At 48.8% G+C, this 57,671-nt stretch carries 55 protein-coding genes and 1 other RNA gene (2 of these 56 only partly in view); 33 read left to right on the forward strand and 23 right to left on the reverse strand.

The genetic code is table 11. From position 1 onward, the window contains the following. Window positions 1–1,027, reverse strand: the 5' portion of a protein-coding gene (gene dbpA, locus V7P87_RS11925) for an ATP-dependent RNA helicase DbpA (RefSeq protein WP_333797627.1). It extends 353 nt beyond the left edge of the window; only the first 1,027 of its 1,380 coding nucleotides appear in the window; its start codon is at window positions 1,025–1,027; its stop codon lies beyond the left edge, outside the window. 307 nt (window positions 1,028–1,334) lie between these two features. After that, a complete protein-coding gene (locus tag V7P87_RS11930) occupies window positions 1,335–1,544 on the reverse strand; it encodes a cold-shock protein (protein WP_260657266.1) in 210 nt (69 codons plus the stop codon). Window positions 1,545–1,912: 368 nt separating this feature from the next. Between V7P87_RS11930 and V7P87_RS11935 the strand changes: the two genes are divergently transcribed. Continuing rightward, complete coding sequence (locus V7P87_RS11935; RefSeq protein ID WP_333797628.1) at window positions 1,913–2,326, forward strand: GNAT family N-acetyltransferase; 414 nt, start codon at window positions 1,913–1,915, stop codon at window positions 2,324–2,326. A gap of 129 nt (window positions 2,327–2,455) precedes the next feature. Here the strand turns inward: V7P87_RS11935 and V7P87_RS11940 are convergent, their stop codons facing one another. Continuing rightward, a complete protein-coding gene (locus V7P87_RS11940; RefSeq protein WP_260657264.1) occupies window positions 2,456–3,124 on the reverse strand; it encodes a Bax inhibitor-1/YccA family protein in 669 nt (222 codons plus the stop codon). Between the two features lie 148 nt (window positions 3,125–3,272). Here V7P87_RS11940 and nhaR point away from each other — a divergent pair, with 148 nt between their 5' ends. Next, window positions 3,273–4,175: a transcriptional activator NhaR gene (nhaR, locus tag V7P87_RS11945; protein WP_333797629.1), complete on the forward strand. Its 903-nt coding sequence runs from the start codon at window positions 3,273–3,275 to the stop codon at window positions 4,173–4,175. Here nhaR and V7P87_RS11950 read toward each other — a convergent pair. The 6 genes from V7P87_RS11950 to V7P87_RS11975 all read right to left on the reverse strand — a co-directional run bounded on the left by V7P87_RS11950 (window position 4,158) and on the right by V7P87_RS11975 (window position 12,108). After that, window positions 4,158–5,393 (reverse strand): methyl-accepting chemotaxis protein, encoded by a 1,236-nt coding sequence (locus tag V7P87_RS11950; protein ID WP_333797630.1) that lies wholly within the window; start codon window positions 5,391–5,393, stop codon window positions 4,158–4,160. The two genes, nhaR and V7P87_RS11950, sit on opposite strands and share 18 nt — an antisense overlap. Before the next feature lie 247 nt (window positions 5,394–5,640). Further along, window positions 5,641–6,648: an isocitrate dehydrogenase gene (locus V7P87_RS11955; RefSeq protein WP_260657261.1), complete on the reverse strand. Its 1,008-nt coding sequence runs from the start codon at window positions 6,646–6,648 to the stop codon at window positions 5,641–5,643. Window positions 6,649–6,841: 193 nt separating this feature from the next. Next, window positions 6,842–8,515: a hypothetical protein gene (locus V7P87_RS11960; protein ID WP_333797631.1), complete on the reverse strand. Its 1,674-nt coding sequence runs from the start codon at window positions 8,513–8,515 to the stop codon at window positions 6,842–6,844. Then, window positions 8,508–8,903, reverse strand: coding sequence for a DUF3192 domain-containing protein (locus V7P87_RS11965; protein WP_333797632.1), 396 nt, complete (start codon window positions 8,901–8,903; stop codon window positions 8,508–8,510). The genes V7P87_RS11960 and V7P87_RS11965 overlap by 8 nt, the downstream gene beginning before the upstream one ends. Before the next feature lie 208 nt (window positions 8,904–9,111). Continuing rightward, window positions 9,112–10,470: a nucleotide 5'-monophosphate nucleosidase PpnN gene (gene ppnN / locus V7P87_RS11970; protein ID WP_333797633.1), complete on the reverse strand. Its 1,359-nt coding sequence runs from the start codon at window positions 10,468–10,470 to the stop codon at window positions 9,112–9,114. Between the two features lie 78 nt (window positions 10,471–10,548). Continuing rightward, window positions 10,549–12,108, reverse strand: a complete 1,560-nt coding sequence (locus V7P87_RS11975) for a diguanylate cyclase (protein ID WP_333797634.1) — start codon at window positions 12,106–12,108, stop codon at window positions 10,549–10,551. A gap of 434 nt (window positions 12,109–12,542) precedes the next feature. Between V7P87_RS11975 and V7P87_RS11980 the strand changes: the two genes are divergently transcribed. Continuing rightward, window positions 12,543–14,339: a M61 family metallopeptidase gene (locus V7P87_RS11980; RefSeq protein WP_333797635.1), complete on the forward strand. Its 1,797-nt coding sequence runs from the start codon at window positions 12,543–12,545 to the stop codon at window positions 14,337–14,339. Between the two features lie 101 nt (window positions 14,340–14,440). Here the strand turns inward: V7P87_RS11980 and queF are convergent, their stop codons facing one another. Continuing rightward, window positions 14,441–15,289 carry an NADPH-dependent 7-cyano-7-deazaguanine reductase QueF gene (queF, locus tag V7P87_RS11985; RefSeq protein ID WP_333797636.1) on the reverse strand — a complete coding sequence of 283 codons (849 nt, stop codon included), beginning with the start codon at window positions 15,287–15,289 and terminating at the stop codon, window positions 14,441–14,443. 55 nt (window positions 15,290–15,344) lie between these two features. Between queF and syd the strand changes: the two genes are divergently transcribed. Then, window positions 15,345–15,887 (forward strand): SecY-interacting protein, encoded by a 543-nt coding sequence (syd, locus tag V7P87_RS11990; RefSeq protein WP_333797637.1) that lies wholly within the window; start codon window positions 15,345–15,347, stop codon window positions 15,885–15,887. A gap of 40 nt (window positions 15,888–15,927) precedes the next feature. On the opposite strand, the gene V7P87_RS11995 is transcribed toward syd, so the two are convergent. Continuing rightward, window positions 15,928–16,701 (reverse strand): DUF2310 family Zn-ribbon-containing protein, encoded by a 774-nt coding sequence (locus tag V7P87_RS11995; RefSeq protein ID WP_333797638.1) that lies wholly within the window; start codon window positions 16,699–16,701, stop codon window positions 15,928–15,930. Then, a complete protein-coding gene (locus V7P87_RS12000; RefSeq protein ID WP_333797639.1) occupies window positions 16,701–17,024 on the reverse strand; it encodes a hypothetical protein in 324 nt (107 codons plus the stop codon). The genes V7P87_RS11995 and V7P87_RS12000 overlap by 1 nt, the downstream gene beginning before the upstream one ends. A gap of 180 nt (window positions 17,025–17,204) precedes the next feature. On the opposite strand from V7P87_RS12000, the gene V7P87_RS12005 reads away from it, so the two are divergent. From V7P87_RS12005 to V7P87_RS12015, 3 genes are all read left to right on the forward strand, one after another. Next, window positions 17,205–17,573, forward strand: a complete 369-nt coding sequence (locus V7P87_RS12005; RefSeq protein WP_333797640.1) for a DUF3192 domain-containing protein — start codon at window positions 17,205–17,207, stop codon at window positions 17,571–17,573. A 121-nt stretch (window positions 17,574–17,694) separates the two neighbouring features. Continuing rightward, window positions 17,695–18,348 (forward strand): GNAT family N-acetyltransferase, encoded by a 654-nt coding sequence (locus tag V7P87_RS12010; protein ID WP_296299160.1) that lies wholly within the window; start codon window positions 17,695–17,697, stop codon window positions 18,346–18,348. A 5-nt stretch (window positions 18,349–18,353) separates the two neighbouring features. Then, entirely contained in the window at window positions 18,354–18,689 is a 336-nt protein-coding gene (locus tag V7P87_RS12015; RefSeq protein ID WP_333797641.1) for a DUF962 domain-containing protein, read from the forward strand. Between the two features lie 10 nt (window positions 18,690–18,699). Here the strand turns inward: V7P87_RS12015 and V7P87_RS12020 are convergent, their stop codons facing one another. Continuing rightward, entirely contained in the window at window positions 18,700–18,996 is a 297-nt protein-coding gene (locus V7P87_RS12020; RefSeq protein WP_296299157.1) for a DUF3301 domain-containing protein, read from the reverse strand. A 99-nt stretch (window positions 18,997–19,095) separates the two neighbouring features. Here V7P87_RS12020 and V7P87_RS12025 point away from each other — a divergent pair, with 99 nt between their 5' ends. From V7P87_RS12025 to V7P87_RS12035, 3 genes are all read left to right on the forward strand, one after another. Further along, on the forward strand, window positions 19,096–19,437 hold the full coding sequence (locus V7P87_RS12025) for a YqcC family protein (protein WP_333797642.1): 342 nt from the start codon (window positions 19,096–19,098) through the stop codon (window positions 19,435–19,437). Next, on the forward strand, window positions 19,424–20,254 hold the full coding sequence (truC, locus tag V7P87_RS12030; RefSeq protein ID WP_333797643.1) for a tRNA pseudouridine(65) synthase TruC: 831 nt from the start codon (window positions 19,424–19,426) through the stop codon (window positions 20,252–20,254). The genes V7P87_RS12025 and truC overlap by 14 nt, the downstream gene beginning before the upstream one ends. A gap of 309 nt (window positions 20,255–20,563) precedes the next feature. After that, entirely contained in the window at window positions 20,564–23,560 is a 2,997-nt protein-coding gene (locus V7P87_RS12035; RefSeq protein ID WP_333797644.1) for a TonB-dependent receptor, read from the forward strand. A 196-nt stretch (window positions 23,561–23,756) separates the two neighbouring features. On the opposite strand, the gene dapD is transcribed toward V7P87_RS12035, so the two are convergent. From dapD to map, 3 genes are all read right to left on the reverse strand, one after another. Next, window positions 23,757–24,581 (reverse strand): 2,3,4,5-tetrahydropyridine-2,6-dicarboxylate N-succinyltransferase, encoded by an 825-nt coding sequence (gene dapD / locus V7P87_RS12040; RefSeq protein WP_333797645.1) that lies wholly within the window; start codon window positions 24,579–24,581, stop codon window positions 23,757–23,759. Between the two features lie 9 nt (window positions 24,582–24,590). Beyond that, window positions 24,591–27,215, reverse strand: a complete 2,625-nt coding sequence (gene glnD / locus V7P87_RS12045) for a [protein-PII] uridylyltransferase (RefSeq protein WP_333797646.1) — start codon at window positions 27,213–27,215, stop codon at window positions 24,591–24,593. Window positions 27,216–27,294: 79 nt separating this feature from the next. Beyond that, window positions 27,295–28,086: a type I methionyl aminopeptidase gene (gene map / locus V7P87_RS12050; protein WP_333797647.1), complete on the reverse strand. Its 792-nt coding sequence runs from the start codon at window positions 28,084–28,086 to the stop codon at window positions 27,295–27,297. Window positions 28,087–28,335: 249 nt separating this feature from the next. Between map and rpsB the strand changes: the two genes are divergently transcribed. The 18 genes from rpsB (at window position 28,336) to tilS (ending at window position 49,286) form a co-directional block, all read left to right on the forward strand. Beyond that, a complete protein-coding gene (gene rpsB / locus V7P87_RS12055) occupies window positions 28,336–29,064 on the forward strand; it encodes a 30S ribosomal protein S2 (protein ID WP_333797687.1) in 729 nt (242 codons plus the stop codon). 104 nt (window positions 29,065–29,168) lie between these two features. Beyond that, window positions 29,169–30,041: a translation elongation factor Ts gene (gene tsf / locus V7P87_RS12060; RefSeq protein WP_260657241.1), complete on the forward strand. Its 873-nt coding sequence runs from the start codon at window positions 29,169–29,171 to the stop codon at window positions 30,039–30,041. Window positions 30,042–30,335: 294 nt separating this feature from the next. Then, complete coding sequence (gene pyrH / locus V7P87_RS12065; protein ID WP_260657240.1) at window positions 30,336–31,076, forward strand: UMP kinase; 741 nt, start codon at window positions 30,336–30,338, stop codon at window positions 31,074–31,076. Between the two features lie 63 nt (window positions 31,077–31,139). Continuing rightward, window positions 31,140–31,697 carry a ribosome recycling factor gene (frr, locus tag V7P87_RS12070; RefSeq protein WP_296299143.1) on the forward strand — a complete coding sequence of 186 codons (558 nt, stop codon included), beginning with the start codon at window positions 31,140–31,142 and terminating at the stop codon, window positions 31,695–31,697. A gap of 100 nt (window positions 31,698–31,797) precedes the next feature. Continuing rightward, window positions 31,798–32,568 carry a polyprenyl diphosphate synthase gene (gene uppS, locus V7P87_RS12075; RefSeq protein ID WP_296299141.1) on the forward strand — a complete coding sequence of 257 codons (771 nt, stop codon included), beginning with the start codon at window positions 31,798–31,800 and terminating at the stop codon, window positions 32,566–32,568. 2 nt (window positions 32,569–32,570) lie between these two features. Beyond that, complete coding sequence (locus V7P87_RS12080) at window positions 32,571–33,431, forward strand: phosphatidate cytidylyltransferase (RefSeq protein WP_333797648.1); 861 nt, start codon at window positions 32,571–32,573, stop codon at window positions 33,429–33,431. Then, window positions 33,431–34,630, forward strand: a complete 1,200-nt coding sequence (ispC, locus tag V7P87_RS12085; protein ID WP_333797649.1) for a 1-deoxy-D-xylulose-5-phosphate reductoisomerase — start codon at window positions 33,431–33,433, stop codon at window positions 34,628–34,630. Before V7P87_RS12080 ends, ispC begins: the two co-directional genes overlap by 1 nt. Continuing rightward, window positions 34,627–35,982: a sigma E protease regulator RseP gene (rseP, locus tag V7P87_RS12090; RefSeq protein WP_333797650.1), complete on the forward strand. Its 1,356-nt coding sequence runs from the start codon at window positions 34,627–34,629 to the stop codon at window positions 35,980–35,982. Before ispC ends, rseP begins: the two co-directional genes overlap by 4 nt. A gap of 27 nt (window positions 35,983–36,009) precedes the next feature. Continuing rightward, the gene (bamA, locus tag V7P87_RS12095; RefSeq protein ID WP_333797651.1) at window positions 36,010–38,502 is read left to right on the forward strand and encodes an outer membrane protein assembly factor BamA; all 2,493 of its coding nucleotides are present in this window, start codon (window positions 36,010–36,012) and stop codon (window positions 38,500–38,502) included. A gap of 26 nt (window positions 38,503–38,528) precedes the next feature. Beyond that, entirely contained in the window at window positions 38,529–39,044 is a 516-nt protein-coding gene (locus V7P87_RS12100; protein WP_333797652.1) for an OmpH family outer membrane protein, read from the forward strand. Further along, window positions 39,044–40,084, forward strand: a complete 1,041-nt coding sequence (lpxD, locus tag V7P87_RS12105) for a UDP-3-O-(3-hydroxymyristoyl)glucosamine N-acyltransferase (RefSeq protein WP_333797653.1) — start codon at window positions 39,044–39,046, stop codon at window positions 40,082–40,084. Before V7P87_RS12100 ends, lpxD begins: the two co-directional genes overlap by 1 nt. Window positions 40,085–40,134: 50 nt before the next feature. Continuing rightward, window positions 40,135–40,587, forward strand: a complete 453-nt coding sequence (gene fabZ, locus V7P87_RS12110) for a 3-hydroxyacyl-ACP dehydratase FabZ (RefSeq protein ID WP_333797654.1) — start codon at window positions 40,135–40,137, stop codon at window positions 40,585–40,587. Window positions 40,588–40,589: 2 nt separating this feature from the next. Next, window positions 40,590–41,360, forward strand: a complete 771-nt coding sequence (lpxA, locus tag V7P87_RS12115) for an acyl-ACP--UDP-N-acetylglucosamine O-acyltransferase (RefSeq protein WP_333797655.1) — start codon at window positions 40,590–40,592, stop codon at window positions 41,358–41,360. A gap of 198 nt (window positions 41,361–41,558) precedes the next feature. Continuing rightward, window positions 41,559–42,707, forward strand: coding sequence for a lipid-A-disaccharide synthase (gene lpxB / locus V7P87_RS12120; RefSeq protein ID WP_333797656.1), 1,149 nt, complete (start codon window positions 41,559–41,561; stop codon window positions 42,705–42,707). Further along, entirely contained in the window at window positions 42,700–43,329 is a 630-nt protein-coding gene (gene rnhB, locus V7P87_RS12125) for a ribonuclease HII (RefSeq protein WP_333797657.1), read from the forward strand. Before lpxB ends, rnhB begins: the two co-directional genes overlap by 8 nt. A gap of 90 nt (window positions 43,330–43,419) precedes the next feature. Beyond that, window positions 43,420–46,887: a DNA polymerase III subunit alpha gene (gene dnaE, locus V7P87_RS12130; protein WP_333797658.1), complete on the forward strand. Its 3,468-nt coding sequence runs from the start codon at window positions 43,420–43,422 to the stop codon at window positions 46,885–46,887. Window positions 46,888–46,904: 17 nt separating this feature from the next. Beyond that, the gene (gene accA / locus V7P87_RS12135) at window positions 46,905–47,861 is read left to right on the forward strand and encodes an acetyl-CoA carboxylase carboxyl transferase subunit alpha (RefSeq protein ID WP_333797659.1); all 957 of its coding nucleotides are present in this window, start codon (window positions 46,905–46,907) and stop codon (window positions 47,859–47,861) included. Window positions 47,862–47,918: 57 nt separating this feature from the next. Beyond that, entirely contained in the window at window positions 47,919–49,286 is a 1,368-nt protein-coding gene (tilS, locus tag V7P87_RS12140; protein WP_333797660.1) for a tRNA lysidine(34) synthetase TilS, read from the forward strand. Here the strand turns inward: tilS and V7P87_RS12145 are convergent. Beyond that, entirely contained in the window at window positions 49,276–50,220 is a 945-nt protein-coding gene (locus V7P87_RS12145) for a GGDEF domain-containing protein (protein WP_333797661.1), read from the reverse strand. The genes tilS and V7P87_RS12145 overlap by 11 nt on opposite strands. Before the next feature lie 153 nt (window positions 50,221–50,373). Beyond that, window positions 50,374–51,516, reverse strand: a complete 1,143-nt coding sequence (locus tag V7P87_RS12150; RefSeq protein WP_333797662.1) for a patatin-like phospholipase family protein — start codon at window positions 51,514–51,516, stop codon at window positions 50,374–50,376. A gap of 225 nt (window positions 51,517–51,741) precedes the next feature. Here V7P87_RS12150 and V7P87_RS12155 point away from each other — a divergent pair, with 225 nt between their 5' ends. The 4 genes from V7P87_RS12155 (at window position 51,742) to ffs (ending at window position 53,408) form a co-directional block, all read left to right on the forward strand. Further along, on the forward strand, window positions 51,742–52,629 hold the full coding sequence (locus V7P87_RS12155) for a DUF3014 domain-containing protein (protein ID WP_333797663.1): 888 nt from the start codon (window positions 51,742–51,744) through the stop codon (window positions 52,627–52,629). A 6-nt stretch (window positions 52,630–52,635) separates the two neighbouring features. After that, window positions 52,636–52,950: a hypothetical protein gene (locus V7P87_RS12160; RefSeq protein ID WP_333797664.1), complete on the forward strand. Its 315-nt coding sequence runs from the start codon at window positions 52,636–52,638 to the stop codon at window positions 52,948–52,950. Then, window positions 52,920–53,222 (forward strand): hypothetical protein, encoded by a 303-nt coding sequence (locus tag V7P87_RS12165; RefSeq protein WP_333797665.1) that lies wholly within the window; start codon window positions 52,920–52,922, stop codon window positions 53,220–53,222. Before V7P87_RS12160 ends, V7P87_RS12165 begins: the two co-directional genes overlap by 31 nt. A gap of 89 nt (window positions 53,223–53,311) precedes the next feature. After that, window positions 53,312–53,408: signal recognition particle sRNA small type (ffs, locus tag V7P87_RS12170), an RNA gene on the forward strand. Between the two features lie 84 nt (window positions 53,409–53,492). Here the strand turns inward: ffs and V7P87_RS12175 are convergent. Both V7P87_RS12175 and V7P87_RS12180 read right to left on the reverse strand, forming a co-directional pair. Continuing rightward, window positions 53,493–53,744, reverse strand: coding sequence for a DUF2496 domain-containing protein (locus V7P87_RS12175; protein WP_333797666.1), 252 nt, complete (start codon window positions 53,742–53,744; stop codon window positions 53,493–53,495). Further along, on the reverse strand, window positions 53,734–54,039 hold the full coding sequence (locus tag V7P87_RS12180; protein ID WP_333797667.1) for a late competence development ComFB family protein: 306 nt from the start codon (window positions 54,037–54,039) through the stop codon (window positions 53,734–53,736). The genes V7P87_RS12175 and V7P87_RS12180 overlap by 11 nt, the downstream gene beginning before the upstream one ends. 163 nt (window positions 54,040–54,202) lie before the next feature. Between V7P87_RS12180 and V7P87_RS12185 the strand changes: the two genes are divergently transcribed. Further along, the gene (locus V7P87_RS12185; protein WP_333797668.1) at window positions 54,203–55,306 is read left to right on the forward strand and encodes a tryptophan 2,3-dioxygenase family protein; all 1,104 of its coding nucleotides are present in this window, start codon (window positions 54,203–54,205) and stop codon (window positions 55,304–55,306) included. 166 nt (window positions 55,307–55,472) lie between these two features. Here the strand turns inward: V7P87_RS12185 and V7P87_RS12190 are convergent, their stop codons facing one another. The 3 genes in view from V7P87_RS12190 to V7P87_RS12200 are tightly spaced (each overlapping or abutting the next) and all read right to left on the reverse strand, a layout consistent with a single transcriptional unit that may run on beyond the window. Further along, a complete protein-coding gene (locus V7P87_RS12190; RefSeq protein ID WP_333797669.1) occupies window positions 55,473–56,429 on the reverse strand; it encodes a histone deacetylase family protein in 957 nt (318 codons plus the stop codon). Continuing rightward, on the reverse strand, window positions 56,429–57,076 hold the full coding sequence (gene priC, locus V7P87_RS12195; protein WP_333797670.1) for a primosomal replication protein PriC: 648 nt from the start codon (window positions 57,074–57,076) through the stop codon (window positions 56,429–56,431). The genes V7P87_RS12190 and priC overlap by 1 nt, the downstream gene beginning before the upstream one ends. Next, a protein-coding gene (locus tag V7P87_RS12200) for a sulfite exporter TauE/SafE family protein (RefSeq protein ID WP_333797671.1) crosses the window boundary here: on the reverse strand, window positions 57,073–57,671 show its 3' portion. The gene runs 181 nt beyond the window's last position; the window shows 599 of its 780 coding nt (coding positions 182–780); the start codon falls outside the window, past its right edge; its stop codon occupies window positions 57,073–57,075. Before V7P87_RS12200 ends, priC begins: the two co-directional genes overlap by 4 nt.

The following is a 57,671-nucleotide window of genomic DNA, read 5'->3' on the forward strand; positions in this document are numbered from 1 at the left end:
CAATACCAGAGCTGCCGGCACGACCAGTGCGGCCAATACGGTGGGTGTGAGTGTCAACATCATGCGCCAACTGGTAGTTAATGACGGCGTCCAGCGCGTCTATATCCAGACCTCGGGCCGCAACATCTGTTGCCACCAGCACAGACACAGATTTGTTGGCAAATCGCACCAGCGTCTGGTCGCGGTCGCGCTGCTCTAAATCACCATGCAGTGCCAGCACGCTAAAACCAGCATCAGCCAATGCATCGGCCACATCCTGAGTTTCTTTGCGGGTATTACAAAACACCACTGAGCTGACAGGTTTATGCGCCAGCAGCAGCCGTTTGACCGCCTGCAGGCGTTCACTATTGGCGTCCACCTTAAAAAAGTGCTGACTGATGCTGAGGTTGCTGTGGCTCGACTCTACCTTGATAAGCTGTGGCTGTTGCATCAGGGCTGCAGCCATGGCTTCAATTTGTTTTGGATAAGTGGCACTGAATAACAGCGTTTGCCGCTGCTTTGGAGCAAAGGCCACTATGGCATCGAGCGCTGGCTGAAAACCCATTTCCAGCATACGGTCGGCTTCATCCAACACCAGGGTGGTTAAATCGTCCAGTTTTAACGAGCCTTTATTTAAATGTTCTTCCACCCGGCCTGGCGTACCAACAATAATATGAGCGCCGTGTTCCAGGCTGCCCAGCTGCGGGCCAAAAGGCACACCACCACATAAAGTCAGTACTTTAATGTTATGAATGCTGCGACCCAGTTTACGGATTTCAGTGGCAACCTGGTCGGCCAGCTCGCGGGTAGGGCACAACACTAAACTTTGTACCCTAAAACGTTTCACGTTTAATTTGGCCAGAATGCCTAAACCAAAAGCGGCGGTTTTGCCGGAGCCGGTTTTCCCCTGACCAATCACGTCTTTACCGTTCAGTATGTCAGGCAGTGAAGCCGCCTGTATCTGCGTCATTTCGGTGTAACCCATACCGGTCAGATTGTCGACCAGCGCCTGAGGGAGAGCCAGACTGGCAAATGTTAAATTGTTCACAATTTAATCCTGTGTGTTCGCAGCATCAGGCTGCATTTGCAAAAATAAACAGCCCGAAGGCAAAGCGGAAAATAAATGGGGTCAGAGCAAAACTCTGACCCCATTTATTTTATCCATTCCCTGGACTTCGCTGTACAGTGAAAGAGTGCTCATTGCAACAGCGGCATACCGTCCTTCCGTGGACATGGCCGCTGAATGCTCCGTGCAACAGCGGCATACCGTCCTTCCGTGGACATAAAAAAGGGCAACATCCGAAGAGTTGCCCTGATTTTGCTGGTAAGGCTTAGCTTACCAAATCACAGTTCTATTACAGAACTACGATGTTCTCAGCCTGAGGACCTTTCTGGCCCTGAGAAACTGTGAAAGAAACACGTTGGCCTTCTTGCAGAGTTTTGAAGCCAGTGCTTGAAATAGCGCTGAAGTGAGCAAAAACGTCTGGGCCTGAAGCTTGTTCGATGAAACCGAAACCTTTAGTTTCGTTGAACCATTTTACTGTACCGGTAGTTGTGTTAGACATGATAAATATCCTGTATCTATTTGATTAATATGCCTGGTTTCAGGCGGTGGTGCTGGAAGTGGTGCTATGACTTATGAATACAGGACGTACTAATACAACAGTAACTGTTCGGTGTGCATAAATATGGTACTGACTTTCAAACTGCCGCCATTGTATAGCTTTTAAACAGGGCGTCAAACGTTATTTCTAAAAGATTGTTTAATTAAACAGGCATTTATCAAAAAAACTAATTATTAGGCTGTGCTTTCAGTAGCTTAGCCGGTAAATTTCCCGGCAGTTATTTTCTGGTTTTAATGTTCAGCAAGCGCTGCTTACTTTAATTGTCGGAGCTGCCAGCGTTTTTATTGAGTATTTTTGGAGTGAAGTGGATGTCAGTGCAAATCAAAACCGACAACTCACCGGAGTTTGCGGAGGCAGTAAAAGAGCAAATTGTCAGTTTTAATGCCAGACACTGGGATGCATCTTTACGTCAGCCGCTTGGTCTGAAAATAACGGCAGAAAACGGTGAGCTGATCGCCGGCTTGTCCGGCCGTACTTTTGGAAATTGGCTAATGGTGGATTATTTGTGGGTGGCTGAGCATTGCCGTGGCCTGGGTTATGGCAAAGGTCTGATGCTGGAAGCTGAAGCTATTGCCAGAAAGCGTGGTTGTCGTTTTGTGCTCCTTGATACGCTCGATTTTCAGGCCAGGCCTTTTTACCAGCAGCTGGGTTATCAGCTGGTATTTACCCAGCAGCAGTATCCGCTTGAGGGTGAACGTTATTATTTGCAGAAGATGTTGTGAGCCGCTTTTAGTTAAAGCTCGGGCAAAAAAAAGCCCCCGTCAACCGGGGGCAAAGAGCGGATTTGTAATTCGCTCAAGGGTGCTGGGAACATCAGCAATAAAACAACAACATGGAAACTTCAGGTTGGGTTACTCGTCACTATTCATAAAACCGAGTAACTGCAACAAACTGGTAAACAAGTTAAAGATCGACACAAACAAACTGACGGTTGCCATGATGTAGTTGGTTTCACCACCATGCACGATTTCGCTGGTTTGCCATAAGATCATGCCCGACATCAGCAACACAAACATTGCAGAAACCGCCAGACTCAAAGCCGCAATTTCAAAAAACACCGCGCCTAAACCCGCCAGAAAAGCGACCAGGATACCCACAGTTAAAAAACTGCCCATAAAACTGAAGTTGGTCTTTTTCACCAGTGCGTAAGCGGAAAGCGCGAAGAAAATCGTGGCTGTGCCCGCCATGGCTAGCATCACAATTTCGCCGCCGTTTGGCATCGCCAGATAACGGTTGATGATAGGCCCCAGGGTGTAGCCCATAAAACCGGTCAAGCCAAACACACCTAACAGGCCAAGTGCACTGTTACGGAATTTGGTGGTAAAAAACAGCAAACCAAAATAACCGACCAAGGTGATGATAAGGCCCGGATGTGGCAAATTCAGACTGCTGCTGATGGCCGCCGCAAAAGCGCTAAACGCCAGTGTCATGGCTAACAGGGTATAGGTATTACGTAAAACTTTATTGGTTTCAATGGCGGAAAGCTGACCGCTGTAACTTTGACGATGCAGTGTATCCATAGTCATGCCCTCAGGTTGTGATGAAGTCAGCACCAGAATCTTCAAGCCATCTGGTACTTGCAGAATTACGAATATTTATACCCTGCTGGATTTCTAAGGTAAAATCGAATATAACTAAAATTAAGTTCGTTAAAACCGAAGTTTTAAAATGACACCTGTTAACTTTAATCAGCTGTATTATTTTTATCTGGTGGCCAGAGAGGGCAGCATTGCGCGGATCAGCGAGCAGCTGCATATCACACCACAAACCATCAGCGGCCAAATCAGTGCGCTCGAGCACAGCACCGGCAGTGCTTTGTTTAACCGGACTGGCAAAAAATGGTCGCTGACTGAAATGGGGCGGGTCACCTTTGGTTATGCCGAAGATATATTCCAGCTGGGCGATGAACTGCGCTCAGTATTGAAACACCATACAGTGACACAGTGGCAAACTTTTACCGTTGGTATAACCGATGTGTTGCCCAAGGCTTTCATTTATGAATTGCTCAAACCCGTATTTTCATTACCGGCTCAGCTTCGGCTGATTTGTCGTGAAGGTGAACAAAGTGCCTTATTGGCAGAGTTGGCGGTGAATAAACTGGATTTAGTGTTAACAGACGAGCCGCTGTCGCCTGGCAGTTCCATTAAAGCCTATAACCACGAAATCACCGAATCCGGCACCAGCTTTTTTGCCAGCCCCACGTTGTTATCAAAATTGTCGCAGCGGCAATTTCCCGCTTGTTTACATCAGCAGCCGATGTTGTTGCAAAGTAAAAGGTCTATTATCCGGCAGCGGCTGGATGCCTGGTTTGAGCAACAGGGCATAGCCCCACAAATAGTTGCTGAATTTGACGACAGTGCCATGATGAAGGCCTTTGGCCAACAAGGACTTGGTATATTTTCGGCACCTACACAGATAGAACAGAAAATTTGCCAGCAATACGAAGTACAGGTCATAGGGCGTAGTGATGCGATTCGGGAAGTGTTTTATGCCATTTCACCGGAGCGCAAACTGACGCACCCCGGTGTATTGCAGCTGGTGAATGCGTTATCTTCAGCGCGCTCTGGTTGAAGGCTGGCGATGGCCAAAACGCCCAAGTTGCTGTTGGGTTTCGGCTGTGGCCTGCAACAGTGTCTGACCGGCGCTTTCAATGGCTGACATTTGCTGATAAGCATCAGTGGTGCCTTGTTCTATCGCGGTCAGATGCTGGTGGGTTTGCTGATAACGCTTTTCCAGGTCAAGCACTGAGCTGGTGATATGCAACACACCTTGCTGCGCCTGATCCAGCTGTTGTTGCAGTGCAATAAAATCATCGCTGGTGCTACTGATATCCTGCTGCGCGCCTTTGGCCTGTTCATTAAGCCGCTCGGTTTCGGTTTTGGTTTCCCGCACCAGGCGCTCCATATCATTCAGAAAACCGGAGATCTGCCGGGTGGCGTCATTCACCTTGGCGGCCAGCGAACGTACCTCGTCGGCCACCACAGCAAAACCACGGCCAGCTTCACCGGCCCGTGCTGCCTCTATTGCAGCATTCAGCGCAAGTAAGTTTGTTTGATCGGAGAAGTTCTCTACCATTTGCAGAATTTGGCGCACGTTTTCTGAGTTTTGTTGTAACCCCTGCACTGTGGCACCAAAGGTTTCCAGCAGGCTGACAATACCACTGAGTTGTTTGGATAAAGTGCTCATGCCCTGACTGGCATTGGCGGCTTTTTGTACCGTGGTTTGTGCCACCTGGTTCATTTGATCACTGTTGCTGACAATACTGGCCAGATGATCCAGCACATGGTCACTTTCACTGCGGATCTTTTCGCTGCGCTGTTCGGTATCCTGCAGGTGATGGCGGGTGGTTTTGACGGCTGAACTCACCTGCTCATTGATCTGATGGGTATGCTGTGCCTGCTGGTGCAAGCCGGTGAGCAGCTGACCCAGCTGACTGACAAACTGATTATATTCTTCCGATAAATTGCGAAACTCGTCATAGGTAAAAGCCGGTAACCTGTGTTCCAGATCAGTACCTTTGCGGTTGGCTTCATGCAGCGCTTTCACCAGTGCCTGTACTGGCCGTACTATCAGATACATCAGATAAAAGATCGTAAAAATAAAAGCGCAGCTGCCAAGCACTAAAGTTGTCCACCAGACAGTGCCGGCATGGCCCTCCGCCGGGTAGGCAAAATACAGTGCCAACCAGAAAATAACCATTAAAAAGCCGATATTACCGGCTATTTTGCGGCTTAAACTATGGAAAAAAGTACGTTCGATACTGGTATACAGGCTGGCAAACCACTCCATCAGGCACATCCTCTGCAAATACAGTTATTTGGGCTTTCAGCATACCATAGCAAAAAAAAGCAAAATTGAGCTGAATCAGTGTTTTGTTTCAGCTTATTTGCGATAAAAAATTAGCGGGTAAAAAGTTGTGGTGTGCAGACGACTTGCGGCCATAAAAAAACCGCAGTCAGAAACTGCGGTTTTTATATCTTGTGGTTGGTGCCAGCACAGAGCTTCAGCACTGTGCCTGAGCTTTATGCCAATGGTATTACAGACGTTCCAAAACAGCAGCCGTGAAGTCGGTGGTACCGTGGGTGCCGCCTAAATCGCGGGTGGTGCGATCGCCAGTTGCAATCACATCTGTTAAAGCCGCGAGGATTTTTTTCGCTTTATCCTGCATACCCAGATATTCCAGCATCTGGATTGATGCCAGGATCACTGAACTTGGGTTTGCCAGGTTTTTGCCGGCAATATCAGGGGCACTGCCGTGCACAGCTTCAAATACGGCGCAGTCTTTGCCGATATTGGCGCCTGGGGCCATACCTAAACCACCGACTAAACCTGCACACAAGTCAGACAAAATATCGCCAAACAGGTTGGTGGTGACAATGACATCAAACTGCTGCGGGTTCATTACCAGCTGCATACAGGCGTTATCAACAATCATCTCAACAGCCTGGATATCCGGATAACGGGCGGCCACTTCCCGCGCTGTTTTCAGGAATAAACCAGAAGTCGACTTCAGGATATTGGCTTTGTGCACAATAGTAACTTTTTTGCGGTTTTCGCGGCGCGCCAGTTCAAAAGCAAATTCAACAATACGCTCAGAACCTTCACGGGTAACCACACTCATGGCTTCAGCCAGTTCACCTTCGTTTTTCACCACCTGGCCAGCACCTGAATACATACCTTCAGTGTTTTCACGCACTGTGATGATGTCGATATTGTCGTAACGGGCTTTGGTGCCTTTAAACGATATTACCGGGCGTACGTTGGAGTACAGGTTAAATTTCTTGCGTAAAGTGACGTTAATAGAGGTAAAACCTTCACCAACCGGGGTGGTCAGTGGGCCTTTTAACGTGATTTTATTGCGGGCAATAGCGTCCAGTGTGGCTTGTGGCAATAAGTCACCGGTTTTTTCCAGCGCCGTTAAACCGGCATCAACAAATTCATAGTTAAAGTTACAACCGGCTTTATCCAGCACAGCTAAAGCAGCATCAACAATACTTGGACCTATGCCATCGCCTTTAATAACGGTAATAGTTTGTGAACTCATGCGGGTTCCTTCAATGTGGCAAGCGGGGAAAGGATGTTGGCGTCAGTTGGATCCGCTGTGGGACCACACTGCATTTGGCAACATCGGAAACGGCGCGACTATAGCATTTTTCGTTATTCGTTTCCAGTTGATGGGTCTTTGTTAACCATACAGCGAATTAATACCGAAAATAACTAAAAGTGATGAAAGAAAACTACAAAATGGGGGCCAGCGGCCAATAACATTGATGTAGTTCAAGTACCTGCTGTTGCCGCTGTGCCATCGATACATTGGCTAAATCCAATGCTTGGACGGCAGATTTTTGTGTAAGCAGCTGCTCAGCCGTTGGTGCAGTTTGCGGATAAAAAATGGATTCCGCTAAAGTCCAGCCTAATTGAATCAAGGCGTTAGCACATTGTTGCTGACTGTAGCTACCTTGCATCGGCAGAGGCTCGCGATAACAGAGCACCGCATCCTGCCATAAGCGGTTAAAACCCAGACTGGCGACCAGCTGGCTGACTTGACGCGGATAATCATTCAGCTGCCAACTGGTCTGATGACTAAATAACGCCAGCGGCACTGTCTGGTTAGATTGCTGCAGCGGATACCAGCGGCAATGATCTTCCTGCATCATCACCAAACAAAAGCTGCCGGCCAGCAACTGTGCCTGTAATGCCGGCAGTTCCAGCGTTGCACTGGTTGTTGCCAGCAGGGCAAAACACGCAGCCAGGCAATGCTGTAACTGATAAAACCAGGGAGCATAAGGTTGACGACAGAGCGCCTGTTGCTGTTCCAACCAGCAGATTTTGAGTAAGAATGGCAGATTATCTGCGCCCACCAGTGCAACAGCATGCGCCGGGTCTCGCACCGGCAGTTGTTGTCTGGTTAGTAAGCTTGCCTGAGCACAAAGTGCTTTGGCGGCCAGAGGCTGGCTCTTTAGCCAGGCCACTTGTTGACGTACCGACTGGTTCGGATTTAACAGGTGCAGCTCTGACAAATTTAGCAGCGGTTCCGGTTCAGGGTCGATATGCTGGCCAACAAACAGCTCCAGCCACTGATTGTCGGGTAAACGGGCGGGGGGCAGCAGTTTCATGCCCTGATCATAAAGCGGGCCCGGTTCTGGCTTTAGTTGTTTGCTGGCCAAATCAAGCACATAAGCTTTGGGTTCAGGTGTGATTTGGCTTATAAGCGCCACTTCACCTATACCGTCACTGCAAAAACGTCCAATCAGATGTAATTCACCGCCCCTGCTTGCCAGCAGGTTGGCAAAATATAAGTCAGCAGCCTGATACGGGTTTTGTAACAGTCGCTGTAATGCGTTATCCAGGCCCAGCACCTGCTGTTGCTGTGTTGGGGTGATCTGAGCGCTGAGCAGGCTGCAAAAACGGATGGCGTCGGCGTAAGGGGTTTGTTGCCATTGGGCTTTTTGCTGAGGGCTCAGACTGCTGTCGCGCAATAACCGCCGCCAGTGCCGGTAAGAAAAACTGTTGCCGGCCGCTTTGAGGCTGAATAAACCGGCCTTGAGCATCAGCTCTGTGGTGCTGTGTTCATTGTTCTGTAGCAGCTGATGCACGCCGGTTAAACGGTAAATAACCACAGCCACCAGCTCTTCGCAAAGCGCTTGTGGCCATTGGGCTGCACTTCCAAGCTGATTTAACAACACCGCTTGTTTCAACGCCAACTGACTGGTCATGCTGTAACCTGCCACCGTCAGTGAAAGCTGGCTTTGCATTAACCTAGGCTGCAGCTGATTGAGTTTGTAAAATTCACTCGCCAGCTGCTCTGCCAGCAGTACAGCTTTATCCGGCAGCTGCTGTTTGGCTGACTGCTGATAATAACGGTCCAGATACTGGTAAAGTTGTAACAGCGTGGCGCAGTCTTTATGCATCAGTGTCTGTGGCCTGCTGATAACGGCTGACTGCGGACTCGGCCAGTGCAATCAGCTTTTGGTTTTTAAATAACAAAGCCGTGCATTCCTGTTTTGTGGTAATACCGTCGGAAATCTCTCTTTTGGTACGGTAATACATCAGCTGATACACATCATTGCCGACTTTTTTGGCTTCGGTAATATCAGGGCCACCCAGTTTTTCAATCAACTGGGGCTGCGTCAGTTCGGTTTGTGTATTGAGTTGGCTGATATATTTCAGGTTGTAAGCTTCTCTGTCATTCCAGATCATTTTGGACGGGTCGTCCTGATAAAACGTCAGCACCAGCCAGGTCAACAGCGGGTACAGCGGTATCGCAAGCGCGAGGATCCACCAGATCCGTTTGTTCATAAAAAAGCTCCGCTTGGTGTGCAGAAGTTCGGTCTCTGTGCACAACAAATTTTTGACACTGCAGCAGTATCAAGTCTGTGCAGTCTGGTTTTTCTGAAAAACAATACAAAAAGCCTGCCAGAAAGCAGGCTTTTGCTGATGTTAACTGCAGCAGAGCAGTTTGTCCGGCTAAAACCGTCTAATGCCGCCTGGAAACGACCAATGGCTCTTAGCGGGCAATTTTATAACAAGGAATATATTTACTGCCTGGTAATTTCATCCGGCCCTGTGCCACAAAAGCTTCCAGCAGATTATCCATCAGATGCATCAGTTCCGGCTCGCCTGACAACACAAAAGGTCCGTGTTGGGTGATGGCTTTAATGCCTTCATCTTTGACATTGCCTGCCACTATGCCGGAAAAAGCGCGGCGCAGATTGGCCGCCAGTTTTGCTTTGTCCTGCTCCAGATGCAGATCCAGTGACGCCATATTCTGGTGGGTCGGCATAAATGGATGCTGGAAGTCACTGTCAATTTTTAACGACCAGTTAAAGTGATAAGCATCACCTGTGGCTTTACGGTAGGCCCGCACATCGGCACAACCTTGCTTCAGTTTTTGCGCGACCAGTGGCGGGTTATCCACTATCACTTCAAACAGATCCAGTGCTTTTTCACCGAGGGTTTTTGCAATAAAGGCCTGCAGTTCCCGGAAATAAGCTTCACTTTGTTTCGGGCCGGTCAGGATCACCGGCAGCACCTGATCTTTATTGTCGTCATGCAACATGATGCCCAGAAGATACAGCAGCTCTTCGGCAGTGCCAGCGCCACCCGGGAAAATAATAATGCCATGGGCAGTGCGGATAAAAGCTTCCAGCCGTTTTTCAATATCGGGCAAAATCACCAGTTCATTGACAATAGGGTTTGGTGGTTCGGCGGCAATAATGCTGGGTTCGGTCAGGCCAAGATAACGGCCATGGCGGATCCGTTGTTTACTGTGGCCGATAGTGGCGCCTTTCATCGGGCCTTTCATCGCGCCAGGGCCACAACCTGTGCAGATATCAAGGCCGCGTAATCCCAGCTCATAACCCACCTCTTTGGTGTATTTATATTCCACTTCATTAATGGAATGGCCGCCCCAGCACACTATCATATTGGGTTCGACGGCAGAGCTAATCACACGGGCGTTGCGCAGAATGTCAAACACAGTGTGGGTGATATGGTCGCTGTTGTGTAAGTCCAGCCGGTTTTGATCAAAACCCAGCTGAGTGTGATAAAACAGAATGTCTCGCAATACCGCAAACAAATGTTCGTGAATACCTTTGATAATTTGCCCATCAACAAAGGCATTGGCCGGCGGGTTAAACAACTCAATTTTAATACCGCGTTCACGGGTGATGAGGTTTACTGCAAAGTCCTGAAATTGCTGATAAATTTCAGCTGAACTGTCGGTATGGCTGCCGACGTTTAATACAGCTAAACAGCAGTTTCTGAACAGGCGGAAGGTTTCGCTATTGGAATTTTGTTTCAGTTGATCCACTTCCAGTTGCGATAACAAATCCATCGCACCCAGTGGGTTCAGTTGTACATGCATCAGTCTCTCCTTGTCTTCTGAGCTGTACGCCACTGGCCCGGGCTGGGGCCGGCCTGGCGGCAGCCCTGTTATGCTGGTTTAATCGCGGAACACCACTTTGTCGCGACCACTGCGTTTGGCGTCGTACAAGGCTTCGTCTGCTCTGTCAAAAGCCTCACGGTTGGTGTCGGCGGTGCGAAGTTCAGTCGCGCCGAATGAAATAGTGATAGGTACGTTTTTATCTTTAAATTTAAAGGGGATACGTTTAATTTTTTCCCGGATGCTATTCAGTGGGCTCACTAAATCTTTGATATCTGTTTCCGGGAATAACAGGATAAATTCTTCACCGCCGTAACGGGCAATAAAGTCGGTTTCACGCAGGCTTTGTTTTAATGCTTTGGCAATCACTTTTAAGGTTTTGTCGCCGGCGCTGTGGCCATAGTTGTCGTTAATACTCTTAAAGTGATCAACATCAGCCAGCACTATGGTCAGTGGCCTGCCTGAGCGTTTGGCTCTTTTCACTTCAAGCTCATAACGTTCATCAAAGGCGGCGCGGTTTGGCAGCTCAGTCAACGCATCCTGCAGGCTGCGGAATTTTTGTTCGGCCAGACGTTTTTTAAACTGATTAGCCTCTTCTTCCAGCTCTTTTAACCTTTCGGCCATGCTGTTCAGCGCCTGCAGCATTAATTCACGTTCCTGCCGCTCCAGTTGTTCTTTGTCTTTGAGCGAGTTGGTGATCACACCCAGTTTGCTGCTGACCATCGTCTGCAGCTGTTCCAGCGAGGTCGCCGATTTGGTTTCTTTACTCAGTAAATCTATCTGGCGCTCAATTTGTTCATTCAGCGCCTGCATTTTTTGTTTAATGTCATGGCTGCTGGTCAGCGACGACACCAACGAATGTTGCACGCTGGTCAGTGCTTCATTCAGTTTTAATAAAAAGTGCTGAGCCGACTGCCGCTCATCATTGATGCTGGAAATAATAATTTCGATGGTCTGCAGACAGGCTTCCAGCAGTTTTTCAATATTAAGTTCAGTCAGCAGGCTTAAACGAATGGCTTCAATCGATTTGGCATACTGGCCTTCAAAGGCCAGCTCGCTGAGCAGGTTGGTTAATTCCACCGAAATTTGCCGGCAGATAGCGTCATAACGGTCAGTTTCAGCAGGTGCAGCAACACTCTGCTGCTCAAGGTCATGTTTGGCGGAGAGCGCCGACTGATACAGCTCAGTTAAATGGGTTAAATGCGGCAAAAAGGCATTCACACTGGGGCTGGGTTCGTCTACTTTGCTCAGCAGTTCACGTAAATCTCTTCTGAGCTGATCTGGCAAACCCCGTTGTTTTTGCAGCAGTTTTCCGGCTTCGGTTAAGCTCAGCTGGGCCTTTTTAACTTCTTGTTGCTGTTTGGCTTCCAGCAGTTTCAGCTGTTCAGTGGTGGCTTCAACAAAAGGCAGGATCTTTTCCAGATCGATGCCTTTGGCCAGTTCCTGCCGCAGTCTGGCCAGTTTGTTGTCCAGATCAACATCAATTCCTTTGCACACCAGCGACAGACGAGACACAAAGTTGGTCAGAATTTTAAACTGACCTTCATAGGTGTCTTCGAGCTGTTTGCGGGCTTTTAACGCTGAGGCAAGTTGGGTTTTGAGATTGTTGTCTGAGTCCACTACTGACGTTTTCCTGGCTAGAAGCGAGTGACGTTTGCGCTAAGTATATCGTTAATAAAGGCAAAAGCGCAGTCGTTTTCTTGTATTGCGACAAATTTGCACAATAAAAAACGGCAGGTTGAACGCCTGCCGTTTTTTTGTCCCGCTTGGGACTTTGTTTTTATTTCCTGGTCAGGTAGTAGGGTAACCAGGATTGTTCTTCTACAGAGGTCAGGGTTGTCATTGCAGTTGTCCTGTTAAATCAGTTGGGGTTGATGTGTCTGGCATCAACGTCGCTAAGTTAACCATATTTCGAAACGAAAGTAAAAGTTGAGTTGTAATGTTTCAGTGTGACTTTCATAAATATTGAAAGCAAAAGTGTACACTTTGACCGCAAAGCGCTGGCGTCCTTGCTGAATTTGACTTAGGTTGAGCCCGAGTTCAGAGGAGTTGTTATGAAAGTTATGCTAAAAATTTTTGGTTTGATGATGTTGCTGTATGGCGCAGCACTGAAGGCGCAAACCTATTACCAGATTAATATCAGTCAGCCCGAACATCATCTGGCGGACGTGCAGATGAAGTTTAAGGTGCTGGCGCCCGGTGTGGTGGAGCTTAAACTGCCGGCATGGCGGACCGGCAAATATCAGATCCTGGATTTAGCCAATGGGGTGCGATTATTTCAGGCCCGTGATCAACAAGGTCAGCTGCTGAAGTTTCGCAAAAAAGAAAAAAGCAGCTGGTTGCTGGAGCTGCCCGCTGCAGGTGACATTGAAGTCAGTTATCAGATATATGCCAATCAGCTGGGTGAGCGTAGCCGTCATATTGATGAAACCCACGCATATATCAATCCGAGTGCCTATCTGATGTTCAGCGATGAGCTGCGCTCGCAACCTTCCACAGTGCAGCTGCAGGTGCCGGCCAATTGGCGCAGCACTTCGGGTATGCCGCGTGGTGACAATCCACATCAGTTTAAAGCGGCAAATTATGATGTGTTGTCTGACTCGCCGATAGAAACAGGCATACATCAGTCTTTTAGTTTTGTGGTTGATCACCGCAATTACGAAGTGGTGTTTTGGGGCGAAGGAAATTACGATTCGAAACAAATAGTGGCTGATTTACAAAAGCTGGTGGCGCAGGCGCCCAGCATCTGGCAGGGATACCCCTATCAGAACTACCTCTTTATTATTCATGCTACCTCAGGCGCCCGTGGTGCGACTGAACATTTAAATTCAACGGTGATCCAGCGTGACAGATTCAGTTTTGCCAGTCGCAAACATTATCTGGAGTTTTTAGGCACTGCGGCCCACGAGCTGGTGCACACCTGGAACGTCAAAGCTTATCGCCCGGCAGAACTGGTGCCTTATGATTATTTAGCGCCGAACTACACAGAGCTGTTATGGATTTCGGAAGGTTCCACCAGCTATTTCCAGAATCAGTTATTACTGCGTGCCGGTTTAATGACCCCAGCCGAGTTTTATGAAGACTTAGCCAAACGACTGGAGAAGTTTGCCCGTTTACCCGGCGCTAAAGTGCAGTCGGTGGCGCAAAGCAGTTTTGACAGTTGGATCAGTCTGTCGGGCGATCATGCCGATAACTTTAGTGTGAATATCTACTCTGAAGGTTATCTGGTCAGCTGGCTGCTGGATCAACATTTATTGCGCCACTCCGGCTTAAAGGCCAGTTACCGCACCCTGCACAATGAGTTGTATCAGCGTTTTGGCAAAACCACGGCTTTTACTGCCGCTGACGTACAACAAATTGCGCTGGATTTAACCGGCAAACCCCTGACTGAATTCTGGCAACAACAGGTTGAAAGCCCACTACAACTGGATGCCACAGCCTTGTTGGCAGACGCTGGTCTTGAGTATAAAACCGCTGACAAACAACAGGCCTGGTTAGGTGTAACCGGCAGCTTTAATGCCGGGGTCGAAAAGCTCAGTAAAGTGGAGCGTGATGGTCCGGCCTGGCAAGCGGGTTTAACTTCAGAGGATGAAGTCATCGCTGTAAACCGGTTGCAGTTAAAATCGGCACTGACTGACAGGCTCAAAGATTTTAAACCAGGTGAAAAGCTGAGGTTAACACTGTTCCGGCAGGGCCGGTTGCTGGACAAAACTGTGACCTTAGGCGCTTTACCGGCTGAACCTGGTAAAATTGTGCCAGTGAAAAAACCAAGCCGTCAGCAGAAGTTATACCATCAGGCCTGGCTTGGTGTGCCACTTGCCGATGGTGCTGAGAGCAAGGCAAAACGCTGAGCTAAAACCCTGAAAGAAAGAGTTTTTAGTATCAACAGCTAAGCTGTTCAGAATAAAAAAGGCCGCAAATGCGGCCTTTTTTATCAGCTTTACCGAAGATGTTATTGTCGGGTCAGCCGGATATTTGGTGGGGTATAAGGTTCGCTGCTGCGTAGCGGGTTGATATCCAGGCCGCCTCGTCGGGTATAACAGGCATACACAGCAAGAAATTCCGGCTGGCAGCGGCGCTGAATATCCAGATAAATGCGCTCAACACATTGTTCATGAAATTCATTGTGATGACGAAAGCTAATCAGATAACGCAGCAGGCTTTCATGGTCAATAGCGGCACCACGGTAATGAATAAATACACTGGCCCAATCCGGTTGTGAGGTAATGAGACAATTGGATTTTAATAAATGGGAATGTAATTTTTCTTCCACCTGATGTGCAGGGCCTGCCAGTTTTAACAGTTCCGGGTCAAATTCATACTGCTGCACTTCAATATCCAGATCATCCAGGCATCGCCCCTGGATCCAGGTGGGCTGAAACGCGATCAGTTCATTGACATGATGAATAGTCACTTCAACTTTGGCACCGGCACAAGCCGATAAATCGCGCACCAGCGTTTGATACAGCTGGCTGATATCCACAAAACGGGTTTGGTTCAGGCTGTTCAGATACAACTTAAAAGACTTAGACTCAATCAGATTGGCCGAGCTGACCGGCACCACAAAAGTGGCCAGTGCCACCATAGGTTTGCCTTTGTGATTGAGCCAGGACAGCTCGTAGGCATGCCAGATATCCTGACCATAAAATGGCAAAGTTTCGGTGCCGGCAGAAAGCCCGATGGCATCGCGGCCCAGCTGACGTGGTACGGGTTGCAGCAGGCTGGCGTCGTACTGGTCGGTATAAGCGGTGGTTTTGCCCAGGCTTAAATGGGCAAGTAAAGATTCATCTGGTTTTGTCATGGCAAGCTCGAACCGGTTAGAATGCGGCAATTTTATCACAGGATATTGGGCTCTTATGTCTGAAGTTGCGTTGCAATTGAGCGATTTATTAAAAAAATGCCGGCAAGCGGCCGAGGCTGCAGGTCAGCAGTGGTGGGCTTATGCTGAACCTGAGCAAACTTCCCCTTGTCAGTATGGTGAGGTGGTAAATGAGCAAGTCGCCTGGTGGCCGGTGTTTGTACAAAATCCTATTGATTTTAGCGGCCTGGAGCATGGGCTTGAGCTTGAATTACATCCGGACATCAAAGCTTATTACAACGTGGCTTTTGGCGGTGGTTTAAAGCTGCAGCATCAGCGTGGGCCTGTTGAGCTGTTAATGCCCTGGCATCAGGCCGACACTGAGCGGTTGCAACAAAATATTATTGGTCATGTGCTGATGAAAAGACGGTTAAAACAACAAGTCACCATCTTTTTTGCCGTAACCGACGATGAAGATTTATTGTTGTCTGTGCTCAACAGCACAGGTGAGGTGTATCTGGAGCGGGTGGGCTGTGAAGTAAAAGAAAAGCTGGCCGGCTCTTTAACTGAATTTTTACAGAGCCTGAGCTTGCCGGCATAAAAACCGGCAGGCGCTGTCACAACAGTTGGCCGGCCTGATGTTATTGGCATTGCCAGGCAATGTTACTTAATAACCGGCAGGGTTCACACTGAAAATCAAATAGCTGATGTAGCGGTGTTTTCAGTGCCCAGGCTTTGCCGCAGCCAGGGCACAGTTTATCCGCTTCCTGACTGCAGTCGTTACTGCTGCCACTATAAAGTGCGTAATAAACAGGTCGTTGTAACGACTGCTCCAGCTTCCTGGCAAAAGTCCGCCCTTGCTGATTCAGCTTACTGTGCAGCCTTTGTAAACTGCGTTCAGCGGTATTATCCAGCACTCTTTTTTCCTGCATCTGAATTTCATCCAGCGCCTGATATTGCAGCTGCCAGCGGATCAAATCTTCATGGTCCTGTGCTGAGGTGGCCTTCAACTGATAAAGCGGTACAGGGGCAAAATGTTCAGCACAATAAAGCACTGAATTACTATGGCCAAAACGGCAATAAAGGATATAAGCCGCCGGTGTTTTGCAAGGATCGGTATGGTTGGACATCAGATCTTCGCCAAGCACTGCCATCTGAGGATAAGCAAGGCCGGCACTGCCAAGCGCATGTAATGCCGCAAGCCCTCTTTGGCTATGGTGTTGTTTTTGCAGTGCATCAGGCGCAGGTAAAATCAGCCGGCTGACAAATTCATCCTGCGCCAGATAAGTCGGAAATTCGCGCCCCAGTATCTGCCCCTGAAAAATAAGGCATTCCAGATATGCCCGCACCGCAGCTTCAGCGGCCGGGTAACTGGTGTCGGCAATAATACGAAATCTGAGTTCAGCCACCCACATCAGCTTTTATCCTGCAGTTGTTGTAACAACAACAGCGCCTGATCAAGTTTTTGCTCCAGGCGGCGAATGTCTTGTTGCAGCATGGCAAGATCAACAGTTTCTGCTGCAGGTAATGCCTCTTGTTGTAACAGATTGTTGTCTGGTTGTGCAGCATCGGGCAGGGCGGCCGGCGGATTTGCCCGCCATTGCTGGTAAGCGCTGAACAGTTCAGGTGCGGCCACACCTTTGCCGGCACGGGCGCGTACCAGCGCCAGACTTGGGGTTTTGCCTTCCTGCTGCAGTGTGGCGGCAATCTGGCATACCAGAGAATACAAAGCTGTCATGGTTCAGTCGTTTTTGCTAAAAAGTGGTTTAATTTACCACTTGTTACAAATGGATAGCGAGCACCTAATTGATAACTTATTGTTTTTAATGATAAGTTTTATTGGCATTGGGTTTGCTTATGCCATGGCGAAAACAATTCTCCCATTCTTTTTTAAGTAGGTATTTAATAAGGATCTTTTATGAACTCTCTGATGAAATTATTCGCTGCGGCCACTTTAACTTCTTTATTATCCGGCTGTGTGATTGCAGTAGGGCATGATAACAATGACGATGACAGCTGGAGCAAAACCAAAAAAATTCAGCAAACCAACCAGAACTATATCAGTCAGTTAAAAACAGGTGTGGATGCAGCTTCAGTGCGTAACAGCCTGGGAACCCCGGATTTTACCGAGTCGTTCCAGAAAAACGGCGACACAGTAGAAGTATTATTTTACCGCACCCACCGCAGCCATGGTGACGGCGTGACCACCAAAGACGAATGTACCGCGCTGATTTTCCAACGTGGTTTATTAGTAGGCTGGGGCGATAAAGCGTACCAGCAGCTGTAATATGCCCGCCTGAACACAAACCGGCCTCTGGCCGGTTTTGTTGTTTATCGGCCTGATTTGCGCTCTTGCTATTGCCTGCTATGGTGGATAAGCCACTGATGATAAAAAAGGAAAAGGCAAGATGAGCGATATTTCAGCGCTGGAAAATCCAACCGATCAAAGTTTAAAAGTTGAAGTGTTAAATGCCGAGCAACTCAAACTGGCCGCATCCATTTTGTATATGGCCTATCATGACGATCCGCTCTTTATGCAAATTTTCCGTGCTGAAACGCCTGATTATGAAAAAAGGCTGCGTTCGGCCATCCGGGAAGATCTGGCCGCGTTCTGGCAGGCCGGACAACCTATTCTGGGGTTATTACAGGGTGAGCAGTTATTAGGGGTTGCCTGTATTACCACGCCTGCTTCTGAGCTGACAGGTGACAGATTCTGGCACTGGCGGTTAAAAATGTTATTAACCGCAGGTTTGTTATCGACCCGGCAAATGCTGGAAAAAGAGCAAAAAATACATGCCGCTATGCCGGCTAAAAACTACCATATGCTGGCCTTTCTGGCGCGCAATCCCAGTTACCATCACCCTGCAGCCATGCGCACTTTTTTACAGGCGATAGATCACTGGGTAGATCAGGATGCCAGCTCAGAAGGCATTGGTGTTTTTGTTACCCTGGATAAATATTTGCCGCTTTTCCATCAGGATGATTATCAGCAGGTGGCCCGGCTTGACTTTCAGACGGTCAGCGGTACATTGCTGTTTCGATCAAGACAACAAAGAGCCTGAGTCAAATGCAGCAATTTCAGAGTTTTGCTGAGTTTTATCCCTATTATTTAGCTGAGCACAGCAAGCCGTTGTGCCGTGCTTTACATTATGCCGGCAGCACTGTGGTGCTGCTGTTGTTCGGCTGGTTAATTTACAGCGGCCTGTGGCAATTTGTCTGGTTGTTGCCGCTGGCAGGATATGGTTTTGCCTGGGTTGGTCACTTTTTTATTGAGCACAATAAACCCGCGACTTTTCAGTATCCATGGTACAGCCTGCTCGGTGATTGGGTGATGTACAAAGATTTTTTAACCGGACAGCTTGCCGCCAAATTACAGCAGCTGCCCAAACACTCAGCCCCATAAGTAGCAGCATTCAGGTTTTAAAGGCTGGCAGTTCAAAAGCGGCCAGTCTTAAGCCTTTCAGCCACAACTGTGCCTGATACCGGCTTTCGCCATCACCGCTAAATTCCACCAGATACAAAGTTCGAAGCACCCGGTGACCGTCCTTTTTCACCAGTTTGTGACTGACCCTGGCACAATCTAAAAACTGAATTTGTTGTTGCTGGCACAATTGTTTGGCAAGAGCTGTTGCTCTTTCATCCTGGCGGCGTTGCAGCAGAAAAATGTAGGCAATTAACATCAAGCCTATTAATACAGCGACTGAACTCATTATTTTTCTCCGTTTGAACCCGGATGATGAGGTTGGCGGCAAGGATTTGCAAGCCGTGCTAGTATGTGCGCCGGAAAAAAAACTGCGAAGGGGCTGCTGATGCATCAACAAGTTGCCGTGCTATTAAGCCAAATCGAAATTGAACTCAAAAAGCTGCAATTATGGAGTGTAGTGCCGCCTTCAGCCGAGGCGCTGGCCAGTCTGGCGCCGTTTTGTTGTGACACTATGCCGCTGGAACAATGGCTGCAATTTATTTTTATCCCCCGTATGGGCGCTTTGGTGGAAGGGCGTTTGCCTTTGCCGGTGAATATTGCCGTTTGTCCTATCGCCGAAGAGGCATTTGCGCCTCTGACCGAAGCAAAGCTTGGGCTGATCAATAGAATTGCTGATTTAGACCAGTTATTAAGTGGCAAAAGGATACAACAAAGTGCCAGATGTTGAGCTTGCTGCTGCAGAGCCAGTGCAGCTGAAAATCTTATATCAGGACCCTTATCTGGTCGCTGTGGATAAACCGGCCGGTATGCTGGTGCACCGCTCTTTTCTGGACAAACACGAAACCCGTTTTGTGATGCAGACACTGAGGGATCAGCTGGGGCAACATGTGTTCCCGGTGCACCGGCTCGACCGGCCAACCTCAGGGGTGCTGTTGTTTGCGTTATCGTCCGAAGTCGCCCGCTTATTAACAGAGCAGCATCAACAGGAAAGTTGGCGCAAGTTTTATCTGGCGGTGGTGCGTGGTTATGTCAAAGCCCCCTTGCTGCTGGACTATGCGCTGAAAGAGCAGCTGGATAAAGTAGCCGATAAAAAAGCGCGGCAGGATAAAGTGGCACAGGATGCCCGCACCGCCATCTGGCCGCTGGCGCAGGTGGAATTGCCGATAGCGGTAGGACGTTACGCTGCTGCGCGTTACAGTCTGGTGGCGCTGCAGCCACAAACCGGCCGTAAACATCAGCTCAGACGGCATCTTGCCCATTTGTTCCATCCTATAGTGGGCGACACCAGCCATGGGGATGGTAAACATAACAAATTGTTTGCTGAACATTTTGGCAATACCCGTTTATTGCTGGTGGCAAAAAGGCTGGAGTTTTTGCACCCCATCAGTGGTGCGCTGATGCAAATAGATGCCGGAATTGACGACATGTCCGCGCTGTTTGTCCGTTTTGGCTGGCCCGTCAATGAGGATTTTTATCGGCAGCTGTGGTCGGACTGTGATGCTGCTGCTCTGCCGCTGTTATGTCATACCGACGCTGACCGATAAATACAGCAGCTTCTTCAGAGTGTTTTGTTACAGTTACACAGGCTCTGCGTGCTTTTTGTGCAGAGTGCTGTGGAACTAACGCAAACAAGCCACAACGCCACAGAAAAAATGACAGATTTTTGTCAAATCCCGCATTATTTTTTCACTATGATCAGCTGGTTAACCTGATTATTTTTTAGCTGCACCGACCTGTCAGAATTTTGCGTCCGCTTATCACATTCTCTGTATACAAAATATTCTCGCTGTGTTTATAGTGGTTTTGAGGCGGCACAAAAAAAGCCGTCCAAAACAACAATTTGGAGAATAATAATGAAATCTAAGTGTGGAACATCAGGTTTTAAGCGGTCCCTCGCCGCAATTGCAGTTTCTGCAGTGCTTGGGATGTCAGCATCAGCTTATGCAGCTGATACAGCCTCCTCAGGTTATCTCGCCGGCAATATCATCTCCGCAGGCGGTCAGGCGCTGTCTGGAGTGACAATTAAAATAAAAAATACTGACACTGGTCTTGAGCGTACCATACAGTCAGATGCAGATGGCTCTTACCGCTTTCCGCTATTACCAACGGGTAACTATCTGATTATTGCCGAAAAAGACGGTCAGTTGGTTGCACGTAAAGAAAATGTCCGGGTACAGTTAGGCGGTAAAACTCAGGTAGCTCTGGCTGCTGCTGCAGTTGGCTCTTCTGCCGAAGAAGTCGAGCGGTTGTCAGTTACGGGTACCCGCGTTGCAGCGATTGACGTGACTTCGAGTGAAGCTGTGACTCTTGTGGACCAAGCGATGATTAGTCGGATCCCAATCAGTCGTGATGTGACGTCCGTGGCTCTCATGGCTCCAGGCACCACGCAGGGGGACCGTGGCTTTGGTAACTTAGCAAGTTTTGGTGGTGCATCGGTCGGTGAGAATGCTTTTTATCTCAACGGAATGAATATTACTAACTTTCGTAACGGTTTGGCCGGTGCTGAAGTTCCTTTTGAATTCTATGATACTTTTGAAGTGAAAACCGGTGGCTATTCGGCAGAGTTCGGTCGTTCAACCGGTGGTGTGGTGAATGCAACCTCTAAACGTGGTAGCAACGACTTCAAAGCAGGATTCAGTGCATTCTGGGAACCCCACAATCTGAGTGCAACACAAAAAGATTCAGTCAGGACTGATGCAGCCGCTATTGAAGAAGCAGGTTCAAAATACTTTGCGCTCAACAGCAAAGATAAGGATGAACTGAGTAATTATAACCTGTGGTCTAGCGGCGCCCTGATAGAAGATAAGTTCTTTTATTATGCTCTGGTAAACAAAAAAGACCGCACAGCAGATTATGGAACATCGTCAAATTTCTACTTCCGTGACGCGTCCGATATGTTCTATGCAGTGAAGCTGGATTTCTATATCAATTCGCAAAACATCGTTGAGTTGACTGCTTTTGACAGTTCCTCTGATCTAGAGGGCAGAAAATACAATTATGACGCTGATGCCGACAGTCTAAAATCTTTCCGTGGTGATTACATCACGAAGCGCGGGGGGAGCACATGGTCGCTTAAATATACCTCGATCCTAACTGACGAGCTGACCATGGCATTCAACTATGGTATCAACAAAGCGAATTTTAGTGATGTCAACGCTGGTAAATCTCCTTTTGGTGACTTACCTATGATTTTTGAGCGCTTCACAGGCACTAACCTTGGAAGCTGGGCACTTGCGACGCCGTCAGTTGAAGAAGATGAGCGTAAAGCACTGCGGTTAGATTTTGATTATTATCTTGGCGATCACTCCATTCGCTTTGGTGTCGACAGAGAAGATTTGTCTGCTTTCAACGAAACCAGTCGTGCCGGTGGTGTTTCGTACCGTTATCAAGGTTGTGATCCTGCCAAGTTGGCACAGGAAATTGCTTCTGGCTGTAACCTAGTCCGTCAGGAGTTTTACATTAATAATGGTAGTTTCGAGACTGAAAGTTATGCCTATTATGTACAGGACAACTGGAAAGTTACGGATCAGCTGACGTTAAACCTAGGTCTTCGGAATGAGTCTTTCAAAAACCTGAACAAGGTGGGTACTCCGTTTGTTGACGTGGATAACCAGATCGCGCCACGCTTGGGTCTTGCTTTTGACCCTACTGGTGAGGGTGAAGGTAAGTTCTTTGCAAACTATGGCCGTTATTTCCTGCCTGTCGCCACCAACACCAATATTCGTTTGGCTGGTGATGAACTCTATACCCGTCAGGTGTTTAATGTGGCAGCCATTGATCCGAAAACTTTCGTACCAACACTAGGAGCCGCAGCTGGAGGTCTGACAGTATTCTCTAATGGTGAGATCAAAAACACCAAGGAAACTGTGAATGCCGATATTGATCCAATGTACCAGGACGAGCTGATCCTAGGTTATCACGGCATGATTAATGACGACTGGTCATACGGCGTAAAAGCAACTTTCCGTGATCTGAAGAGCACTCTTGAAGACGTTGCCATCGATAAAGGCTTCAACGACATGTTGATGCGTGATTTTAAAGCTGAATGTACGTTGTGTGATGGTTTTCACTACTATGTACTGACGAATCCTGGTAAGCCAGTGACTATTACGACGGATCCTGATGGTGACGGTCCTCTGAAAAATCAAGCTTACACTATTTCTGCTGAGGACCTGAAATATCCAGAAGCTGTGCGTAAATATGCTGCGGTAGATTTAAATGTCAACCGTAACTGGGATGATATCTGGATGTTGGATGCAACTTATACCTGGTCACACAGTTGGGGGAATAGTGAAGGTTTTGTCCGTTCAGATAACGAACAGTCTGATGCGGGTTTGACAACCAACTTTGACCAGCCTGGCCTGCTGGATGGTGGGTTCGGCAATCTGCCAAATGACCGTCGTCACCAGGTTAAAATCTTTGGTTCTTACCGCTTAGCAGAAGATCTGACTGCGGGTGTTAACTTCCGATACAAATCAGGCCGTCCGAAGAATGCTTTCGGTTTCCATGGTACTGATGTATTCGCTTCTTTCTATGAAGCAGAATCTTTCTACAAAGACGGCAAACTGGTACCACGCGGTAGCTTAGGTACAACACCAAGCAACTATACCATTGACTTGTCGCTGCAATATGTGATGGATTTCATGGGCACAGATGTGACCTGGCGTGCGGATGTGTTCAATCTGTTAAACAACCGCAAAGTGTTAGAAGTCAACGAGGTTGCGGAACGTTATGCGGGTGAGGACCCGGATACAGGTCGTTACATCGGTGAAGCAGACCCAGATTATTTACTGCCAACCGACTTCCAACAACCACGTTACGTGCGTTTGAGTGTGGCAGTTGAATTCTGAGCCAACAATCAGTCATGGTGGTAAGCGCAGTCCTCCCTGCTGTTACTTAACACCACTGATCGTTTCTCTTGAAAGTCCGGCTTAGGCCGGACTTTTTAGTATTGAATACTAGTGTTTATTACCTCATCGGTAATAGCCACTGATAAAGACAAAAGAGCCCGCAGTTGAGTGGGCCGGAAATCATTTGGTACTCCTGTTATTCCACACTACGCAGCAGGGCGTTGATACCTACTTTAGCGCGGGTCTGGGCGTCGACTTTTTTCACAATAATAGCGGCGTACAGACTGTGTGAGCCGTCTTTGCTTGGGATTGAACCCGGTACCACTACAGCACCAGCAGGCACCCGGCCGTAAGTGACTTCACCGGTTTCACGGTCATAAATGCGGGTGGACTGACTGATATAGACACCCATCGACAACACAGCGCCTTCTTCGATAATCACGCCTTCCACCACTTCAGAGCGGGCACCGATAAAACAGTTGTCTTCAATAATGGTTGGATTGGCCTGCAGCGGCTCTAACACACCCCCAATGCCCACACCACCCGATAAATGTACGTTTTTGCCGATTTGGGCGCATGAGCCGACAGTGGCCCAGGTGTCGACCATAGTGCCTTCACCCACATAAGCACCAATATTGACGTAACTTGGCATCAACACCACGTTTTTGCCGATAAAACTGCCTTTACGCACTGCTGCTGGTGGTACAACACGCATACCTTCAGCGACAAAACGCTCGTGCGTGTAACCTGAAAATTTCATCGGCACTTTGTCAAAAAAGGTATTTTCAGCGCCAGCCATCACCTGGTTGTCGTTGATACGAAACGACAATAACACCGCCTTTTTTAACCATTGGTGTGTGACCCATTCACCGGCAATTTTTTCCGCAACCCGTGCCTGACCGCTGTCCAGCAGTGCAATAGCAGCAGCTACTGCGGTTTTTACTTCATCACTGACAGTGGCAGGAGTGATGTTCATTCTGTCTTCGAATGCGCTTTCGATAATGCTTTTTAAATCAGCCATGATGGTGCGTTAGCCCTCTGTTGCATGGGTAAGTTGTTCCACCAGCACGCGGCGCAGCTGACTTTGTTGTTCGCTGCTCAGCGCCTCGTCCTGGCGGGTGGAAATCATAAAAAAGTCTTCGGCACGCTCACCAATGGTGGTGATTTTGGCGGCGTGAATATTAATTTCACACTGGGCAAATACCTGGCCTATATCGGCCAATAAACCCGGCGTGTCTAAAGCGGCCAGCTCCAGCATAGTGCGCTGTTTGTTTTTACCGGGTAAAAACACCACTTTAGGCGGCACATGAAAAGCTTTTAACTGTTTATTCGGTCTGGCTTTATTACGCTCCGGCGGCAGCTGGTTGCTGATATAAGTTTCCAGCGCTTTTTTAATGCTGCTAATGCGCGAAGCCGAAGTGACAGCTGCGCCGTTTTGCTCCAGCACCACAAAGGTATCCATGGCGTAACCATCTTTATTGGTCATGATCTGGGCGTCGTAAATACTGACTTTTTTGCTGTCAAGCGCGGCCACCATCCGGGCAAACAGGTTCGGCTGGTCGGCGGTATAAACAAAGATCTGGGTGCCACCACGCATGGCTGTGGGGCTGATTAACACCAATGGTTTCGTAAAATCAGTATGCTGCAGCAGATGTTCAGTATGCCAGGCAATCAGTCTTGGGTTATAACGGGCAAAATAGTCGGCTTTAAACTTGCTCCACAAGGGGCTGATTTGTGCTTCGCTAAAACCGCTGTCGGCCAATAAACGTAAAGCTTCAGTCTGGTGTTCGCGGATTTGGTCGCGTAAATCCATCGGTTTTTCCAGGCCCCGGCGAAACGCCTTTTGTGTGCCTAAATACAATTCACGCAGTAATGAGCCTTTCCAGTCATTCCAGAGGTTATCGTTGGTGGCGCGGATATCAGCCAAAGTTAAACAATACAGATAGTTCAGCCGGGTTTCGTCGCGCACTTTTTCAGCAAATTCGGCAATAACCGAAGGGTCGTGAATATCGCGGCGCTGTGCTGTCACCGACATCAGCAAATGTTGTTCGACCAGCCAGACAATGAGTTTGGTATCAAACTCGCTGAGTTTATGCAGTTTGCCAAATTCGCGTGCGTCCATAGCGCCTAGATCTGAGTGATCGCCGCCGCGGCCTTTGGCAATGTCATGAAAAATACCGGCTAAATACAAAAGCTCAGGTTTTTCCAGCCGTTTCACGATGTCGGTGCAAAGCGGAAACTCGCTGGCAAACTCGGGCTCGCTGTACCTGTGCAGGTTTTTTAGCACCCTGTGGGTATGTTCATCCACAGTGTAAGCGTGGAATAAATCAAACTGCATCTGGCCCACAATATTGCGCCATTGCGGTAAATACGCGGCCAGAATACCGTGACGGTGCATCAGGGTAATGGCTCTGTCCATGCCCTTGGGGTGGCGCATAATGGCCATAAACAATTGACGACAAGCGGCATAATCCTGCAAATCACCCATCAAACGGCGCCGCACCTGGCGCAGCAGCCGGATGGTTTCAGAGTGAATACCGTCAATCTGGTTGTGATTGGCAATATGCCAGAATAACTTCAGAATATTGTCGCGTCTGGCAAACACCGCTTTGTCGGTGGCGGAAATTAAGTGGCCCTGAATCTCAAAAGAGTCATCCAGCGGTTGCACCTTAAACTTGCTGTGGCTTTTTAAAATGCTGCCTTCAAAGTGTTGCAGCAGCATGTCGTTCAGTTCACTGACCCTTTGTACCGTCAGGAAAAACCTTTTCATCATGCGCTCAACCGAGGTTTTGCCGTCATCACCAAAACCGAGGCGACGGGCAACGGAGGGCTGATAATCAAACAAAATGCGGTTTTCGTTGCGACCCGCTTCTAAATGCAAAGCAAAACGCATTTGCCATAAATAGGCTTCACATTCCATCAGTTCCTGGTATTCATCTTCAGTCAGATACTGATGCGCCACCAGCTCGTGCATGGTGCGGGTACGGAAGTGTTTTTTGGCCACCCAGCCAATGGTCTGAATATCCCGTAAACCACCGGGGTTGGCTTTTAAATTAGGTTCAAGGTTGTAAGCCGTGCCATGGTACTGCGCATGGCGGCCTTGTTGTTCGTGGCGTTTGGCCTGGAAAAAGTCTTTACTGGGCCAGAAGTTATCTTTGCCAACTTCCTGTTGCAGCTCGTTAAATAAGGCGGCATTGCCACAGAGGTAACGCATTTCCATCAGATTGGTGGCAATGGTGATATCGTCGCGGCCAAGGCTTAAAGATTCTTTGATGGTGCGCACGCTGTGGCCTACTTCAAGACGTAAATCCCACAACATGGTAATAAAAAGACCGATATTGTCCTGCTGTGCTTTATTTAACTTGCTGCCGGTCAGGATCAGCAAATCCACATCAGAAAAGGGGTGCAACTCGCCACGGCCATAACCGCCAACGGCAATCAGGCTGAGCTGTGATTGTGAGGATAAATCAAAGTGTAGCCATAAAGCTTGCAGCACTTCGTCAATAAAACGGGCACGGGCGCGCACCAGACTGGCCACAGTGTGGCTGTCGGCGGCAATTTTCAGCCAGTCGAGAAAGTCGCTGAAGTATTTTTTATAGCCGTCGAGGGTAAAGTGGCCCGGTATAGTCTGATCAAAAGCGAGCGCCGTGCTCATAACTTGTTACCCTTGCTGATCGCTGCGGCCAGCTTGTTGAAGCTTCATGGCCGCAGTCCGGTCAGGAGCTGCCGGCGTTTTATTCGGCCGTCAGAATTCTGTCGATAGTGTCATCCTTGCGCAAAGTCAGGATTTCACAGCCCGTGTCTGTCACTACGATAGTGTGTTCAAACTGAGCAGATAAACTACGATCTTTCGTGACAACCGTCCAGCCGTCTTTTAACAATTTGCTGTGGCGATCACCGGCATTGATCATCGGCTCTACCGTTAAACACATGCCGGTTTTGAGTACTTCACCAGTGCCAGGGCGACCATAATGCAATACCTGTGGATCTTCATGAAACACAGCGCCAATGCCGTGGCCACAATATTCACGCACTATCGAATAATTGTGTTTTTCCGCGTGCACCTGAATAGCGTGGCCAATGTCACCTAACCGGCAGCCGTTTTTCACTTTTTTCAGGCCCAGGTACAAACACTCCTGAGTGACACGGATCAGCCGCTCGGCCAGAATACTGGGTTTGCCAATCACAAACATTTTTGAGGTATCACCGTGGTAACCATCTTTAATCACTGTGATATCGATATTGACGATGTCGCCGTCTTTGAGCAGCTTGTCGTCGGCCGGAATACCATGACAAATCACATGGTTAACCGAAGTACAAATGGACTTGGGGAAACCGTGGTAATTCAGTGGAGCAGGGATGGCCTGTTGCACATTGACGATATAGTCATGACAAATCCGGTCCAGTTCGCCGGTGCTGATACCCGCTTTGACATGAGGCTCAATCATTTCAAGCACTTCAGCTGCCAAGCGGCCTGCAACACGCATTTTTTCAATCTGTTCAGGGGTCTTAATGTTCGCCGCCATGCCATCTCTCTCTGCTGCAAAACTACACAATACATTGTGTTTATGGGGCGCCTATGGTATAAAGCGCGCCGCAATTTGGCAAATAGCTTGTGGTTTTTTTCGAAAATACTGCAAATGAAATACCGGATTTGCAAATCAACCTTAATTAAATAACACACATACATCGTCACATAAGCCGGGGTGCCAATGAAAATTGGTCGGATTTATGGGGTGTATGGAGGCCTAACCCCTCAAAAAGGAAATACTCTGATGGCAAAAGTTTCAATGCGCGATATGCTCCAGGCGGGCGTACATTTTGGTCACCAAACCCGTTACTGGAACCCAAAAATGAAGCCATTCATTTTCGGCGCCCGTAACCGCGTTCATATCATCAACCTGGAAAAAACTGTTCCAATGATGAACGACGCTCTGGCTTTCATTCAGTCAGTTGCTGCTAAAAAAGGCAAAATCCTGTTTGTTGGTACCAAGCGCGCAGCTTCAGAAGCGATCAAAGAAGCAGCTCTGCAATCTGATCAGTACTATGTAAACCACCGCTGGTTAGGTGGCATGCTGACTAACTGGAAAACAGTTCGTCAATCTATCAAGCGCCTGAAAGACCTGGAAGCGCAAAGCCAGGACGGTACTTTCGACAAGCTGACTAAAAAAGAAGCTTTAGACCGTACCCGCGAGATGGAAAAGCTGGAGAAGAGCTTAGGCGGTATCAAAGACATGGGCGGCTTGCCTGATGCTCTGTTTGTGATCGACGCAGACCACGAACACATCGCTATCAAAGAAGCAAACAACCTGGGTATCCCAGTTGTTTCTATCGTTGATACCAACTCTGATCCAAAAGGTGTTGACTTTGTTGTCCCAGGTAACGATGACGCTATCCGCGCTATCCAACTGTACCTGAGTGCTATCAACGCAGCTATCGTTGAAGGCCGTGATAAAAACATCGAAGTTCAGGCTGAAGCCGACAACTTCGTTGCAGCTGAGTAATACAGCTGTATGCAGACTGTCATCTGCAGTCTGCAATCACCTTTTAATCTGGACAGGGGCTACGGCCCCTGTTTGTTCAACCTGATTGAAACGAGGAATTTCCCATGGCTGTAACTGCCGGTTTGGTAAAAGAATTACGCGAGCGCACTGGCGCTGGCATGATGGACTGCAAAAAAGCGTTAGAAGAAACTGCAGGTGACATCGAAGGCGCAATCGAATTAATGCGTAAAAACGGTCAGGCCAAAGCTGCCAAGAAAGCTGGCCGTATCGCTGCTGAAGGTACTGTGATCACGCGCGTTGGCGGTGGTTATGCTGTTGCCATCGAATTTAACTGTGAAACAGACTTCGTAGGCCGTGACGCCAGCTTCCTGGCTTTTGCCAACGCTGCTGCTGACCTGGCTCACGCTAACAAACTGTTCACTGTAGAAGAGCTGTCAGCTGCCAAGCTGGGTGATGCTACTGTTGAAGAAGCCCGTGCTGCTCTGGTGACCAAAATTGGTGAAAACATCAATATCCGTCGTATCTCTGTAGCTCAGGGTGACGTGATTGGTCAGTACACGCACTCAGGCCGTATCGGCGTGTTAGTGGTACTGGAAGGCGGTAACGAAGATATCGCGAAAGACGTTGCTATGCACGTTGCTGCCAACAACCCTTCATTCCTGACGCCTGAGTCAGTGCCAGCTGAAGTGGTTGCTAAAGAGCAGGAAATTCAGATCGAAATCGCTATCAACAGCGGCAAGCCAAAAGAAATCGCTGAGAAGATGGTTGCAGGTCGTATGACAAAGTTCACCGGTGAAGTTTCTTTAACTGGTCAGGCTTTTGTTAAGGATCCTAACATCACCACCGGTGACTTCCTGAAGCAACACGGTGCTAAAGCTGTGAGCTTCATTCGTTTAGAAGTAGGCGAAGGCATCGAAAAAGCAGAAACAGACTTTGCTGCTGAAGTAGCTGCACAAATTGCTGCTGCTAAAAAATAATGCGAGCTTTAGCTAATGGCTAAAACCCGCTAAAATAACCGCGACTTTGGCTTTGCCAGTCGCGGTTTTTTTATAATTGAAAGTTGCGAAACCAGAGGTTTCGGCAAAATTGAAGCAAGCGCTCCGGCACAATACCGGTCACGTTTGTCTGAGGCTGCAAAGCCGCTGAGCCTGCACTGCAGCGCTTTAACTGCTGCGGACTGCAGCAGTCACACCAACACAGGTGGGGCTGCCAACAAGGAAACCGCAACCATGTATACAGATGAATTTTCAATCCGGCCTGATGGGGATCTCATGAGCACAAGTCCAAAACCAACCTACAGAAGAATTTTATTAAAACTGAGCGGTGAAGCCCTGATGGGTGATGAAGGCTTTGGTATTGATCCCAAAGTGTTAGACCGCATGGCACAGGAAATTAAAGAGCTGGTTGAATTGGGTGTGCAGGTTGGTATTGTGATTGGCGGTGGCAATATTTTCCGTGGTGAAGGTCTGGCCAAAGCCGGCATGAACCGCGTTGTTGGTGACCACATGGGGATGCTGGCTACTGTGATGAACGGTCTGGCGATGCGCGACGCGCTGCACCGTGCTTTTGTCAACGCCCGTCTGATGAGTGCTTTCCCACTAAACGGCGTGTGTGACAACTACAGCTGGGCAGAAGCCATCAGCTTACTCAAATCTGGCCGGGTGGTTATTTTTTCTGCCGGCACAGGTAACCCATTTTTTACAACAGATTCAGCCGCTTGCTTACGTGGTATTGAAATTGAAGCCGACTGTGTTTTAAAAGCCACCAAAGTTGACGGTGTGTATTCTGCTGATCCGGTGAAAGACCCGGCCGCCACTTTATACAGCCAGCTGACTTATGACGAAGTGCTGGATAAAGAACTGAAAGTGATGGACTTAGCCGCATTTACGCTGGCACGTGATCACAATATGCAAATCCGCGTGTTTAATATGAATAAGCCTGGTGCGTTAAAACGCGTCATTATGGGCGAGAGCGAAGGCACGGTAATCGACCACGCCGAAAATTTGCAGTAAACTAGCCGCCATCCTGCCCGGGCACGGTTCGCTGTGCCCTTTACAACACAAAGGAAGAATCAGGTGATTAACGATATTTTAAAAGACAGTAAAGTCCGGATGGAAAAAAGCGTGGAAGCGCTGAAAAACCAATTATCTAAAATCCGTACCGGCCGCGCCCATCCAAGCCTGCTTGATGGTATTTCGGTGTCTTATTATGGTGCTGACACACCACTGCGTCAGGTTGCCAACGTGTCTTCTGAAGATGCCCGCACTCTGATGATCACTGTATTTGACCGTTCAATGATCCAGGCGGTAGAAAAAGCCATTCTGCAATCAGACCTTGGTTTAAACCCAATTGGTGCCGGTACTTCTATTCGTGTGCCATTGCCACCGCTGACCGAAGAACGTCGTCGCGACCTGGTCAAAGTTGTGCGTGGTGAAGCTGAAGGTGCCCGTGTTGCAGTGCGTAACATTCGCCGTGACGCCAACGCTGATTTAAAAGCGCTGTTAAAAGAAAAAGAAATCAGTGAAGATGATGAACGTCGTGCTGCTGAAGAAATTCAGAAAATCACTGACGTCTGGGTGAAAAAAGTCGACGAAGTACTGGCAGCCAAAGAAAAAGAATTAATGGAAGTTTAATTCCAGCCATTGCTTTGTAAACAAAGCGCCGTGCAGCTCCACTTCGCGGCGCTTTTTTGTTCGGGTAAATTATTTATAACAGCAGATTTGGCAGGCATTGATGACAGAAGAGACACAAGCGTTTAACAGCGCTTTGCCACAACATGTCGGAATTATTATGGATGGTAACGGCCGCTGGGCCGAGCGCCAGGGAAAACCGCGGGTCTGGGGCCATAAAAAGGGCGTTGACGCTGTACGTAAAGCCGTGAGTTTTTGCCGTAAATTAGGCATTCCTTCGCTGACGTTATTTGCATTTTCCAGTGAAAACTGGCGCCGTCCAGAAGATGAAGTCTCCAGTCTGATGCAGTTATTTTTATTTGTGCTGCAACAGGAAGTCAAAGTGCTGCACAAAAATCAGGTGCGGCTGAATATTATTGGTGACTTATCGCGCTTTAGCCCGGGATTGCAAGAAAGTATTGCCAAAGCCCAGGCCTTGACTGCCGGCAACACAGGTTTAACACTGAATGTGGCGGCCAATTATGGCGGGCGCTGGGATATTGCCAATGCGGCGCAGCAACTGGCGCAACAGGTTGAGAGCGGTACCTTAAAAGCTGCTGATATTACCGAACAACTGCTGAGTCAGCATATTCAGATGCACGATCAGCCAGAACTTGATTTAATGATCCGCACCGGCGGCGATATCCGCATCAGCAACTTTTTGCTGTGGCAGGCCGCTTATGCCGAATTATGTTTTCTTGACACCTTATGGCCGGATTTTGACGACCAGGTGTTTGCTGATGCTATTGCCAGTTTTGTCCGCCGTGAGCGCCGTTTTGGTTGCACCGGCGCACAAATCCGTGAGCTGGCTGCAGGCTCCACAGAAGGACAATAAGTTTGTTTAAACAACGTCTGATCACTGCTCTGATCCTGGCGCCCCTGGCGCTTTGTGCAGTGTTTTATTTGCCACCTGTTGGTTTTGCGCTGTTTTTAGGTGCAGCTTTTGTAATTGCCGCCTGGGAATGGGCGGCTTTTTGTGGCTGGAGCAGCCTGGGCCAGAAAGCCAGTTTTGCAACAGGGTCTGCACTTTGGTATCTGATTTGTTATCAGGCCTTACCCCTGAACCTGTATTGGCCTGTACAAAGCAATGGCGCGGCACAGGCGCTGCTCTGGACAGGAATCGGCTGGTGGTTGTTGGCGGTGTTGTTGGTGTTGAGTTTTAGCCGCAGCAAAAATTTATGGCAACACAATAAGTTATTAAAAGCACTGATGGGCTGGTTCACTTTAGTGCCCAGTTTTGCGGCTTTATGGTTGCTGCGTCACGTCAATTACGAACAATCTGCTTTTACCGGTGCCTGGCTGATTTTTGCCTTGTTGGGATTGGTCTGGGCGGCCGATGTCGGCGGTTATCTGGTGGGTAAACCTTTTGGCAAACGCAAACTGATGCCGGACGTGAGCCCTGGCAAAACACTGGAAGGTATGCTGGGTGGGCTGACTTTTGTGATGCTGTTTGTCACTGCAGTGGCTGCCACTATGCAATGGCCGGAAGGTGTACTGTACTGGTATCTGGCTGCCTTATTATTAACTTTACTGTCGGTGTTTGGCGATTTATCCGAAAGTATGTTTAAAAGGGTGGCGGGCCTCAAGGACAGCGGCAGTATTTTCCCGGGTCATGGTGGCATTCTGGACCGCATTGACAGTCTGACGGCAACGGCACCTTTGTTTGCGCTTTTTGTTGCTTTATTAGGTCGGTTTTAATGTCGCGTCAGGTAGTCATTTTAGGTTCGACCGGTTCTATTGGCTGCAGCACCTTAGATGTGATAGCGCAGCATCCGGAACGTTTTGCCGTATTTGCGCTGACCGCCGGGCGGCAGATTGATAAATTATTGCAGCAGTGTCTGCAGTTTAAGCCGCAGTATGCCGCAGTGCTGGATGCGACGGATGCAGCAGCATTACAGCAACAACTCAAAGCTGCTGGCAGTTTAACTCAGGTGCTCTATGGGGCACAGGCTTTTGCCGATCTGGCAGCGCATGTCCAGACCGATATTGTGATGGCCGCTATTGTGGGGGCTGCCGGTTTATTGCCGACGCTTGCCGCAGTGAAGCAGGGTAAAACAGTGCTGCTGGCCAATAAAGAAGCGCTGGTGATGAGCGGTGAGTTGTTTATTAACGCCGTGAAACAACATCAGGCCACCTTGCTGCCAATCGACAGCGAACATAACGCTATTTTCCAGTGTCTGCCTGCAGCTATTCAGCGCAGCTGTTATCAGAGTAATTTAGCCGCTGCCGGTATTGCCAAAATTCTGCTGACTGGCAGTGGTGGTCCGTTCCGGCAAACGCCGCTGACTGACTTTGACGCCATTACACCGGCGCAGGCTGTTGCTCATCCGAACTGGAGTATGGGCCGGAAAATTTCGGTCGACAGCGCCACTATGATGAATAAAGGCCTGGAATTTATCGAAGCCCGCTGGTTATTTAACTGCAGTGCCGACGATATTCAGGTGGTGATCCATCCACAAAGTATTATCCATTCGATGGTGCAATACAGCGACGGCTCTGTGCTGGCGCAGCTCGGCAATCCAGATATGCGCACGCCTATCGCTCATGCGCTGGCCTTCCCGCAGCGTATTGCCAGCAATGTTAAACCTCTGAATTTTTTTGAGGTGGCTGATTTTACCTTCAGCAAGCCAGATCCGGCCCGTTATCCTTGTTTGCAGCTGGCTATTGATGCCTGCCGTCATGGACAGGGCGCAACGACTGCACTAAACGCCGCCAATGAAATTGCGGTTGAAGCTTTTTTACAGGGCCAGATCCGTTTTACCGATATCAGTGTGCTTAATGCCAGAGCGCTCAGTCGTTTTGCCAGCCACAGTGCGCAGTCGCTTGAAGATATTCTGGCGCTTGATCAGGAAGCCCGTCGTTTTACCAGCACTGAGCTTGGGAGTGTATTGTTGTGACCGATTTTATCTGGAATTTATTTGCTTTTGTGCTGGCACTGGGTTTGCTGGTGACAGTGCATGAGTTTGGCCATTTTTGGGTGGCGCGTAAAAACGGCATCCTGGTGAAAAGGTTTTCGATAGGTTTTGGCAAAACCCTGTACAGCTGGCGTGATAAACAAGGCACCGAATTTGTGATAGCGGCCATTCCGCTGGGCGGTTATGTGCGGATGCTCGACGAACGGGTTGACCCTGTGTTGCCGGAGTTTTCAGATTTAGCCTTTAACAATAAAACCGTGCTGCAGCGCATGGCTGTGATTGCGGCTGGTCCTATGGCGAACTTTATTTTTGCCATTCTGGTGCTGGCACTGATGTATATCATTGGGGTGCCGACGTTAAAACCTGTAGTAGCCGATGTAACCCCCAACTCGATAGCAGCTGCAGCGCAGTTACCTGCCAACCAGCAGATTGTCGCTATTAACGATGAAGAAGTGCGTGACTGGCAGGCGGTGAGCCTGATGCTGATTGGCCAGATTGGCCGTGATGCAGTGACTGTTACCGTCAAGCCGCTTGATAGCGACAGCCGCAGTCATTATCAGCTGGATTTAACCCAGTGGCGGTTTGATCCGGATAAAGATTCTATTTTCCAAAGCCTGGGTCTGACCCCCAAACAAGCGATACCGTTGTTGGAAGTGGGCAACTTATCCGAAAACTCAGCGGCAGCCAAAGCAGGCCTGCAGCCGGGGGATAAGTTTATTGCCGCAGCTGCAGTGCAATTAAAGAACTGGAATGAGTTGGTACAAATTATCCAGAATAATCCCGGCAAAGCTGTGCCTATGCTGATTGAGCGTGATGGCAGTACACTGGCGCTGATGGTAACCCCGGAGAGCCGTGAAACCAGTGATGGCTTTCATCAGGGCTTTTTAGGGGTGGCACCAAAGGTGCAACCGCTTGAAGATTCAATGTTTTTTGAGCAGCGTTATGGCCCGGTAGATGCGGTATGGCAGGGGATGGTGCGGACATGGCAGCTGGTACGGCTGAGTTTTTCGATGGTAGAAAAACTGCTGTTTGGCGACGTGTCGGTGAAGCATTTAAGCGGACCAATTTCGATAGCCCAGGGCGCAGGTAACAGTGCCGACCTTGGTTTTATTGCATTTTTATCCTTCCTGGCACTTATTAGTGTGAACCTCGGCGTGGTAAATTTACTGCCGCTGCCTATTTTGGATGGCGGCCATTTAATGTATCTTGTGGTGGAACTTCTCACCGGCAGGCCGGTCTCTGAGAAAGCGCAGGAGACAGGTTTTAAAATCGGAGCCTTCGTTCTGCTGATGTTAATGGGAATTGCGCTGCTCAACGATATTTCTCGTTTGTAATAAACTAATCATAAGTAGTCCAAAACAATGACAATTAAACGATTAGTAGCTGCGATGTTGCTGGCCTCTGCCAGCAACTCGGTGCTCGCTGAACAATCATTTACGGTAAAAGACATTCAGGTAGAAGGCTTACAACGCGTGGCATTAGGCGCGGCCCTGAATAACCTGCCATTTAATATCGGCGATACAGTGTCAGATTACGCGCTGTCTAAAGGCGTAAAGTCGTTATATGCCGCCGGCCATTTTGACGAAATTTCAGTCTACCGTGACGGTCAGACCGTGATTTACCGGGTAAAAGAACGCCCAACTATCAACGCCATTGAATTTAAAGGCAACAAAGACATTAAAGAAGAGCAGTTGAACGACAGTTTGACCAACCAGAAAATTATTGTCGGTGAGCAGCTGGATAAAACCCTGATCCGCGAAATTGAAAACGGTTTAACTGAGTTCTATCACGGTGTGGGTAAATACAACGCAAAAGTTGATGTCAAGCTGACTTATCTGCCGCGTAATCGTGTCAATCTGAAACTGGAATTTAAAGAAGGTGACGCTGCCTCAGTCCGACAGATCAATATAGTTGGTAACGAACTATTTTCTGATCAAGACATCCTGAAAAATACCGAGTCGCTGGTGGATTTACCCTGGTGGCGTTTTATGTCGTCCGACCGTTATCAGAAAGAAACCTTAAAAGGCGATCTGGAAAAAATCCGCAGTTTTTATCTGGACCGTGGTTACCTGCGTTTTGATATCGAAGCCAACACTGTTGCAGTGAGTCCGGATAAAAAATCGGTGTATGTCACCTTGCAGGTAAAAGAAGGTGAACAATACACCATTACCGGCATTGATTTTGTTGGTGATTTGATTGGTCAGGAAGAGTTTATTAACGCTTTGCTGCCACTGAAAAGTGGTCAGTTGTATAACGGTGCTTTGGTCACTTATACCGAAGAGAGTATAGCCAAGTTCCTTGCCAGTTTTGGTTATGCCAACTCGAAAGTGCGTACCAGCACCAATATTAATGACGACACCAAAGAAGTGGCCTTAACCATCAGTGTCGACCCTGGCAAACGGGTTTATGTGAACCGTATTTCTATCAAAGGTAATGCGGCCACCAAGGATGAAGTTATTCGCCGTGAAATCCGCCAGATGGAAGGCGCCTGGTTGTCAAATGACACACTGGAAAAATCCAAGCTTTGGGTGCAGCGTCTGCCTTATATTGAAAAAGTCGACTTTGAAACCAAAGATGTGCCTGGTTCAGACGATAAAGTGGATGTGAACTTTACTATTAAAGAGCGACCGTCTGGTAGCTTTAATGCAGGTGTTTCTTTTGGTAGTTACCAGGGCCTGGCTTTTCAGCTGGGTGTTGAACAACAAAGTTTCTTAGGTACAGGCAACTCTGCTGGTATTAGCTTTAATACCAACAAGTACCAGAAATCTATTAACCTGAGCTATACAGACCCGTATTTTACACTGGATGGTATCAGCCTCGGTGGCTCGGTGTTTTATTCCGACTTTGACGGCAGCAAAGCTGGTCTTGAGGCTTATAACCAGAAGAGTTATGGTGCCGGTGTCAGCTTTGGTTACCCGGTGAATGAATACAGCAGATTAAATTTTGGTGCCAACGTCAGCGTCAATGATATCAGTTATATTCAGGAATTCGACCAGTTACGGCATTTCCGTGCTATGTTGCTGGATCCGGCCAAACCAGACAGCTCTTATGAGTTTACCAACTACGATCTGGCGATTGGCTGGGTACGCAGCACCTTAAACCGGGGGACTTTCCCTACGGAGGGGTTGAGATTGTCCCTCAGTGGCAAAATCACCACGCCAAATTCAGATTTGCAATATTTCAAAACCAATTTTGAAGCTGCAAATTATATTGCATTGAGCAACGACCATAGCTGGTCTTTCTTAAGCAAGCTGGAACTAGGTTATGGTAACGGTTATGGCAGCAAAGATGGTTACGACCACACTTTACCTTTTAACGACAACTTCTATGCCGGTGGTCAGAACTTCCGTGGTTTTGAAAACCGCGTGATAGGCCCACGCGCCGTCTATCGTTTTGTCAACAGTATTCCGGGTTTACCGGATCCTTATGCGATGGGCACAGGGTCTTCATTACCAACTTCACCTGACTTTGACAGCTACAGCATTTCACAACGTTCCTTTGGCGGTAATGCCCAGGCGATCGCTACGCTGGAGCTGATCACACCAACACCGCTGGTCAAAGAAGATTATGCCAACTCTATCCGCACCAGTTTATTTGTGGATGCGGGTAACGTGTGGGACACTGAATTTGACATCAGCAGATACGCCAAATTAAACCAGTATCAGGATCCAAATTATCTGCAAACAGGTTTGCTGGATTATTCAGATGCGGGTATGATTCGGGTCTCTGCGGGTGTAACAGTGCAGTGGATTTCGCCTATGGGCCCCCTGACTTTCAGCCTTGCCAAAATTATCAAAAAATATGATGGCGACGAGCAGGAAAACTTCAGCTTTAATATCGGCACAACGTTTTAAGTATTATTTTGAGGTAAAAGGACATTATGTTTAAGCCAAGCTTTACCAAAACAGCAGTATTACTGGCCAGCGTTCTGATGGCCGGTGCTGTATCTGCAAAAGAAATGAAAGTCGGTTTTGTCAACGTACGCGCTGTGTTCTCTCAGCTGCCACAAGCGACAAAAGTTCAGGAAACTTTAAAAACTGAATTTGGTGCCAAGTTTGCTGAAATGCAAAAGCTGGAAAGTGACCTGAAGTTTAATATTGAAAAATATAAGCGTGACGGCTCAACCATGAGCGAAGCGCAGAAAAAAGAATTACAGGCTGCTATTGAAAAACAACAGCAGCAGTACGAGCCAATGGCACGTTCTTTAGAAGAATCTTACCGTCAGCGTCAAGGTGAAGAAAACAACAAGCTGATGGGCCTGGTGAAAACCGCCATCGACGCTATTGCTGCCAAAGAGCAATACGACGTGATCCTGAACGCTGAAGCTGCAGTGTTTGCTAAACCAGAGTACGATATTTCTTCTGCTGTGGTTGCTCAGGTAAGTAAAGCGAAATAATGTCGGACTACAGTTTGACAGAGCTGGCTGAGCAACTTGGCGCTCAGCTGCATGGAGACGGCGCTGCAATCATCAGCGCCGTTGCCACACTTGAAGAAGCCAGTACTGGTCATATCAGTTTTCTCGCCAATAGCAAATACCGCAAGTTTCTGCAGCAAAGTACAGCCAGCGCCGTGCTGATTAAAGAAGAAGATCTGGAGTTTTGTCCGGTCAGCGCTTTAGTGGTAAAAGACCCTTATGTAGCTTTTGCCAAAGTGGCACAGTTGCTCGATACCACACCTGCGGTTGCCACTGGTGTGCATGCTACAGCCCTGATTGAGCCAGGTGCCAAAGTTGCTGTCAGCGCGCAGATTGGTGCTTATGCGGTGATCAGCAAAAATGCTGAAATCGGCGACAATGTGCAGATAGGTGCCGGCTGTTTTATTGGTGAAGGCACACAAATTGGCGCTGGTACTAAAATCTGGCCCAAAGTGACGCTTTATCATGGCGTGAAAATCGGCGAACGCTGTATTGTACACAGTGGTGCTGTGATTGGTGCCGACGGTTTTGGTTTTGCCAATGAACGTGGCCAGTGGTTAAAGATCCCACAAGTGGGTGGGGTAGTGGTTGGCAATGACACTGAAATTGGTGCCAATACCACCATCGACCGTGGTGCTATGGCCGATACCATCATTGGCTACAATTGTATTATTGATAACCAGGTACAAATAGCCCATAACGCCCAGATTGGTGACCACACCGCTATTGCAGGTTGTACTGTAGTGGCCGGCAGTACCAAAATTGGCCGTTATTGTATTATTGGTGGCGCCTGCGCTATTACCGGTCATATTGAGATTTGTGATGGGGTGCAGATCACTGGTATGTCGATGATCACCAAAGGCATTACCGAAAAAGGAATTTATTCCTCCGGCGTACCGGCCAGTCCGAATCTGGAGTGGCGGAAAAACAACGCCCGTTATCGCCAGCTTGACCAGATGTATCAACGCCTGCGGGACGTTGAACAACAACTGGCCCAATTAAAAGCACAAGACGCAGAATAACACTGCGTTTTGTGTTTTATGTTCAGTTTTAATCAGTCAGAGGGTTCATTTTGACGAATTCATTAAATAGCTTAGAAATTCAGGAAATTATGGCGTTGTTGCCACACCGTTACCCGTTTTTATTAATAGACCGGGTGCTGGATTACAAGCCGGGCGAATATCTGACCGCCATTAAAAACGTCTCTATCAATGAACCTATTTTTACCGGTCATTTTCCGGGTTTCCCGATTTTTCCTGGTGTGCTCATTTTGGAAGCCATGGCGCAGGCCACAGGTATTCTGGGGTTTAAAACCGTGTCAGAGCGTGCGGAAAACGAACTGTATTTGTTTGCCGGTATAGACGAAGCGCGCTTTAAAAAACCTGTGGTACCTGGTGATCAACTGGTACTGGAAGTGAAGTTTTTAAAAGAACGCCGCAATATGTGGAAGTTCTATGGTGAAGCCAAAGTGGATGGCCAGGTTGTCTGTTCAGCTGAACTGATGTGTGCAAGAAGAGAACTCTGATTATGATCCATTCATCCGCTGTCATTGAAGCAGGAGCCCGCATTGGTCACAACGTGCGGATTGGGCCTTTTTGTTATGTAGGTGAAGGTGTCACGCTGGGTGACGATTGTATCCTTGAATCCCATGTGGTGATTAAAGGGCCTTCCACCATTGGTCGTGGCAATCATTTTTTTCAGTTCACCAGTATTGGTGAAGCCTGTCAGGACAAAAAATACAAAAACGAACCGACCGAACTGCATATTGGCGACAACAATATATTCCGTGAAGGTTGTACCGTGCACCGCGGTACCATTCAGGATAAAGGCGTCACCATTATTGGCAGCAATAACCTCTTTATGAATTACACCCATGTGGCGCATGATTGTGTCATTGGCAGCAATGTGATTTTTGCCAATAACGCCTCTACTGCAGGCCATGTGCATGTGGGTGACTGGGTGATTATCGGTGGTATGAGTGGTGTCCATCAGTTCTGCCATATTGGCGCCCACAGTTTTATCGGTGGGGGTTCTATTGTGGTCAAAGACGTGCCGCCTTATGTGATGGCGCATGGCTCGCACGCAGTGCCGCATGGTATTAACAGCGAAGGTTTAAAACGCCGTGGTTTTAGCAGCGACGCAATTCTGGAAATAAAACGCGCTTATAAAGTGTTGTATCGTCAGGGGCTGACGGTCAATGACGCTGTGGCGGCTCTTGCTGAAAAAGCAGAACAATTGCCTGAGATTAAAGTTTTTACTGATTTTATTGTGCAATCGCCGCGCGGTATCATTCGTTAACAGCTGCCCGTTAAAGCCAGTTCTTTACATCCTGATAACCGGCGTCAACAGACGCCGGTTTGTTTTTGCCGCTGGCCTGAGCGGATCGAACAACAGCAAAGCCCTTGAATGTTTTTCCCTTTGTCCACAAAGCAGGGTAAGATCCCGCTTATTTTTCATCAGGTTGCACTGCAGCCTGGCTAACTTCCGGGGTGAACTTTGGACCCAATACTTCAACCGCTAAAAATTGCGCTGATCGCAGGAGAACACTCAGGCGACATTCTGGGCGCTGATCTTATCCGCGCGCTAAAGCTCAGGCTTCCCAACGCAGAATTTTACGGTATTGGCGGTGAACGCATGCGCGCTGAAGGGTTTCAGGCGGTGTTTGATATGGAAGAGCTGGCGGTCATGGGCATAGTGGAAGTGCTGGGCAGGCTGCCAAGGTTATTGCAGGTGCGCCGCGACATTCTGGCGCATTTTAATCTGCACAAACCGGATGTGTTTATTGGCATTGATGCACCGGATTTTAACCTGCCGGTGGAGCTGAAATTAAAACAGGCCGGTATTAAAACCGTACATTATGTCAGCCCTTCGGTCTGGGCCTGGCGGCAAAAGCGAATTTTTAAAATTGCCGCTGCCACCAACATGGTGCTGGCGTTGTTGCCTTTTGAAAAAGCTTTTTATGACCAGCATCAGGTGCCTTGCACCTTTGTTGGCCATACATTGGCTGACCAGATGCCTTTATCACCGGGTAAAACCGCCGAAAAAGTTGCGCTCGGTTTTGCTGCCGATAAGCCGCTGCTGGCCATTATGCCGGGTAGCAGAAGTAATGAAATTAAATTGCTGGCGCCGGATTTTTTACGTGCTGCCGCCAAGCTGCAACAGCAAAATCCTGGGCTGCAGCTGGTGTGTAATATGGTGACCCAGGCCAAAGCCGATATTTTTAATGCCATTTGGGCTGAAACAGCACCCAGTCTCAAGCTGACACTGCTGGTGGGGCAGGCAAGACAAACCTTAACAGCCGCAGATGCGGTGTTTATTGCCTCCGGCACTGCCACTTTAGAAGCGATGCTGGCCAAAACACCGATGGTGGTGGCTTATAAAACCAACTGGCTGACTTATCAAATTGCCAAACGTCTGGTGAAAGTCGATTATTTCAGCCTGCCCAATTTGCTGGCAAAAAAAGCACTGGTGCCGGAGTTTTTGCAGCATGAAGTGACAGAACAACACTTACTCGATGCCATGACTCCGCTGCTGAGCCAACAAGGTGACAACACAAGGGCTGAATTTACGGCTATTCATCAGCAAATTTGTTGTGACGCCAGCGTCAAAGCGGCTGCTGCTGTGGTGGAGCTACTCAATGTCTGATACAAATTTAAATCCGGATTATATAAGACCTGCTGTTCGCTTATTAGCAGGCGTGGATGAAGTCGGTCGTGGTCCGTTGGTGGGTGCTGTGGTGACAGCCGCGGTGATCCTGGATCCGGACAAGCCTATTGCCGGTTTAACAGATTCAAAAAAACTCAGTGAAAAAAAGCGGTTGTTATTAGCAGCTGAAATTCGTGAAAAAGCATTAAGCTGGAGCTTGGGCCGGGCTGAAGTGGAAGAAATTGACGACATCAATATTTTGCATGCCACTATGCTGGCGATGCAAAGGGCGGTGGATGGTCTGCACATTCAGCCAGAGTGGGTGCTGATTGACGGCAACAGAGTGCCGGATGGCTTAAAACACAAAGGCAGTGCTGTGGTAAAAGGCGACAGTCTGGTGCCGGAAATCAGCGCAGCTTCTATTCTGGCCAAAGTGGCGCGTGATGCCGAAATGACACAGTTACACCAGCTCTATCCTGAATATAATTTTGCCGGCCATAAAGGGTATCCAACGGCCGAACATCTGGCCGCTATTGCCAAACACGGTATTCTGGCGGAACATCGGCGCAGTTATAAACCGGTGCGCGACGCCATTGAACGTCAGCATGAAACAGACTTGTAACAGCGTCTGGTGTGCAACAGCTGAGGTTTGGATGCAATTGAGTACACAGCGCTGGTCAGTGCTTCAAAGCAGTTTGGAAAAGGTAATGTGATGGAACCCGGATTTATTCATCTGCGCGTACACAGCGATTTTTCGATGGTGGACGGCTTAAGTAAAATCAAACCTATAGTGGGCGCTGCCAAAAAGCAGTTGATGCCTGCCTTGGCTTTGACTGATCAGATGAATATGTGTGGTTTGGTGCGGTTTTACAGCACGGCTCATGATGCCGGCATTAAACCTATAGTGGGTGCAGATCTTTATGTGCAGCATCCGCTATTCCCGGGCGAAGCCTGTCGTTTGCTGGTGCTGGCAAGCGATAACGAAGGTTATCAGAACCTGACCATGTTGTTGTCCAAAGCTTATTTACGTGGCCATATTGCCGACAAACCGCAAATTGACCACGACTGGCTGATAGAGCACAGCCCTGGCTTAATTGTGCTGTCAGGTGGCAAAGATGGCCCCCTTGGCAAAGCCTTGATCAAAGGCAATAAAAGCAGCACTGAGCAGCTGGTGGCTTTTTATCAGCAGCATTTTCCAGAGCGGTTTTTTCTGGAGCTTATTCGCACCGGCCGGGTTGATGAAGAGATTTATATTCAGCAGGCAGTGACGCTGGCAGAAGACACCGGCCTGCCGGTGGTGGCCACCAACGAAGTGGTGTTTTTAACACCGGACGATTTTTCTGCCCATGAAATTAGGGTGGCCATTCACGACGGTTACACGCTGGAAGATAAACGCCGGCCGAAAAATTACAGTGAGCAGCAGTACTTACGCTCTGCGGAAGAAATGCAGGCGCTCTTTGCCGACATCCCTGAAGCCCTTGCCAACTCAGTTGAAATTGCCAAACGTTGTAATGTCACTATCCGTTTAGGCGAATATTTCCTGCCGGCTTTCCCGACAGGTGGCATGACAGATGCCGATTTTCTGGTGTTAAAGTCGCGTGAAGGTTTGGAAGAGCGGTTAAAAATTCTGTTTCCGGATGAGAAAGTGCGGGCACAAAAGCGGGGTGAATACGACGAGCGCTTGCAGGTTGAGCTCGACGTGATTAACCAGATGGGGTTCCCCGGATACTTCCTGGTGGTGATGGAGTTTATCCAGTGGTCCAAGGATAACGATATTCCGGTGGGCCCGGGCCGGGGCTCAGGCGCCGGTTCTCTGGTGGCTTATGCGCTGAAAATCACTGACTTAGATCCGCTTGAATTTGACTTACTCTTTGAGCGCTTTTTGAACCCGGAGCGGGTGTCGATGCCCGACTTTGACGTCGACTTCTGTATGGACAGACGCGACGAGGTGATAGAACACGTCTCTGACATGTACGGCCGTGAGGCTGTGTCACAAATTATTACCTTTGGTACCATGGCGGCCAAAGCGGTTATTCGCGACGTGGGCCGGGTGCTGGGGCATCCTTATGGTTTTGTTGACCGAATTTCTAAACTGATCCCACCCACACCTGGGATGACGCTCGAACAGGCTTTTATTGAAGAGCCACGCTTGCCTGAGCTGTATGCCGCCGACTCAGAAGTTAAAGATCTGATAGATATGGCGCGCCGCCTCGAAGGCGTGACCCGTAACGCCGGTAAACACGCCGGTGGTGTGGTGATAGCGCCGACTAAAATCACCGACTTTGCCCCTGTGTATTGTGACAGTGAAGGCAATAACCCTGTTACCCAGTTTGATAAAAACGACGTTGAATACGCCGGTCTCGTCAAATTCGACTTTTTAGGCCTTCGGACCCTCACTATTTTGCAGTGGGCAGTCAATATGGTGAACGAGCGTCACCGTAAAGAAGGCAAGCCGCCGGTGGATATCACCCAAATTCCGCTGGTTGATAAAAAAAGTTACGACATGCTGATGAAAGCGGAAACCACAGCGGTGTTCCAGCTGGAATCCCGTGGTATGAAAGACCTGATCCGCCGTCTGCAACCGGACTGTTTTGAAGACATGATAGCTTTGGTGGCGTTGTTCCGGCCTGGCCCTTTGCAGTCGGGCATGGTGGATAACTTTATCGACCGTAAACGTGGCCGCGAAGCCATTTCTTATCCGGATGCCACCTGGCAGCACGAATCGCTCAAACCCATTCTGGAACCCACCTACGGCATTATTCTGTATCAGGAGCAGGTGATGCAGATAGCGCAGGTGCTGTCCGGTTATTCACTGGGCGGCGCCGACTTATTACGCCGTGCTATGGGTAAGAAAAAACCCGAAGAGATGGCCAAACAGCGGGACACCTTCCAGAACGGTGCTGCAGCCAATGGGGTGGACCCAGAACTTGCGATGAAAATCTTCGATTTGGTCGAGAAGTTTGCAGGTTACGGTTTTAACAAATCTCACTCCGCCGCTTATGCGCTGGTGTCTTATCAAACCTTATGGATGAAAGCCCATTATCCGGCCGAGTTTATGGCGGCGGTGATGTCGGCCGATATGGACAACACAGATAAAATCGTCACTTTGGTGGATGAGTGTGAGCATATGAAGCTCAAGCTGATTCCGCCTGATGTCAACGAGGGTTTATATAAGTTCACTGTTAATGAACAAGGCCATATTGTCTATGGTATTGGCGCGATAAAAGGCGTGGGTGAAGGCCCGATTGAAGCCATTATTGAAGCCCGCACGCAAAAAGGCCCTTTTGTTGATTTATTCGATTTTTGCGCCAAGGTTGACCTGAAAAAACTCAATCGCCGTGTGATTGAAAAACTGATTTTATCCGGTGCTATGGATAAACTCGGGCCGCACAGAGCTGCCACTATGGCAAGCCTGGAAGAAGCGATGAAAGCGGCGGAGCAACATGCCAAAGCCGAAGCTGTGGGCCAAAGTGATTTATTTGGTTTATTGGCGCCTGAACCACAAATGGCCGCCAAGGCCTTTAAACAGGTGCCGATTTGGCCGGATGAAGTCTGGCTGGAAGGGGAGCGTGAAACGCTCGGTTTATATTTAACAGGTCACCCTATTAACCGTTATCTGGCAGAACTACCGCATTATGCCAGTTGCCGTTTAGTGGAGATGCAACCGGGCCGGCGCGACCAAACCGTCAAAGCCTGTGGTTTAGTGGTGTCGGTGCGGGTGCTGATCAACAAAAAAGGCCGGCGCTGGGCTTTGGTGCAGCTGGATGATAAATCAGCGCGGTTAGATGTTCGTTTTTTCCCCGAACAGTTCGAGAACTTCGAGCATCTGCTGCAAAAAGACAAGGTTTTGGTGATTTCCGGACAGGTCAGCTTTGATGATTTCAGCGGTGGCCTTACAATGACCGGCCGCGAGGTGGTTGAGATCACAGAGGCAAGGGAAAAATGCCTGAAGTCGTTGTTTATCACCGTAGATTCGGCGCAGACAGGACCGGATTATTTAACCAGATTACAGCAGGTGCTGGCAGAATTTAAAGCCGGCACAGTACCAGTGCAGTTGCGTTATCAGCGGCCTGAAGGCGCAATAACCATGGCACTGGGCACAGAATGGTGGGTGACACCCACAGACGCTTTGTTGCATCAGTTAAAACAATTAGCAACAATACAACTTGAATTTAATTAGGTAGGTAGTGACAGTCGATGATGCTGAATTATTTAGAGTTTGAGCAACCGATTGCGGAACTTGAAGCAAAAATAGAAGAACTGCGCAAAGTCAGCCGTAACGGAGATTTTGATCTCGGCTTGGAAGAAGAAGTGAACAAGCTTAAAGAAAAAAGCCTGACACTGACCAAAAAGATTTTTGCTGAACTGGGCGCCTGGCAGGTGGCTCAGTTAGCCCGTCATCCAATGCGTCCTTACACACTGGATTACATCAAGCATATTTTTACAGATTTTGACGAACTGGCCGGTGACCGTGCTTTTGCCAATGATGCCGCTATTGTCTGTGGTACCGCCCGTTTGGGTGAGCGTACTGTGATGGTGATTGGTCATCAGAAAGGTCGCGACACCCACGAAAAAATCAAACGTAACTTTGGCATGCCACGTCCTGAAGGTTACCGTAAAGCGCTCAGAATGTTTGAAATGGCTGAACGTTTTAATATGCCGATCATTACTTTTATCGACACGCCGGGTGCTTATCCTGGTATCGGCGCTGAAGAGCGCGGTCAGAGTGAAGCTATTGCCCGCAACTTAAAAGTGATGGCCGGTTTAAAAGTGCCGGTGATTTGTACTGTGATTGGTGAAGGTGGTTCAGGTGGTGCTTTGGCCATCGGTGTGGGCGATCAGGTTAACATGCTGCAATACAGCACCTACTCGGTGATTTCACCAGAAGGTTGTGCGTCCATTTTATGGAAAAGCGCAGAAAAAGCGCCGCTGGCAGCTGACGCCATGGGCATTACCGCAGCCCGGATTAAAGAGCTGGGTTTAATTGACGAAGTGATTGCCGAGCCCTTAGGCGGCGCCCACCGTGCTCACGAGCAGATGGCAGCCAGCTTAAAACAGGCGCTGATCCGCGATCTGGCCAAACTGGACAAAATGTCGCTGCCTGAGCTACTGGACCGTCGTTATAAACGTCTGATGTCCTTTGGTTATTGCTAAATCACACTTTGTGTTATAAAAGCCGCTTTCAGCGGCTTTTTTATTTTACGGGTATCCATGTTATTACCAGCCACAGCCCAGCCCATGTTAGACAGCATTACGCAAAAACTCAGTGCCCTTGGTTGTCATCAGGTGGTATTGGCGCTGAGCGGCGGGCTGGATTCAATGGTGCTGTTGTATCTGCTGAAACAATGGCAAATGCAGCAGGGCGGGCGAGAGCTTAAAGCTGTGTATGTGCATCATGGCTTAAGCCCCAATGCCAGCGCCTGGGCCGATTTTTGTGCTGCTCAGTGTGCTTTGCTGCAACTGCCTTTTTTGGTGGAAAACGTCAGCATTCAGGGGCGTGATAATCTGGAAGCCAAAGCGCGCAGTGCCCGTTATCAGGCGCTGCGGTCTTATGTGTCCACCTCAGATACGGCGCTTTGCACCGCCCATCATGCCGATGATCAGCTGGAAACTTTATTGCTGGCGCTAAAAAGGGGCAGTGGTGTGGCAGGTCTTGCCGGTATTGCAACACAGCAACCTTTTGCCGCTGGCTGGTTGCTGCGGCCCTTACTGGATTTTAGCCGTGATGAACTCAGAGCGCTGGCAGAAGCTGCAGCAGTGCCTTTTATACAGGATGAAAGTAACCAGAACCCGGCCTTTGACCGTAATTTTTTGCGGTTACATGTACTGCCAGCGCTGACAGCAAAATTTCCTGCTATTGCCAAAACCAGCAGCCGCAGTATGCAGCTACTGGGTGAGGTGCAGCAGGCCAATGATTATCTGCTGCAACCTTTATTAGCCCGGTTGCAACAAAAGCAGCAGCTGGATTTAGCCGGATTACAACAACATCCGTTGCCGGTGCAACAACTGCTGTTGCGTGCTTTTTTACAACAATTTGGTGTTAATCCGTCAAGCAGCGTATTGTCTGAGCTGATACACAATCTGGTAGCGGCCAAAGCCGATGCGACGCCCTTGATCCGGCTTGGTGATATTGAACTGCGTCGTTATCAGCAGCAGTTGTATCTGTTTACCGCCGCTGAGTTGGCCATGATGCAGTTGCAACAAAAGCACAATGCTGCTGTATGGCTGCAGCCCGGGCAGCAACTAAAACTTCAGGATGGCCGTATTTTGTGTTGGCAGGATAATATCAGTGCAGTTCAGCAATCTTCCGCTTGCTGGCCGCTGCCGGTTGGCATCACAGAGCCACTCAGGCTGGAGTTTGGTGGTTTTAGCCGCAAGTTTAAGCCGGCTGGGGCCAGCATGCACAAACCGTTAAAACAATGGCTGCAGCTGTGGCAGGTGCCGCCCTGGCAACGTGGCGCTGTGCCGCTTGTTATTGCCGGGCAGCATATAGTCGGGGTGCTGGGTTATGCCAGTAGCTGTACTGCGGCAGAAGCCAAAAGCTGGCTGCTGCTGCAGGGGGCTGCGGTTAAGCTTTAATCAGCTCTGCCACTTCGGTAATTGCGGTTTGTACTGGCGCCTGACGTACGGCATTTTTGCCACTTTGTTTGGCCTGATATAACGCCTGATCAGCCCTTGCAAACAACAACTTACTATTTTCGCCCGGATTGAGCTGCGCTAAACCGGCACTGGCAGACACCATAAATTTTTCACAGATATGATGCTGGCTAATGGCTTTGACTAACCTGTGTGCCACCAGCTCTGCACTCTGGGCATCTTCAGCTGTTAATAACACCGCAAATTCATCACCGCCAAAACGGAATAAATTGTCGCTCACTCGCAAAGTGCTGCGCATCGCATCGGCCACTGCCAGTAGAACTTCATCACCGGCATGGTGACCGTGATTATCATTGACCGGCTTAAAGTTATCCAAATCCAGCAAAATCAGCGCACAACCTTGTTGTTTGCGTTCGGCCATCAACACTGTTTTGCTAAAAGAATCGTCAAAAAACCGACGATTGCCAAGGCCTGTTAAGGTATCCCTCAGCGCCAGTTGTTGCAGGCGGGTAACCACCAATGCATTACGCAGAGCAAATAACCACTGGATTTCCAGTTCCAGCAAACGCCGCTGCAAAAGCGGAGTAAAGCTGCTGTCACTTTGGTACACCAGCTCCGCCAGGCATTGATCGTTTAATACCAGCATACTGCGGTATTCCTGACTGGCCGGATAAGAGCCGGCCGCGCGGAAGATCCCCACGGCTGTGTGCATTTCCAAAGTGGCGATCGGCAGAATTTTGCCGGCGGCCATGGAAAAAATTTGTAATTGTTGTGCCAGATCCAGGCTGGTTTGCAGTTGCTCTACCAGGCCCTGACCAACAGTATTGTTCAGCGCAGACCAGTTGGGTTTACTGGCAATGCCGGCATAACTGGGCACATGGTCCAACGACATATCGTGGAAGCTGAACATATCCATCAGCTTGCTCCTGTGATCGAATGATAACTGAACAAAGCAGGTTTTGTGCCACTCTGTAATGCTGATGAAATACAGCAGCTTAGCCATTCGCTGTTCAGTTTTGCCGCCAACAGACAACTTTTTGACGGCAAATTTATGCCCGGGGCGGCCGGTTTACCGCTGCTCCGGGGTTAATAACGACATTATTTGGTCCATTTGCCGGATGCCATCTTCATAACCCAGTTCAATCAGGCGGCGGGTAAAAGATTTTTCAAAGAGCAGATAACTGGCGAGACTCGAATCTGAATGTTGTTTAATGCCGATAGTGCGTAATAGGGTGCGCACCGCCATTGGCAAAGCCAAAAAATGTTCACTGGCCAGCTGATTAAAATTGGTGGACGGGTTAATTAAAAGGCTCTGGATTGGTTTGAGTTCACTCTGGATCTGATGTTCATTCAGGGTGCGGATGGTTTTATTCACCCTTTCCATCCGTTCCAGATCGGCGGTCAGGGTGTCAGAAAAAATACTGTCCAGTAAGTGACCGGCAATGGTGGATAAATTCGGATGATGGGGCAATTGCTGGGTGGCATCGTATTTTCGTGGTTGTTCCAGGCCAATGATCAGAATTTTATCGGCGCCCAGATGAATAGGGGCACTGAGTGGCGACAACTGATTGACCGAGCCATCACCGTAATAATGCTGGTTAATACGCACCGACGGCATCACCAGCGGAATAGCGGCCGAGGCCATCAGATGATGGATGCCCAATAAAGTGCGCTGGCCGCAGCGGCGCGACCTTTGCCATTCCGACGCATCTCTGGACTGAAAAAACGTAATCGAATCGCCGCTGTTGTAACAGCTGGTGGTCACAGACACACTGTCGAGATAACCGCCCATAATATTACGGTCCAGCCGTTTTAAATCCAGCAGTTCATTGAGCAAAATTTTCAGCGGTTTGTTATCCAGCAAAGACACCGGCTTATGATTGGCGTAATCGGCCTGAAAAGCACTCAAAAAACCCCGCACCAGATGATAAGTGGCACGCAGATAATCGGAATAATACACATGGCTGGTATGAAAGTTTTTCCACACCCATTCCAGTTTACGCACCCCTAAATGAAAACAGCTGGCATAACAGGCCACAGCGGTGCCGTTAATGGCGCCAGCAGAAGTGCCGCAGATGATCTGAAAAGGTACTTTACTGTTACGCGGAAACTGTTGGGCTATGGCTTTAAGCACACCAACCTGATAAGCGGCTCTGGCGCCGCCTCCTGTCAGTAACAAGGCAACTTTTTTATCGGATTTGTGGTTTGTCATACAGCAAAAAAAGACCTGACAACAAGGGGGTATTTGCTAACTATTACTGACTTTATCCGACAAAGCAACGCCGCACTTTTGATTGTGAATTTTTGTGGTTTTTTGTGGTCTTTTTCACCACAACCAAACACTTAGCCGATTTGAGTCGTGGTAAGGGCGCAGTGGATCAGGTAGAGTAAATATAAGAGAACAATGCAACTTTTCAGTGTGCGACGGGGGAATATGATGAGCGAACAAAAAACCGAACAACAGCCAAAAAACAATAACTGGCTGGCACCAGTGGTGTTGTTGGCGATTATTGCCGCCAGTGCCTGGTATTTATTAAAGCCAGAGCCGGAACCTACGCCAAAACCGGCCACTGCGGTGACAGCGCCAGCCGCTGACACTCAACCAGAGCCGGTTAAAGAGCCGGAAGATGTATTAACGACCACAGAAGAACCTGTGGATGAAATCAGCGCTCAGGCTGCTGATGCCGGAGTAGATGGGCAGACGCTGCCAGCAGAGCAGGAAGTTGCAGCATTGCCACAACTGCCTGCGCTTGATGAATCAGACGCTTTGGTACATCAGGAATTATTAAAGCTGAACTGGAAACCGGGTTTAGCGGCACTTTTTGCGAATGAAGAGATGATCCGCCGTTTTGTGGTGCAAGTTGACAATATTGCCCAGGGTCAGCTGGTACCTCAGCAAGGCATTTTTAAAGGATTAAAACAGGATTTTAAAGTAGTAAAAAATGGGGCTCAGTATCAGCTTGATAGTGCCAACTATGCCCGTTATAACCTCTATCTGGATTTACTTGAAAGTGCACCTAAAGCGCAGGTGGTGGCTTTGTTTAATCAGCTGTACCCGCTGATGCAGGCGGCTTATCAGGAGCTGGGTTATCCGGAGCAACAGTTCCGCGACCGAGTACAGCAGGCCATTAAGGTGTTGCTGGCCTCTCCTGAAGTGGCAGACAGCCCGATGTTAGTGCTGGATTCAGTGCAATATTCTTTTGCTGATGCCGAGCTTGAACAGCTGGGTCTTGCCGCTAAACAAATGATCCGGCTAGGTCAGAAAAATCAGCAACGTTTAAAACTGTTGCTGGCGGCCTATCAGCCACTGCTTGCCAAAAGGTAATCACTGATGCAGTACTGGCCACAACTGCCGGCAACGGCTCCCCGACATCAAAGCGACAGAGCACAACGTTTTGGTCGCTGGTTATTAGGCCAACTTGGCTGGTCAATCAATGGTGAACTGCCGGCTGTGCCCAAGTTTGTGGTGGCTGTCGCCCCTCATACGTCCAACTGGGATTTTGTGGTGGCGATGGCTGCCAGTCTGGCCCTTGGTGTAAAAATATCCTTTTTAGGCAAACACAGTATTTTTGTCTGGCCGCTACGCAGTTGGTTATTGCGCTGGGGGGCATACCTGTGCGTCGTGACAGTGCTCATGGTGTGGTGACACAAATAGTGGCTGAGTTTCAACAGCAGCCGCAGCTGATTTTAGGAGTTGCGCCTGAAGGTACCCGGCGTAAAGTCAGCCAATACCGCTCCGGTTTCTGGCAAATTGCCAAACAGGCGCAGGTACCGATACAGCTGTTGGGGCTGGATTTTGCCAGCAAACAACTGGTGTTTGGCCCTGTGATGCTGCCTGGGGAAAGTTTTGAGCAGGATTGTGCCCAGATGCGGTTGTTTTTTCAGCAAATGCAGGCAAAAAATCCGGAATTTGCATAATGCCTTGCACAGGCGCCAAGTTTTAAGCATAATGCGCCCGCATTGTCACAGCGCCACATAGCGCTGCTCTGACGACACTATGGTGGCCTTATTGGTCCTCCCGCAATACTAGTACGTGAACCCGGTCAGGTCCGGAAGGAAGCAGCCGCAGCGTATGACGTATGTGCCGGGATGTGGCTGGTAAGGCTACCACCCAAAGCCCGCAACCCCCTGAAATCCATGAGCTGACCCCAGAGCCAAATCGGGCCTGAATCGCCGGTTTACTACCCGTTATTGTGCTGTTTGATCTGCTGCTTTATGTGCTGAGTTATCTTTTGGGTTATCTGACGCCTTGCCCATCACGAGCTGGCGCTGAAAATCTTTTTGTACTATCGCAAGGGCGGCAAGCACTGTAGCCACAGGCAGTTGCTGTTGTTCCAATAACATTATCAGATCAACAGCCAGCTGTACTTCGGTGGGCGCCTGCGCCAGCGGCACAGGCTTGTTGTTTTTTTCAGATTTTTGGGATTGTTCAGGCTTCAACGTCAGTTGCTTGTGGTGCTTGTGGCATTTTTTTATTGTCCGGGCTGTCTAAAAAACTGCGCGCTTTAGCAACAGCTTCCTTGACGCGGGTTACCATCTCAAAACGTTCAGTCTGGGGCAGGTAAAACGCCATATCCACTTCATAACGAATATATTTGCAAGGCAGCTGGTTGAGCACAATACAGCATAAATCGGCCAGATATTCACTGTCATGCTCTGCATCCAGCCCCAGTTCCATCAGATGGTCCAGCATCAGTTTTTCATAATAGTTATGGATATCGTCATGTAGTTTCATTCACTGCTCCCTGGTCAAAGCTTTTGACCGGACTGGTTTTTTTGTTCGGCTAAGCATAAACATTAATGGCTGAAAATGCCACAGCTCCCAAAGCTGACAACAGGGGAAAGCCGCTGTTACAATGCAGGGTCGCAATTAAGGCCATAGGCCGGAACTTCTTGTTATGCAAAAAAATACTACGCCATGTTATTACGGTGACTACCTGCAGCTGGATAAAATTCTAACGGCACAGGCCACTGAAAGTGCCAAATATGGCAGCGAAGCCCATGACGAAACTTTATTTATTATTGTGCACCAGGTGTACGAGCTGTGGTTTAAACAGGTGCTGCATGAGTTAAAAGCAGTGCTGAGCGTTTTTGCCGCCGATGTGGTGAAAGACGAACAGCTGACCGGCGTGGTGCATAAACTGAAAAGGATCATCACCATTCAGCAGCTGATGAATCAGCAAATTGGCGTGATGGAAACCATGACCCCGCAGGATTTTATGTCGTTTCGCGACTACCTGGTGCCGGCCTCGGGTTTTCAGAGTGTGCAGTTTAAAATGCTGGAAATTGGCCTGGGACTAAAAAGTGGTTATCGCATCGACTTTGATAAAAACTCTTTTTACAGCCGCCTGAATGAAAAAGACCGTTTGTTTCTGGAAAGTTTAGAGCAGCAGCCCAGTTTGTTTGAACAGGTGGAGAAATGGCTGGAACGCATGCCCTTTCTGGAGTTTGGTGACTTTAGCTTCTGGCAGATGTATCAGCACACCACAGCGCAGATGCTTAATGAAGACGAGCTGACAGTACGTTCTATTATTCAAATCGCTGAGCATGAACGGCAGATGCAGCTGGATGAAATTGAGAAAACCCGCGCTAAATTTGCTGCTTTGCTCGACACAGAAAAGTACCAGCAACTACAACAGGATGGCACTTTCAGACTGAGTCAGCGCGCTATGCTGGCGGCACTTTTTATCAGTTTGTATCAGGAAGAGCCGGTATTTAACCTGCCATTCCAGGTGCTGACTTGCCTGACGGAGATTGATGAACACTTCACTATCTGGCGTTACAAACACGCCATGATGGTACAGCGTATGTTGGGCACCAAAATTGGCACCGGCGGCTCTTCAGGCCACGAATATTTAAAACGCACTACCGAAAAAAACCGTATTTTCACTGACTTATTTAATATGGCCACTTTTTTAGTGCCCAAAGCCAGCCTGCCGTTGTTGCCATCAGCGGTGAAACGTCAGCTTGGTTTTTATTTTGCAGGTAGCGAAAACGCCTAGGGCGCGCACTAAGCCTGGCTGCTGTCAAAAAACCGCTGCTGTTACTGTGGAGTGGCTCCTGGTTTGAGATTGGCACTTGATAACACCAGCAGTTCGGCACCACCAAAAAAAGCCCGGGTTTATGTCCGGGCTATTTTTTTGTGTCAGTCAAAGTGTTGTGATCAAATCAGCTTCGGCTGGCGGCACTTTGGGTCAGTACTTGATCTATCTGATGGGGTAATTGCCTGCTGTTAAAAGCTGCTTTAAAAAGTTGCAGGTGCACCGCCGTCAGTGCAGTTAAATCACGCTGATAACCACCACCAATCACAGCGGCCAGCGCAATCTGGCGGTCGCGGCAGCTATTGATCACATAACTGTCACGCGCCAGCACAGCGTCAGTGCTGATATGCAGCAGGCCTAAATCGTCATTTTGATGAATATCCACACCAGCGTCGTACAACACTAAATCTGGCTGATGTAAATCCAGCAGATAATCCAGGCTTTGTTGCACAGCTTCCAGATAAGCGCCATCGTCTGTGGCATTGGGCAGCGCCAGATCCCAGTCGGACTGTTGTTTACGCGCCGGAAAATTTTTATCGCCATGTAAAGAGGCGGTGATGATCTGCGGGTCCTTTTGGAAAATCAGCGCAGTGCCATCGCCCTGATGCACGTCACAATCAAAGATCAGAATTTTATCAACACCTTGCTGTTGCAGCACTTTTGCCGCTATCGCCAAATCATTAAATAAACAAAAACCGCTGCCTTCAGCGGCAAAAGCATGGTGATAACCGCCGCTTAAATGCAGGGCTAAACCTTGTGCCATGGCAAGTTCTGCCGTTTTGATAGTGCCGCCCACCGACTGCAGGCTGCGCTGATATAGCTCGGGCGACCAGGGAAAACCAATACGGCGCATTGCTTTTGCATCTATGCTGCCCTGTTTCAGTGAATCGATATATTGCGCCTGATGGATCAATGCCAGTTGTTGTTCAGTGGCTGGCGGCGCCTCGATAAAACAGCTGGCCGGCACCTCTGATTGTTGCAGTGCCTGATATAAAGCGCGGTATTTGCCAATGGGGTAACGGTGATTGGCCGGCAGTTCCAGCGCGCTGTAACAAGGGTGATAAAGCAGGGCAGGCCAGGGCATCAGCGTTCTCTTTTTTGTTCCAGCCACTGAATTTCTGCTTCGAGCTGACTAATAGCTTTACGGCAGCGGCCAAGTCTGGCGTGTAACGCCAGCTGCAGCTCTGGCGCTTGTTGTTGCTGCGCAGCTTCATGGATCATCTGTAATAGCCGGCGCTCAAATTCATGGGTTTCGCTGAGTTTTTGATACAAGGCCTGATGGGTGCCGCCAAGTTCTGCCAACAGCTGACCGGCTTTGTGGCGTTGTGGTGCTGTGGCTTCAGTTTTTGCAGTTTTGGCCGGACGCCATTTGCCGTTTTCGCGTTTTCGGATCTCCAGGCAGGCAAAAGCACGACCCAGCGCCTGCATTTGGGCTGCCAGTTTGACGGCAAGGCGCTGCTGATTTTGCTGTTGTATCAATAAATAACTGCTACTGCCTTGCAGCGGATTTTTGGGCAGTGAACTCTGTTGCAGCCTTTTTAATAACTGCATCGCTTCCTGCACATAATCAAGCAGCTGAGGTGAGTGGCATTGAAAAAGTTCAGAGTCAAACCAGTCACGGCGCTGCCAGGCTGGTGCTGCTTCATCAATACGGCTGGCTTGTTTTGCCAGTTGCAGCAGTTGCTGCTCCAGTGTCGCCAGTTGATTGGGTTGGTTCAGTGGTTGGCTCATGGGTTGATCCAGGTTTGCCAAATCAGCCGCAGTGCAATCGCCATCACCATCAGCATAAACAAGGGTTTAATCAATTTACTGCCAAAACGGATGGCGGTATGGGCACCAAAATAAGAGCCAACCATCAGGCAAAGCCCCATTGCAATACCCAGCTGGTAATGAATATGGCCAAGCACGGCAAAAGTCACCAGCGCAAAACCGTTGGAGACAAAATTCATCGAACGGGCGACACCACTGGTGAGCAGCAAATTAATTTTATAAAGCGCCATAGTCGACACCATCCAGAACGACCCGGTGCCAGGCCCGGCAATACCATCGTAAAAACCAAGCCCAAGTCCCTGTAATCTTTGGCTTAAGCGGTTTTTTGGGCTGTCTCTGGGCAGCTGCAGCTGATCATCGGCCTGCACTTTGGCAAATAAACTATAAATAGCGGCAATCAGGATCAGCACCGGCAATATCTTTTCCAGGGTACTTTTACTGATTTGGTCCACCACCAGCACACCAATACAGGCACCGATGGCCGTGGCAATTAGCGCGTGGCGCCAGTAATAAGGGTCAAACAATTTTTTGCGGTAATAAGTAACAGAAGCGGTTA

Source organism: Rheinheimera sp., assembly GCF_036782235.1.
Taxonomy (GTDB): domain Bacteria; phylum Pseudomonadota; class Gammaproteobacteria; order Enterobacterales; family Alteromonadaceae; genus Pararheinheimera.

Excerpts from the sequence above, each read along its gene's own strand:
- V7P87_RS11930 (WP_260657266.1), bottom strand. The coding sequence starts at position 1,544 with ATGTCTAACACAACTACCGGTACAGTAAAATGGTTCAACGAAACTAAA.
- V7P87_RS11935 (WP_333797628.1), top strand. The coding sequence starts at position 1,913 with ATGTCAGTGCAAATCAAAACCGACAACTCACCGGAGTTTGCGGAGGCA.
- V7P87_RS11940 (WP_260657264.1), bottom strand. The coding sequence starts at position 3,124 with ATGGATACACTGCATCGTCAAAGTTACAGCGGTCAGCTTTCCGCCATT.
- nhaR (WP_333797629.1), top strand. The coding sequence starts at position 3,273 with ATGACACCTGTTAACTTTAATCAGCTGTATTATTTTTATCTGGTGGCC.
- V7P87_RS11950 (WP_333797630.1), bottom strand. The coding sequence starts at position 5,393 with ATGGAGTGGTTTGCCAGCCTGTATACCAGTATCGAACGTACTTTTTTC.
- V7P87_RS11955 (WP_260657261.1), bottom strand. The coding sequence starts at position 6,648 with ATGAGTTCACAAACTATTACCGTTATTAAAGGCGATGGCATAGGTCCA.
- V7P87_RS11960 (WP_333797631.1), bottom strand. The coding sequence starts at position 8,515 with ATGCATAAAGACTGCGCCACGCTGTTACAACTTTACCAGTATCTGGAC.
- V7P87_RS11965 (WP_333797632.1), bottom strand. The coding sequence starts at position 8,903 with ATGAACAAACGGATCTGGTGGATCCTCGCGCTTGCGATACCGCTGTAC.
- ppnN (WP_333797633.1), bottom strand. The coding sequence starts at position 10,470 with ATGCATGTACAACTGAACCCACTGGGTGCGATGGATTTGTTATCGCAA.
- V7P87_RS11980 (WP_333797635.1), top strand. The coding sequence starts at position 12,543 with ATGAAAGTTATGCTAAAAATTTTTGGTTTGATGATGTTGCTGTATGGC.
- queF (WP_333797636.1), bottom strand. The coding sequence starts at position 15,289 with ATGACAAAACCAGATGAATCTTTACTTGCCCATTTAAGCCTGGGCAAA.
- syd (WP_333797637.1), top strand. The coding sequence starts at position 15,345 with ATGTCTGAAGTTGCGTTGCAATTGAGCGATTTATTAAAAAAATGCCGG.
- V7P87_RS11995 (WP_333797638.1), bottom strand. The coding sequence starts at position 16,701 with ATGTGGGTGGCTGAACTCAGATTTCGTATTATTGCCGACACCAGTTAC.
- V7P87_RS12000 (WP_333797639.1), bottom strand. The coding sequence starts at position 17,024 with ATGACAGCTTTGTATTCTCTGGTATGCCAGATTGCCGCCACACTGCAG.
- V7P87_RS12005 (WP_333797640.1), top strand. The coding sequence starts at position 17,205 with ATGAACTCTCTGATGAAATTATTCGCTGCGGCCACTTTAACTTCTTTA.
- V7P87_RS12010 (WP_296299160.1), top strand. The coding sequence starts at position 17,695 with ATGAGCGATATTTCAGCGCTGGAAAATCCAACCGATCAAAGTTTAAAA.
- V7P87_RS12015 (WP_333797641.1), top strand. The coding sequence starts at position 18,354 with ATGCAGCAATTTCAGAGTTTTGCTGAGTTTTATCCCTATTATTTAGCT.
- V7P87_RS12020 (WP_296299157.1), bottom strand. The coding sequence starts at position 18,996 with ATGAGTTCAGTCGCTGTATTAATAGGCTTGATGTTAATTGCCTACATT.
- V7P87_RS12025 (WP_333797642.1), top strand. The coding sequence starts at position 19,096 with ATGCATCAACAAGTTGCCGTGCTATTAAGCCAAATCGAAATTGAACTC.
- V7P87_RS12035 (WP_333797644.1), top strand. The coding sequence starts at position 20,564 with ATGAAATCTAAGTGTGGAACATCAGGTTTTAAGCGGTCCCTCGCCGCA.
- dapD (WP_333797645.1), bottom strand. The coding sequence starts at position 24,581 with ATGGCTGATTTAAAAAGCATTATCGAAAGCGCATTCGAAGACAGAATG.
- glnD (WP_333797646.1), bottom strand. The coding sequence starts at position 27,215 with ATGAGCACGGCGCTCGCTTTTGATCAGACTATACCGGGCCACTTTACC.
- map (WP_333797647.1), bottom strand. The coding sequence starts at position 28,086 with ATGGCGGCGAACATTAAGACCCCTGAACAGATTGAAAAAATGCGTGTT.
- rpsB (WP_333797687.1), top strand. The coding sequence starts at position 28,336 with ATGGCAAAAGTTTCAATGCGCGATATGCTCCAGGCGGGCGTACATTTT.
- tsf (WP_260657241.1), top strand. The coding sequence starts at position 29,169 with ATGGCTGTAACTGCCGGTTTGGTAAAAGAATTACGCGAGCGCACTGGC.
- pyrH (WP_260657240.1), top strand. The coding sequence starts at position 30,336 with ATGAGCACAAGTCCAAAACCAACCTACAGAAGAATTTTATTAAAACTG.
- uppS (WP_296299141.1), top strand. The coding sequence starts at position 31,798 with ATGACAGAAGAGACACAAGCGTTTAACAGCGCTTTGCCACAACATGTC.
- ispC (WP_333797649.1), top strand. The coding sequence starts at position 33,431 with ATGTCGCGTCAGGTAGTCATTTTAGGTTCGACCGGTTCTATTGGCTGC.
- bamA (WP_333797651.1), top strand. The coding sequence starts at position 36,010 with ATGACAATTAAACGATTAGTAGCTGCGATGTTGCTGGCCTCTGCCAGC.
- V7P87_RS12100 (WP_333797652.1), top strand. The coding sequence starts at position 38,529 with ATGTTTAAGCCAAGCTTTACCAAAACAGCAGTATTACTGGCCAGCGTT.
- lpxD (WP_333797653.1), top strand. The coding sequence starts at position 39,044 with ATGTCGGACTACAGTTTGACAGAGCTGGCTGAGCAACTTGGCGCTCAG.
- lpxA (WP_333797655.1), top strand. The coding sequence starts at position 40,590 with ATGATCCATTCATCCGCTGTCATTGAAGCAGGAGCCCGCATTGGTCAC.
- rnhB (WP_333797657.1), top strand. The coding sequence starts at position 42,700 with ATGTCTGATACAAATTTAAATCCGGATTATATAAGACCTGCTGTTCGC.
- dnaE (WP_333797658.1), top strand. The coding sequence starts at position 43,420 with ATGGAACCCGGATTTATTCATCTGCGCGTACACAGCGATTTTTCGATG.
- accA (WP_333797659.1), top strand. The coding sequence starts at position 46,905 with ATGATGCTGAATTATTTAGAGTTTGAGCAACCGATTGCGGAACTTGAA.
- tilS (WP_333797660.1), top strand. The coding sequence starts at position 47,919 with ATGTTATTACCAGCCACAGCCCAGCCCATGTTAGACAGCATTACGCAA.
- V7P87_RS12145 (WP_333797661.1), bottom strand. The coding sequence starts at position 50,220 with ATGGATATGTTCAGCTTCCACGATATGTCGTTGGACCATGTGCCCAGT.
- V7P87_RS12150 (WP_333797662.1), bottom strand. The coding sequence starts at position 51,516 with ATGACAAACCACAAATCCGATAAAAAAGTTGCCTTGTTACTGACAGGA.
- V7P87_RS12155 (WP_333797663.1), top strand. The coding sequence starts at position 51,742 with ATGAGCGAACAAAAAACCGAACAACAGCCAAAAAACAATAACTGGCTG.
- V7P87_RS12160 (WP_333797664.1), top strand. The coding sequence starts at position 52,636 with ATGCAGTACTGGCCACAACTGCCGGCAACGGCTCCCCGACATCAAAGC.
- V7P87_RS12180 (WP_333797667.1), bottom strand. The coding sequence starts at position 54,039 with ATGAAACTACATGACGATATCCATAACTATTATGAAAAACTGATGCTG.
- V7P87_RS12185 (WP_333797668.1), top strand. The coding sequence starts at position 54,203 with ATGCAAAAAAATACTACGCCATGTTATTACGGTGACTACCTGCAGCTG.
- V7P87_RS12190 (WP_333797669.1), bottom strand. The coding sequence starts at position 56,429 with ATGCCCTGGCCTGCCCTGCTTTATCACCCTTGTTACAGCGCGCTGGAA.
- priC (WP_333797670.1), bottom strand. The coding sequence starts at position 57,076 with ATGAGCCAACCACTGAACCAACCCAATCAACTGGCGACACTGGAGCAG.